Annotated in this window: 53 protein-coding genes and 1 tRNA gene (1 of these 54 running past the window's edge); 24 read left to right on the forward strand and 30 right to left on the reverse strand. The window is 56.8% G+C overall.

Features of this window, described 5'->3' with window-relative positions:
* A protein-coding gene (locus tag B2Q93_RS12885; RefSeq protein WP_040076277.1) for a CoA-binding protein crosses the window boundary here: on the forward strand, positions 1–373 show its 3' portion. Its footprint begins 41 nt before the window's first position; the window shows 373 of its 414 coding nt (coding positions 42–414); the start codon falls outside the window, past its left edge; the stop codon is at positions 371–373.
* A gap of 35 nt (positions 374–408) precedes the next feature.
* Here B2Q93_RS12885 and hspQ read toward each other — a convergent pair whose 3' ends face one another.
* Entirely contained in the window at positions 409–726 is a 318-nt protein-coding gene (hspQ, locus tag B2Q93_RS12890; protein WP_040076275.1) for a heat shock protein HspQ, read from the reverse strand.
* Positions 727–786: 60 nt separating this feature from the next.
* The gene (rlmI, locus tag B2Q93_RS12895) at positions 787–1,977 is read right to left on the reverse strand and encodes a 23S rRNA (cytosine(1962)-C(5))-methyltransferase RlmI (protein ID WP_286933370.1); all 1,191 of its coding nucleotides are present in this window, start codon (positions 1,975–1,977) and stop codon (positions 787–789) included.
* A gap of 92 nt (positions 1,978–2,069) precedes the next feature.
* On the opposite strand from rlmI, the gene yccX reads away from it, so the two are divergent.
* Positions 2,070–2,351 carry an acylphosphatase gene (gene yccX, locus B2Q93_RS12900; protein ID WP_172657829.1) on the forward strand — a complete coding sequence of 94 codons (282 nt, stop codon included), beginning with the start codon at positions 2,070–2,072 and terminating at the stop codon, positions 2,349–2,351.
* Here the strand turns inward: yccX and tusE are convergent.
* Entirely contained in the window at positions 2,348–2,677 is a 330-nt protein-coding gene (tusE, locus tag B2Q93_RS12905; RefSeq protein WP_286933373.1) for a sulfurtransferase TusE, read from the reverse strand. The genes yccX and tusE overlap by 4 nt on opposite strands.
* A 92-nt stretch (positions 2,678–2,769) precedes the next feature.
* Positions 2,770–3,429 (reverse strand): FtsH protease modulator YccA, encoded by a 660-nt coding sequence (yccA, locus tag B2Q93_RS12910; protein WP_040076269.1) that lies wholly within the window; start codon positions 3,427–3,429, stop codon positions 2,770–2,772.
* A gap of 269 nt (positions 3,430–3,698) precedes the next feature.
* On the opposite strand from yccA, the gene B2Q93_RS12915 reads away from it, so the two are divergent.
* Together B2Q93_RS12915 and B2Q93_RS12920 are read left to right on the forward strand one after the other, a co-directional pair.
* Positions 3,699–5,327 carry an ABC transporter substrate-binding protein gene (locus B2Q93_RS12915; RefSeq protein ID WP_286933375.1) on the forward strand — a complete coding sequence of 543 codons (1,629 nt, stop codon included), beginning with the start codon at positions 3,699–3,701 and terminating at the stop codon, positions 5,325–5,327.
* Between the two features lie 144 nt (positions 5,328–5,471).
* A tRNA-Ser gene (locus B2Q93_RS12920) sits at positions 5,472–5,559 on the forward strand.
* A gap of 44 nt (positions 5,560–5,603) precedes the next feature.
* Here the strand turns inward: B2Q93_RS12920 and B2Q93_RS12925 are convergent.
* From B2Q93_RS12925 to B2Q93_RS12975, 11 genes are all read right to left on the reverse strand, one after another.
* The gene (locus B2Q93_RS12925; protein WP_286807956.1) at positions 5,604–6,140 is read right to left on the reverse strand and encodes a nucleotidyltransferase family protein; all 537 of its coding nucleotides are present in this window, start codon (positions 6,138–6,140) and stop codon (positions 5,604–5,606) included.
* The gene (locus B2Q93_RS12930) at positions 6,140–7,063 is read right to left on the reverse strand and encodes an XdhC family protein (RefSeq protein ID WP_286933376.1); all 924 of its coding nucleotides are present in this window, start codon (positions 7,061–7,063) and stop codon (positions 6,140–6,142) included. Before B2Q93_RS12930 ends, B2Q93_RS12925 begins: the two co-directional genes overlap by 1 nt.
* 10 nt (positions 7,064–7,073) lie before the next feature.
* On the reverse strand, positions 7,074–9,272 hold the full coding sequence (gene paoC, locus B2Q93_RS12935; RefSeq protein WP_286933378.1) for an aldehyde oxidoreductase molybdenum-binding subunit PaoC: 2,199 nt from the start codon (positions 9,270–9,272) through the stop codon (positions 7,074–7,076).
* A complete protein-coding gene (locus B2Q93_RS12940) occupies positions 9,269–10,225 on the reverse strand; it encodes an FAD binding domain-containing protein (protein WP_207293424.1) in 957 nt (318 codons plus the stop codon). The genes paoC and B2Q93_RS12940 overlap by 4 nt, the downstream gene beginning before the upstream one ends.
* Positions 10,222–10,893, reverse strand: a complete 672-nt coding sequence (paoA, locus tag B2Q93_RS12945) for an aldehyde dehydrogenase iron-sulfur subunit PaoA (RefSeq protein WP_040076262.1) — start codon at positions 10,891–10,893, stop codon at positions 10,222–10,224. The genes B2Q93_RS12940 and paoA overlap by 4 nt, the downstream gene beginning before the upstream one ends.
* 123 nt (positions 10,894–11,016) lie before the next feature.
* Complete coding sequence (locus B2Q93_RS12950; RefSeq protein ID WP_286777822.1) at positions 11,017–11,775, reverse strand: ABC transporter ATP-binding protein; 759 nt, start codon at positions 11,773–11,775, stop codon at positions 11,017–11,019.
* Positions 11,772–12,824, reverse strand: a complete 1,053-nt coding sequence (locus tag B2Q93_RS12955; RefSeq protein WP_286933382.1) for a FecCD family ABC transporter permease — start codon at positions 12,822–12,824, stop codon at positions 11,772–11,774. The genes B2Q93_RS12950 and B2Q93_RS12955 overlap by 4 nt, the downstream gene beginning before the upstream one ends.
* On the reverse strand, positions 12,821–13,843 hold the full coding sequence (locus B2Q93_RS12960) for an ABC transporter substrate-binding protein (RefSeq protein ID WP_286933383.1): 1,023 nt from the start codon (positions 13,841–13,843) through the stop codon (positions 12,821–12,823). Before B2Q93_RS12960 ends, B2Q93_RS12955 begins: the two co-directional genes overlap by 4 nt.
* A gap of 147 nt (positions 13,844–13,990) precedes the next feature.
* Positions 13,991–15,004 (reverse strand): alpha/beta fold hydrolase, encoded by a 1,014-nt coding sequence (locus tag B2Q93_RS12965; RefSeq protein WP_286933385.1) that lies wholly within the window; start codon positions 15,002–15,004, stop codon positions 13,991–13,993.
* Between the two features lie 129 nt (positions 15,005–15,133).
* A complete protein-coding gene (locus B2Q93_RS12970; protein WP_286933387.1) occupies positions 15,134–16,591 on the reverse strand; it encodes a UbiD family decarboxylase in 1,458 nt (485 codons plus the stop codon).
* Between the two features lie 10 nt (positions 16,592–16,601).
* On the reverse strand, positions 16,602–17,171 hold the full coding sequence (locus tag B2Q93_RS12975; protein WP_040076256.1) for a UbiX family flavin prenyltransferase: 570 nt from the start codon (positions 17,169–17,171) through the stop codon (positions 16,602–16,604).
* Positions 17,172–17,262: 91 nt separating this feature from the next.
* Between B2Q93_RS12975 and B2Q93_RS12980 the strand changes: the two genes are divergently transcribed.
* A complete protein-coding gene (locus B2Q93_RS12980) occupies positions 17,263–17,724 on the forward strand; it encodes a MarR family winged helix-turn-helix transcriptional regulator (protein WP_207293431.1) in 462 nt (153 codons plus the stop codon).
* A 23-nt stretch (positions 17,725–17,747) separates the two neighbouring features.
* On the opposite strand, the gene B2Q93_RS12985 is transcribed toward B2Q93_RS12980, so the two are convergent.
* The gene (locus B2Q93_RS12985) at positions 17,748–18,863 is read right to left on the reverse strand and encodes an ABC transporter ATP-binding protein (protein WP_046886652.1); all 1,116 of its coding nucleotides are present in this window, start codon (positions 18,861–18,863) and stop codon (positions 17,748–17,750) included.
* 328 nt (positions 18,864–19,191) lie between these two features.
* On the opposite strand from B2Q93_RS12985, the gene B2Q93_RS12990 reads away from it, so the two are divergent.
* The 6 genes from B2Q93_RS12990 (at position 19,192) to B2Q93_RS13015 (ending at position 26,318) form a co-directional block, all read left to right on the forward strand.
* Positions 19,192–20,409 carry an extracellular solute-binding protein gene (locus B2Q93_RS12990; protein WP_040076252.1) on the forward strand — a complete coding sequence of 406 codons (1,218 nt, stop codon included), beginning with the start codon at positions 19,192–19,194 and terminating at the stop codon, positions 20,407–20,409.
* Positions 20,410–20,464: 55 nt separating this feature from the next.
* Positions 20,465–21,769 carry a carbohydrate ABC transporter permease gene (locus B2Q93_RS12995; RefSeq protein WP_046886651.1) on the forward strand — a complete coding sequence of 435 codons (1,305 nt, stop codon included), beginning with the start codon at positions 20,465–20,467 and terminating at the stop codon, positions 21,767–21,769.
* 11 nt (positions 21,770–21,780) lie between these two features.
* Positions 21,781–22,632 carry a sugar ABC transporter permease gene (locus B2Q93_RS13000; protein ID WP_207293435.1) on the forward strand — a complete coding sequence of 284 codons (852 nt, stop codon included), beginning with the start codon at positions 21,781–21,783 and terminating at the stop codon, positions 22,630–22,632.
* 4 nt (positions 22,633–22,636) lie between these two features.
* Positions 22,637–23,839: a glycoside hydrolase family 53 protein gene (locus tag B2Q93_RS13005; RefSeq protein WP_286933392.1), complete on the forward strand. Its 1,203-nt coding sequence runs from the start codon at positions 22,637–22,639 to the stop codon at positions 23,837–23,839.
* A 29-nt stretch (positions 23,840–23,868) separates the two neighbouring features.
* Entirely contained in the window at positions 23,869–25,926 is a 2,058-nt protein-coding gene (locus tag B2Q93_RS13010; protein WP_286933393.1) for a beta-galactosidase, read from the forward strand.
* A gap of 143 nt (positions 25,927–26,069) precedes the next feature.
* Positions 26,070–26,318 (forward strand): PTS transporter subunit EIIB, encoded by a 249-nt coding sequence (locus B2Q93_RS13015; RefSeq protein WP_080346648.1) that lies wholly within the window; start codon positions 26,070–26,072, stop codon positions 26,316–26,318.
* 105 nt (positions 26,319–26,423) lie between these two features.
* Here the strand turns inward: B2Q93_RS13015 and B2Q93_RS13020 are convergent, their stop codons facing one another.
* Entirely contained in the window at positions 26,424–27,689 is a 1,266-nt protein-coding gene (locus B2Q93_RS13020; RefSeq protein WP_046886646.1) for a maltoporin, read from the reverse strand.
* Positions 27,690–27,958: 269 nt separating this feature from the next.
* On the opposite strand from B2Q93_RS13020, the gene B2Q93_RS13025 reads away from it, so the two are divergent.
* Together B2Q93_RS13025 and B2Q93_RS13030 are read left to right on the forward strand one after the other, a co-directional pair.
* Entirely contained in the window at positions 27,959–29,035 is a 1,077-nt protein-coding gene (locus tag B2Q93_RS13025) for a LacI family DNA-binding transcriptional regulator (protein WP_040076244.1), read from the forward strand.
* A 167-nt stretch (positions 29,036–29,202) separates the two neighbouring features.
* Complete coding sequence (locus tag B2Q93_RS13030) at positions 29,203–29,598, forward strand: VOC family protein (protein WP_207293438.1); 396 nt, start codon at positions 29,203–29,205, stop codon at positions 29,596–29,598.
* 481 nt (positions 29,599–30,079) lie between these two features.
* Here the strand turns inward: B2Q93_RS13030 and B2Q93_RS13035 are convergent, their stop codons facing one another.
* Entirely contained in the window at positions 30,080–31,339 is a 1,260-nt protein-coding gene (locus tag B2Q93_RS13035) for an amino acid permease (protein WP_414672033.1), read from the reverse strand.
* Positions 31,340–32,040: 701 nt separating this feature from the next.
* On the opposite strand from B2Q93_RS13035, the gene B2Q93_RS13040 reads away from it, so the two are divergent.
* Together B2Q93_RS13040 and agp are read left to right on the forward strand one after the other, a co-directional pair.
* Complete coding sequence (locus B2Q93_RS13040; protein ID WP_286933398.1) at positions 32,041–32,697, forward strand: hypothetical protein; 657 nt, start codon at positions 32,041–32,043, stop codon at positions 32,695–32,697.
* 657 nt (positions 32,698–33,354) lie between these two features.
* Entirely contained in the window at positions 33,355–34,596 is a 1,242-nt protein-coding gene (gene agp / locus B2Q93_RS13045) for a bifunctional glucose-1-phosphatase/inositol phosphatase (RefSeq protein WP_286933400.1), read from the forward strand.
* 33 nt (positions 34,597–34,629) lie between these two features.
* Here agp and B2Q93_RS13050 read toward each other — a convergent pair whose 3' ends face one another.
* Both B2Q93_RS13050 and wrbA read right to left on the reverse strand, forming a co-directional pair.
* Positions 34,630–34,857, reverse strand: coding sequence for a YccJ family protein (locus B2Q93_RS13050; protein ID WP_040076238.1), 228 nt, complete (start codon positions 34,855–34,857; stop codon positions 34,630–34,632).
* A 20-nt stretch (positions 34,858–34,877) separates the two neighbouring features.
* Positions 34,878–35,474 (reverse strand): NAD(P)H:quinone oxidoreductase, encoded by a 597-nt coding sequence (gene wrbA, locus B2Q93_RS13055; RefSeq protein ID WP_040076237.1) that lies wholly within the window; start codon positions 35,472–35,474, stop codon positions 34,878–34,880.
* A gap of 549 nt (positions 35,475–36,023) precedes the next feature.
* On the opposite strand from wrbA, the gene B2Q93_RS13060 reads away from it, so the two are divergent.
* The gene (locus B2Q93_RS13060; RefSeq protein WP_040076236.1) at positions 36,024–36,203 is read left to right on the forward strand and encodes a general stress protein; all 180 of its coding nucleotides are present in this window, start codon (positions 36,024–36,026) and stop codon (positions 36,201–36,203) included.
* Positions 36,204–36,347: 144 nt separating this feature from the next.
* Positions 36,348–37,253 (forward strand): DMT family transporter, encoded by a 906-nt coding sequence (locus B2Q93_RS13065; RefSeq protein WP_286933402.1) that lies wholly within the window; start codon positions 36,348–36,350, stop codon positions 37,251–37,253.
* Positions 37,254–37,297: 44 nt separating this feature from the next.
* Here the strand turns inward: B2Q93_RS13065 and rutG are convergent, their stop codons facing one another.
* From rutG to rutA, 7 genes are read right to left on the reverse strand one after another with little or no spacing between them, the layout of a single operon-like run.
* Complete coding sequence (gene rutG / locus B2Q93_RS13070) at positions 37,298–38,626, reverse strand: pyrimidine utilization transport protein G (protein ID WP_286777835.1); 1,329 nt, start codon at positions 38,624–38,626, stop codon at positions 37,298–37,300.
* Positions 38,627–38,647: 21 nt separating this feature from the next.
* Positions 38,648–39,142 carry an NADH-dependent FMN reductase RutF gene (gene rutF, locus B2Q93_RS13075; RefSeq protein ID WP_286933404.1) on the reverse strand — a complete coding sequence of 165 codons (495 nt, stop codon included), beginning with the start codon at positions 39,140–39,142 and terminating at the stop codon, positions 38,648–38,650.
* 9 nt (positions 39,143–39,151) lie between these two features.
* The gene (locus B2Q93_RS13080; RefSeq protein ID WP_212477595.1) at positions 39,152–39,742 is read right to left on the reverse strand and encodes a malonic semialdehyde reductase; all 591 of its coding nucleotides are present in this window, start codon (positions 39,740–39,742) and stop codon (positions 39,152–39,154) included.
* 9 nt (positions 39,743–39,751) lie between these two features.
* On the reverse strand, positions 39,752–40,552 hold the full coding sequence (gene rutD, locus B2Q93_RS13085) for a pyrimidine utilization protein D (RefSeq protein ID WP_046886638.1): 801 nt from the start codon (positions 40,550–40,552) through the stop codon (positions 39,752–39,754).
* Positions 40,553–40,559: 7 nt separating this feature from the next.
* Entirely contained in the window at positions 40,560–40,946 is a 387-nt protein-coding gene (gene rutC, locus B2Q93_RS13090; RefSeq protein WP_040076230.1) for a pyrimidine utilization protein C, read from the reverse strand.
* Between the two features lie 11 nt (positions 40,947–40,957).
* Positions 40,958–41,650: a pyrimidine utilization protein B gene (rutB, locus tag B2Q93_RS13095; RefSeq protein ID WP_040076228.1), complete on the reverse strand. Its 693-nt coding sequence runs from the start codon at positions 41,648–41,650 to the stop codon at positions 40,958–40,960.
* Positions 41,650–42,741, reverse strand: a complete 1,092-nt coding sequence (rutA, locus tag B2Q93_RS13100; protein ID WP_046886637.1) for a pyrimidine utilization protein A — start codon at positions 42,739–42,741, stop codon at positions 41,650–41,652. Before rutA ends, rutB begins: the two co-directional genes overlap by 1 nt.
* A gap of 285 nt (positions 42,742–43,026) precedes the next feature.
* Between rutA and rutR the strand changes: the two genes are divergently transcribed.
* Positions 43,027–43,665, forward strand: coding sequence for an HTH-type transcriptional regulator RutR (gene rutR / locus B2Q93_RS13105; RefSeq protein ID WP_040076226.1), 639 nt, complete (start codon positions 43,027–43,029; stop codon positions 43,663–43,665).
* On the opposite strand, the gene B2Q93_RS13110 is transcribed toward rutR, so the two are convergent.
* Complete coding sequence (locus B2Q93_RS13110; RefSeq protein WP_046886636.1) at positions 43,662–44,057, reverse strand: lysozyme inhibitor LprI family protein; 396 nt, start codon at positions 44,055–44,057, stop codon at positions 43,662–43,664. The two genes, rutR and B2Q93_RS13110, sit on opposite strands and share 4 nt — an antisense overlap.
* A gap of 61 nt (positions 44,058–44,118) precedes the next feature.
* Positions 44,119–48,081 carry a trifunctional transcriptional regulator/proline dehydrogenase/L-glutamate gamma-semialdehyde dehydrogenase gene (gene putA, locus B2Q93_RS13115; RefSeq protein WP_046886635.1) on the reverse strand — a complete coding sequence of 1,321 codons (3,963 nt, stop codon included), beginning with the start codon at positions 48,079–48,081 and terminating at the stop codon, positions 44,119–44,121.
* A gap of 420 nt (positions 48,082–48,501) precedes the next feature.
* Between putA and putP the strand changes: the two genes are divergently transcribed.
* Positions 48,502–50,010 (forward strand): sodium/proline symporter PutP, encoded by a 1,509-nt coding sequence (putP, locus tag B2Q93_RS13120; RefSeq protein ID WP_207293447.1) that lies wholly within the window; start codon positions 48,502–48,504, stop codon positions 50,008–50,010.
* 103 nt (positions 50,011–50,113) lie between these two features.
* Positions 50,114–50,533 carry a DUF3574 domain-containing protein gene (locus tag B2Q93_RS13125; protein ID WP_046886633.1) on the forward strand — a complete coding sequence of 140 codons (420 nt, stop codon included), beginning with the start codon at positions 50,114–50,116 and terminating at the stop codon, positions 50,531–50,533.
* 32 nt (positions 50,534–50,565) lie between these two features.
* On the opposite strand, the gene B2Q93_RS13130 is transcribed toward B2Q93_RS13125, so the two are convergent.
* Complete coding sequence (locus B2Q93_RS13130) at positions 50,566–51,750, reverse strand: NupC/NupG family nucleoside CNT transporter (RefSeq protein WP_046886632.1); 1,185 nt, start codon at positions 51,748–51,750, stop codon at positions 50,566–50,568.
* 251 nt (positions 51,751–52,001) lie between these two features.
* Between B2Q93_RS13130 and efeU the strand changes: the two genes are divergently transcribed.
* The 4 genes from efeU (at position 52,002) to phoH (ending at position 56,581) form a co-directional block, all read left to right on the forward strand.
* The gene (gene efeU, locus B2Q93_RS13135; protein ID WP_046886631.1) at positions 52,002–52,835 is read left to right on the forward strand and encodes an iron uptake transporter permease EfeU; all 834 of its coding nucleotides are present in this window, start codon (positions 52,002–52,004) and stop codon (positions 52,833–52,835) included.
* A gap of 43 nt (positions 52,836–52,878) precedes the next feature.
* Entirely contained in the window at positions 52,879–54,006 is a 1,128-nt protein-coding gene (gene efeO / locus B2Q93_RS13140; RefSeq protein WP_286933408.1) for an iron uptake system protein EfeO, read from the forward strand.
* 5 nt (positions 54,007–54,011) lie between these two features.
* Positions 54,012–55,295 carry an iron uptake transporter deferrochelatase/peroxidase subunit gene (gene efeB, locus B2Q93_RS13145; protein ID WP_233803838.1) on the forward strand — a complete coding sequence of 428 codons (1,284 nt, stop codon included), beginning with the start codon at positions 54,012–54,014 and terminating at the stop codon, positions 55,293–55,295.
* Between the two features lie 497 nt (positions 55,296–55,792).
* The gene (phoH, locus tag B2Q93_RS13150) at positions 55,793–56,581 is read left to right on the forward strand and encodes a phosphate starvation-inducible protein PhoH (RefSeq protein WP_040078532.1); all 789 of its coding nucleotides are present in this window, start codon (positions 55,793–55,795) and stop codon (positions 56,579–56,581) included.
* Positions 56,582–56,726 lie beyond the last annotated feature (145 nt).

A 56,726-nucleotide genomic window follows, 5' to 3' on the forward strand; every position in this document is an offset into this window, starting at 1 on the left:
CACCATTGCGCTGGTGGGGGCAAGCGATAAGCCCGAGCGTCCAAGCTATCGGGTCATGAAGTATCTGCTCGATCAGGGTTACCACGTGATCCCTGTCTCCCCCAAAGTGGCCGGTAAAACGCTATTAGGCCAGCAAGGTTACGGGACCCTGGCAGAAGTGCCAGAAAAAATCGATATGGTCGATGTGTTCCGCAATTCAGAAGCGGCCTGGGGCGTTGCGCAGGAGGCTATTGCCGTGGGGGCGAAAACATTGTGGCTGCAGTTGGGCGTCATTAACGAACAGGCGGCCGTGCTGGCGCGTGAGGCGGGGCTGAACGTGGTCATGGATCGTTGCCCGGCTATCGAAATACCCCGTCTGGGAATGGCAAAATAATAAAAAACCCGGTAGCCAGGGCTACCGGTTTTTTTTTAGTTCCGTAAACGTGGCGCCTGCAACTGTTTACGGATGGTCTGCGCCAGTTCGTCCAGGGTCGGCTGTTCAGGGTGTTCATCCTGTGCTTCGCCACTCAACTGGGCTTCGGCAAGATAGGTATGCACCGGCTGGCCATCGTCATCTTCCATTACCACGTGGTACCAGGGTGCGGCGCGGAGATCTGCATTAACCGCCAGCTCATCGGCTGACGGTTCATCGAGTGAGTATTCCGGGTCGATATCAACAACCACGCCCAGATACCCTAACAGAGAGTGGCGGACCTGCTGGCCGATACCGAATTTGCTGGCAATCATAGTCACCTCCCGGGAAACGTTACTTACACTATAAGTGTGGGCAACATTCCACTTTTCAAGTTACATGACGCGACAGGCAAATCCTTTCAGATAAAGCCCTTCAGGATAGGTTGCAATCACCGGGTGATCGGCCGCCTGACGGAACTGCTCTATAAATTGTACATCACGACCAGCATCTACAGCGGCATCGGCCACAATTTTCTGGAATAATTCGTTTGTCATCAGGCCAGAGCAGGAGAAGGTCAGGAGTACGCCGCCTGGGTTAAGCAGTTGTATCGCCAGCATATTGATGTCTTTATAACCGCGGCAGGCACCCATCAGCTGATTTTTGTTTTCCACAAATTTCGGTGGATCCATCACGATAACGTCGAATTTCTCGCCCTGATCGCGATATTTACGCAGCAGCTTAAACACATCATCGCGCACAAACTCAGCTTTACTCAGATCCAGCTTGTTGAGTTCAACGTTTTGTTTCGCCACGTCCAAAGCCTCCTGAGAGGTATCCACGCTCACCACGCTGGCACAGCCGCCCATCAGCGCAGAAACCGCAAAGCCGCCCGTGTAAGAGAAGCAGTTAAGGACGCGTTTGTCTTTTACGTACTGGCGGGTCGCCAGACGACTGTCACGCTGATCGAGGTAATAGCCGGTTTTATGTCCGCCCTGGATGTCCACCAGCAGCTTCATGCCGTGCTCTTGAATCGGCAGCAGCGCAGGTGGCAGTTCGCCGGTGACCGGGCCCTGGGTCAACTCCATGCCCTCTTTTTTGCGCACCGCCACGTCGCTGCGGTCATAAATCGCGCATTCCGGATAGAGGCCTTGCAGGGCGCTGATCAACGCCGCGCGTTGATACTCCGCCCCCGCGCTCAGCAGCTGCAGAACCAGGAAGTTGTCAAAGCGGTCAATCGTCACGCCCGGCATGCCGTCGGACTCCCCGGCAATCAGACGATAGCTGTCTAACCCGTCACGCTGTGCCAGCCAGTCTCGCCACTGCTGCGCCTGCTGCAAGCGGCGGGTAAAGAAGGCGATATCGACAGTTTCCTGAGGATCAAAGGTCCAGACGCGCGCACGGATCTGTGACGCGGGCGAGTATGCGCCGCGGGCTAACCATTTCCCCTGATGGTCAACGATATCGATGGTTTCACCGAGGCTGGCTTTTCCTTCCATTCGGGCAACGGCCCCGGAAAAGACCCAGGGATGACGACGCAGTAATGACTTCTCGCGCCCTTTGGCTAACACTAAACGTACACTCATAATTGGCTATTCTGTCGATTCAATGAAATGGCCGCCATTTTCCCGAGTTCAGGGGGGAAATGCAACGCGCCACGAGGATAAGGAGAACGATGATGTCAAATATCTGCACGATCGCATGGGTCCACGGCACGGTTCAGGGGGTGGGCTTTCGTTACAGCACCCAGCGAGAAGCGACGCAGCTTGGGTTGACCGGCTACGCGCGAAACATGGATGACGGCAGCGTTGAGGTTGTGGCTTGTGGTGATGCAGCGCAGGTGGAAAAGCTCATCGCCTGGCTGAAGGCAGGGGGGCCGCGCAGTGCTCGGGTTGAAAAGGTCTTATCAGAACCGCATCAACCCGGCCGGGAATATACCAACTTTGGTATTCGCTATTAAATACACTTAACCGGTTTAGGCAGGCCGGCGATCTTGGTCGCCTGTTTCGCCGGGCCTTTCGGGAACAGACGATAGAGATAGCGGCTGTTGCCTTTCTCTTCGCCAAACTTTTTAGCCATCGCCTTCACCAGCATACGAATCGCAGGGGAGGTATTAAATTCCAGATAGAAATCATGCACAAAACGCACCACTTCCCAGTGTTCAGGCGACAAAGTGATGGCCTCTTTTTCGGCAATCACTTCCGCCAGCGCTTCGCTCCACTGGCTGCTCTCTTTCAAATAACCGTCGTTATCGGTCTCGATCTCTTTACCGTCAAAGCTCAACATAGTTCATCACACGTCAGTCAAAAACCGCTGCAGTGTAGCAAAAAACAGAGCCCCGCATAAGCGGGGCCCGGGGATACAGCACAGTGAGGGGGTTAATCGCGGCTGGCGAAGCCCAGGATACTCAGCAGGCTGACGAAGATGTTGTACAGCGACACATACAGGCTCACGGTGGCGCGGATGTAGTTAGTCTCGCCGCCGTGAATGATGTTGCTGGTTTCATACAGAATAGCGCCAGAGGAGATCAGGATAAACACGGCGCTGATCGCCAGGTGTAGAGCCGGCAGCTGCAGGAAGATGTTTGCTACCATACCCACCAGCACAATCACAATACCTGCCATCAGCATACCGCCGAGGAAGGACATGTCTTTACGGGTGGTCAGCACATAGGCCGAGCAGCAGAAGAAGACCAGGGCCGTACCGCCCAGCGCCATACCAATCACGTCACCCATACCTGCTGACAGGTAAGTATTCAGGATCGGCCCGAGGATATACCCCAGGAAGCCGGTAAAGGCGAAGGCAGATAAAATACCAACAGGTTTATCTGCGGTTTTATAAGTCAGGAACATCAGGCCATACATGCCCACCAGCGTCAGAATCAGCCCTGGAGAAGGCAGCATCAGTACGGTGCTGGCAGTCGCGGTGAGGGCCGAAAACGCCAGCGTCAGGCTCAGCATGAAATAGGTATTGCGCAGCACTTTATGGGTGCTAAGCAGCGACGCGCGGTCGCGGGAAGAAGTAATTATACGATCCATGAGTCACTCTCTTATGACAGATGTAATTAACGGCAAGAATAGAGAACGACGCAGCCGTAACAAAGTGATTTTACCCATCTTTACTCAGTTCTTCAGGGCTTTACCCAGCATGATCTCTCCCAAAAGGCTTTTACCGCAGAAGGAAAAATGGTTTCAGCGCATTATCGAGATCAAGATCTTATAGGTCTCTGAAATACATTGCTTTATTTTAGTTACCCAGCTAAGAGTTAAATCCGCATCGTCAAAAAACAGACAATAAGGCGAAGGAAATGAAACCACAACCACGCACTATCTTTACACTCTCTTTGCTGGCGGCAGGCATTCTGTGCGCAAGCGCAACGGCGTTTGCGGCCAGCGTGCCGGCAGGAACGCAGCTTGCAGAGAAGCAGGAACTGGTCAGGAATAATGGCAATGAACCGGCCTCGCTCGACCCACATAAAGTCGAAAGCGATGTCGAATTCAATATTATCAGCGATATATTCGACGGGTTGGTGAGTGTCTCTCCGCAGGGTGAGATTCAGCCGCGCCTGGCGGAAAAATGGGAAAACAAAGACAATACCGTCTGGACCTTCCATCTGCGTCCGGGCATTACCTGGAGCGACGGCACACCGATTACCGCGCAGGATGTGGTCTGGAGCTGGCAGCGGCTGGTCGATCCGAAAACCGTCTCTCCTTACGCCAGCTATCCGGGCAGTATGCATATCATGAATGCCGCCGAGATTGCCGAAGGCAAACAGCCCACGGATAAGCTGGGCGTGAAGGCGATTAATGACACCACGCTCGAAGTAACACTCACCCAGCCGAATGCGGCCTTCCTTGCGATGCTGGCGCACCCGTCTATGGTGCCGATCGATAAAGTCCTGGTGAGTCGTTTTGGCGAGAAGTGGACCAAGCCCGAGCACATCGTCTCCAGTGGGGCTTACAAGCTGTCGCAGTGGGTGGTAAACGAACGCATCATTGCCGAGCGCAATCCGCGTTACTGGGATAACGCCCACACCGTGATTAACAAAGTGACCTATCTGCCAATCACCTCTGAAGCGTCTGACGTTAACCGCTACCGGGCAGGAGAGATCGATATTGTCTATACGGTGCCTATCAATCAGTTTGCCCAGTTGAAAAAAACGCTGGGCAGCGAGTTGGACGTCTCCCCGCAGCTTGCCACTTACTATTACCAGTTCAATACCACCCGCGCGCCATTTAACGATGTCCGCGTGCGTAAGGCGCTGAATTTGGCGCTCGATAAAGAGATCATCGCCGATAAAGTGTTGGGGCAAGGGCAGCGACAGGCATGGTTGATCAGCCAGCCAGATATCGGCGGCGTCACGCTGAAGAACCCGGACTACGCCAGCTGGCCGATGGATAAACGCATCGCGGAGGCGAAAAAGCTGCTTAACGAAGCCGGCTTTAACGAAAGCCACCCGCTGAGCTTCAACCTGCTTTACAACACCTCTGAGTCGCACCAGCGCATCGCCATTGCTGCAAGCTCAATGTGGAAGAAAAATCTCGGCGTGGAAGCAAAGCTGCAAAATCAGGAGTGGAAAACCATGCTGGATACCATGCACACCCATACGTTTGATGCGGTGCGCTACGCCTGGATTGCGGATTATGACGATGCCGCCACCTTCCTGAATAACTACCGCACCGGTGACAGCCAGAACACCAGCCAGTACAGCAACCCGGACTATGACCAGGCGCTGGTTAACGCCGCGAAGGCCAAAACCCCGGCGGAGCGCGGTAAGTTTTATCAGCAGGCCGAAGATCTGCTGGCGCGCGATGTTCCTGCTATTCCGGTCTATCACTATGTGCGTACGCACATAGTGAAACCCTGGGTGGGCGGTTTTACGCCAGATAAGCTGGGCTACTACTACACCAAAGATATGTACATCAAAAAGCATTAAGGCTTAAAACGTGAGATTTTGTGCTGATAAAACGGTCAGTGCGTTGTTATTTCAACCGATTGACTGCGATTTGGCTGTTTTTCAGGCAAACGAACACAATGGTGCTTTACAGGGCGTACTGAGGTGTTTATAGTGCGCCTCATTGGAAGCGTGGCCGAGCGGTTGAAGGCACCGGTCTTGAAAACCGGCGACCCGAAAGGGTTCTAGAGTTCGAATCTCTACGCTTCCGCCAAATACGAAGAACCCCGTGATAGCGATATCACGGGGTTTTTTCTTTTATGCTTCTCCAGCACGCTGCAAATCACCAAGGGTATCGATATCCCTGACAATTCCCTCATCCTCCAGCATTAGATCTGACACAGCCCCCTGACGACGTGCAGTCTGCACAATAGACCTCGCACCAGCCTCGCCGCGTAACGCGCGCAAGGCGGCATAATAGCGACGGTCAAAGCCCACCGGATGCCCGGGCTGATAACAGTAGTGCGGTACGACGAGAGAGGTGTGCGTCAGGGCGTGGGCAACGGCCCTTAGCGTGTCGGGTTGGATAAAGGGCAAATCGGCCGGCAAGATCAGCCAGCCGGAGGCCTCCGGTGTAGCCATCACGCCCAGCGCAATTGACTCGCCCATCCCGGCGGTTCCTCCCTTGGGCCTCACCAGATGCCACTCAAGCCGCGAAGCCGTAACGGCGGCCAGGGTATGGTCCAGCACCCTTTGCCCGTTAAGCCTCGCCTCCAGTTTATGGCTCAGCCCGCCGGAGGCCAGAAAGCGTTCGCCGCGCCCGGCCGCCAGCACAATCACCACCGGGGCGGCCACTAACTTGCCGCTCCGGCCTGCCGCGTGGCGGCGATATCCGCCAGCACGGAGAGGGCCAGCGTGCTGGCATCCCGCGCCCGGGGAAAGAGGCCGATGGGGGCCTTAATCCTGGCGATATCCTCTTGATGCCAGCCCAGCGCGAGCAAGGTTTCGCTGCGCTGCGAATGGGTACGCTGGCTGCCCAGCGCGCCGATATAAAAGGGGCGAGCGCGCAGAGCGGCCTGCAATACTGGCAACTCTCGGTGGAGATCATGCCAGAGCAGCACCACGGCGGTATCCGCATCGATAAGGGGGTCTGAAGCGTCCGTAAAACCGGTTACCTCATAGCCTGCCGCCTGGGCCAGCGCGGCGGTCGCTTGCGCCTCGACCGACTGACCCTGCAGGACCAACTGCACGCGGGGCCGATAGCCGCGTTCAAACCCGCCGCTGCGCCAGCCCGTCGTGACAACGCCCTCTATCGCACTGAGTTGCTGTGTGGCGGGGTAATAATGCAAACCGGCCGGGGTACGTCTTTCCAGGCTGTTAAGGACCGCCAGCAGCGGGCGAGCTGAACGCAGCCGGTGAAGGGTGAGGGTGATGCCGCCTCCGCAGGGTAAGACAATGTCAAACCAGGGCGAACCTTTGCCATACCGTATCTGGCGATCCTGACCTTTGGCCAGGAGATCCAGCGCCTCGAAGGCCACAGCCGACTCCACGCAGCCGCCGGAAACGAAGCCACAATAGTGGCCATCGTCGCGCACGCACATCTGCGACCCCAGCGCGCGGGCTGCGCCGCCCTCGATATCCGTCAGGGTCACCAGCACGGCCTCTTTTCCGGCGGTGAGCGCCTCGACGGCAAAGCGCAGCACGGCGATGCTGTCATCGGTGACAAAGGCGCGGGAAGGGGAGGGAAGCGGCGCGTTGGAGGCAATGTTATTGAGCATCATGCCTCCCTTACACCGCATCCGGCAGGGCATCGATAAGCTTATCGAGGGTGATCGGGTAATCACGCACCCGCACGCCGGTGGCGTTGTAGATAGCGTTGGCAATCGCCGCGCTCACCCCGCACAGCCCAAGCTCGCCGACCCCTTTGGCCTTCATGGGGGAGGAGATGGGATCGGTATCCTCAAGGAAAATGACCTCCTGCTCCGGAATATCGGCGTGAACCGGCACTTCGTAGGCCGCCATATCATGGTTGACGAAGTAACCCAGCCGCGTATCTACCGCCAGCTCCTCCATCAGCGCCGCGCCCAGCCCCATGGTCATCGCCCCGATCACCTGGCTGCGCGCGGTGATTGGATTGAGGATCCGCCCGGCGGCGCAAACGGCCAGCATCCGGCGCACCCGCACTTCACCGGTAGCGCTGTCCACACCCACCTCGACGAAGTGTCCGGCAAAGGTGGACTGCTGATACTCCTTATCCAGGTCGCCAAACTCGATGCTGTCCTCGGCGGTCAGCACACCCGATTTTGCCGCCTCAGCCAGCGGCGCGCTGCGCCCCTGAGCGGATATCGTCTCGTCGGCAAATTCAGCTGTTGCCGGGTCGAAACCCAGCTGCTCGGCAATGGCTTCCCGCAGCTTCACGCAGGCGGCGTACACGCCTGCGGTAGAGGTATTCGCCCCCCACTGGCCGCCCGATCCGGCAGAGACCGGGAAGCGTGAGTCACCCAGCCGTACGTCGACCTTCTCCAGCGGCAGGCCCAGCATTTCGGCGGCGGTCTGCGCAATGATGGTATAGCTCCCGGTACCGATATCGGTCATGTCCGTCTCGACCGTCACGCTGCCATCAGCGTTGAGATGGACCCGCGCGCCGGATGTTGCCACCAGGTTGTTACGAAAGCCTGCCGCCATTCCCATACCTACCAGCCAGCGCCCATCGCGCACCTGGCCGGGCTGCGCGTGCCGTTTCTGCCAGCCAAAGCGTTCCGCCCCCGTCTGCAAGCATTCGACAAGCTGGCGACGAGAGAAGCGGCGCTCGGGGTTAGCCGGGTCGACCTGGGTATCATTCAGAATACGAAACGCAACCGGATCCACGCCCGCCTTGTCGGCAATTTCGTCGATAGCGATCTCAAGAGCCATCAGGCCGGGGGCCTCGCCCGGCGCGCGCATGGCATTGCCCTCAGGCAGATCAAGCGTGGCCAGCCGCAGGCCAGTATGGCGGTTTGCGCCAGCGTAAAGCAGCTCGGTTTGCTGGACTGCCGTTTCCGGCGTGCCGCCGGGAAGATTGCCCGACCAGCTATCATGCGCGATGGCGACAATCTTTCCTTCGGTGTCGGTACCGATACGGATGTGCTGGAGGGTGGCCGGACGATGGGTCGTGTTATTGGGGACCGTCGGCCTCGGCAGCATCACCTTGACCGGGCGCTTCACCGCCCGCGCCCCCAGCGCCGCCAGCAGGGCATCGCTGCGTAAAAAGAGTTTGCCGCCGAAGCCGCCGCCAATATACGGCGAAACGATGCGCACGTTCTCCGGCGGGATCTTCAGGGTCAGGGCCAGATCGGTACGGCACCAGTCAATCATCTGGTTTGAGGTCCAGACCGTAACGTTGTCGCCCTCCCAGACGGCCATAGAGGCATGGGGCTCCATCGCCATATGGCTCTGGTCCGGAGTGGTGTAGATCGCATCGAGCTTCACCGCCGCCGAAGCAAAGGCGGCAGTCACGTCCCCGACGTTTTTGTCGGGGGTATCCTCCGGCGGCTCGGTGACGGAAGCTTTTTCCGCCGCCAGATCGTAGGCGCCCTGCGCTCGTTTACAGGTCACCTTGACCAGCGCTGCGGCCGCACGGGCCTGCTCGAAGGTCTCTGCCACCACCAGCGCAACCGCCTGATGGTAGTGCTCGATTTCAGGGCCGCCTAACAGGGTGGCGGTATTTTTCTCTCCCTTGCCAAGCGGTCCGGCGTTATCGGCGGTAATCACTGCCAGCACGCCGGGGGCCGCTTCCGCCGCCTTTGTGTCAATGGCGCTAATGCGCCCTTTGGCGATGGGGGCGCCGACGACGTGGCCGTAAGCAGCATTGGGGGCGATATCATGCCATTCGTACGCATAGTGCGCGCTGCCCGTGGTTTTACGGGGGCCGTCGATACGCGTATGGGGTTGGCCGACAACCCGAAGCGTGTCGATAGGGTTAGTGGTGGCGGGTTTGTCGAATTTCATGCGTGAGCCCTCGCTTCAGACAACACGGAGGCGAGCGTGCGCTTCGCCAGGGTGAGTTTAAAGGCGTTTTCAGGCGTGGGATGGGCATCCGCAAACAGCCTGTCATACACCGCCTGCGCCCCGTCCGGAAGGCGGGCATCTGCTTCATCCAGCCGCCACGGCTTATGGGCTACGCCGCCCAGGGCCACGCGGCCCGTGCCGTCAGGCTGAACGATGGCCGCCACCGACACCAGCGCAAAGGCATAGGAGGCGCGATCGCGCACTTTGCGGTAGATATGCGTTCCCCCTGGTGGCGGAGGCAGCGTGACGGCAACGATCATCTCTCCCGGCGTCAGGACGGTTTCCAGATGTGGCGTGGTGCCCGGGGCGCGCCACAGTTCATCGACGGGAAAGGTCCGTGTCTTGCCGTCCGGATCGACCGTTTCGACTTTGGCGTCCAGTACGCGCATGGCGACCGCCATATCGCTGGGATGCGTGGCGATGCAGGCGTCACTTGCGCCCACCACCGCCAGCTGGCGGCTATAGCCCTCGCGCGCCGCGCAGCCGCTGCCGGGCAGGCGCTTATTACAGGGTTGGTTGGTATCATAAAAATAGGGGCAGCGGGTTCGCTGCAGCAGATTACCGGCGGTGGTGGCCTGATTACGTAGCTGGCCGGAGGCCCCGGCAAGCAACGCCCGCGACAAGACCGCGTAATCTTTGCGCACCCGGGCATCGGCGGCCAGATCGGTATTACGCACCAGCGCCCCGATACGCAGACCGCCGTCGTCGGTGGCTTCAATGCTATCCAGTCCGAGATGGTTAATGTCGATCAGGTGGACGGGGGTTTCGATCTCCAGCTTCATCAAATCCAGCAGATTGGTCCCGCCGGCAATGAATTTTGCCCCCTCGTGGCGTTGGGCGCTCTGTGCAGCCTCGGCCGGGGTCTTTACGCGCTCATAGGTAAAGGCTCTCATGATTTCAGCTCCCCGGCGGCCTCTTCGATGGCGGCAAGAATGTTGGAATAGGCACCGCAGCGGCAGATATTGCCACTCATGCGCTCGCGCAGTTCGTCAGGGGTCATTTCCGGCGGCGAGACCAGATCGAGGGTCACGTGGCTCGGGATCCCGGCTTCGATCTCTTTTAAAACGGCGACTGAAGAGCAGATCTGCCCCGGGGTGCAGTAACCGCACTGGTAGCCGTCGTGTTTAATAAAGGCGGCCTGCATGGGGTGCAGCGCCTCAGGGGTACCCAGCCCTTCAATGGTGGTGATATCGGCATCCTGGTGCATCACCGCCAGCGTCAGGCAGGCATTCAGACGGCGGCCATCCACCATCACGGTGCAGGCGCCACACTGTCCGTGGTCGCACCCCTTTTTGCTGCCGGTCAGTTGCAGATTCTCACGCAGGGCATCCAGTAAGGTGGTACGGGTATCGACCTCCAGGGTTCGCGGTTCCCCGTTAACCGTAAAAGAGAGGGGAAGACGTTCAGCGGGGGGCGTGGCCGCAGGGCGCTCGTCACCAAACGCCATACCCGGCGCAACGGCGGCGGTGGCGGCGGTGCCCGCGCTGACTTTCAATAGGGTACGACGCGTCAGGCTAAAATCCTGCTCGCCTTCGTCAGGGGTATTGCCATGGTTGCTCATGCCAGGCCTCCGGTATCAAATGAGAAAAGTTATTCCTGAAACGCTTTTTTAAGCTTCAAGCATAGTCCCTGCTGTAGGCAGGATTATTCCTAATTCGTTAGTCGGGAGGCTGGCGCAGGCAGGCTAGTCCATGAGATAGCGGATAACGGTGACGCCCTCTTCTTGCCGTACGCGGGATTTTACCCGCCAGGTCTGTTCAATTTGCTCCGGGGTGAATACCGTTGCGGGCTCGCCGCTTGCCACGATCCGCCCGCCTTTAAGCAGCACCAGCCGCTGGCAGAATCGGGCCGCCAGGTTGAGGTCATGCAGCGCGACGACCACCGTCAGCGGCAGGCTGGCAATCAGGCGCATTAGCTCCAGCTGATGCTGAATGTCGAGATGGTTTGTCGGCTCATCCAGCAGCAGTACCTGCGGTTGCTGAGCCAGGGCGCGGGCGATTTGGCAGCGCTGGCGCTCGCCACCGGACAGGTGACGCCACTGCCGATCGCGCAGCAAGGTGAGCTGCATCAGGCGCAGCGCCTCTGCCACAGCCTGCTCATCTTCGGCGTGCCAGCCCTGTAACAGCCGGCGATGTGGGGTACGTCCCAGGGCGACAATCTGCCCGACGCTGAGATCCCCATCCACCTCGGCATGCTGCGTAACAAACGCCATCTGACGGGCACGCTGCCTGAGGGGGAGGGCATCAAGGGCAATCCCATTCAGGCGTACCTGCTGCGCACCGGCGGGCAGCAGCCCGGCCAGACAGCGGAGCAGGGTCGACTTCCCCGAACCGTTTGGCCCCAGCAGGCCAACACGCTGCCCGGCGCTCACCTCCAGATCGATACCATGGAGTACGGTTTTTGATTGCAACTGCACCTGCAGTCCCTTCGCTGAGATATTCATCTTTTTCTCTCCCGGCTGCGCCACAGTATCAGGACAAACGCGGGGGCCCCCACCAGCGCGGTGACCACGCCGATCGGCAGCACCTGGTGGGCGATCAACGTGCGGGAAACCATATCCGCGAGGATCATAAAATGGCTGCCAATAAGAAAGGTTAAAGGAATGGATCGCTGATGGCCCGGGCCGCTCACCATGCGCGAGATATGTGGGATCACGAGGCCGACAAAGCCCACGGCGCCGATGGTGCTGACCATCACGGCGGTGATCAGCGCGCAGGTTAGCAATAACACCACGCGTACCCAGGTGACCGGGACCCCAAGGGTGGTAGAGACTTCATCGCCGAAAGTAAAGGTATCCAGCGCCCGGGAGAAAGCCACGATTATGAGCAACCCCGCCAGCGTAACCGCCAGCGCCAGTACAGCATCGGGCCAGCGCACCCCGCTCAGGCTCCCCAGCAGCCAGAACATGACGCTGCGTGACTGCTCGGCGTTGGCCGAGGTGCTTACCACATAGGCTGTCAGCGCGTTAAACAGCTGGGTACCGGCAATGCCCGCCAGCAAAATGCGCGGCGGACTGTCGGTCATGCCGCGCGTAATGACCATGATCAGCCCAAAAGCGCCGCAGGCGCCGAGAAAGGCACCGCTGCTGACGCCCAGCGTGGTACCGCCGATGCCCAGCAACATCACGCAGACTGCCCCCAGCGACGCCCCGGCGGAGATGCCCAGCAGATAGGGCTCCGCCAGCGGGTTGCGTAGAATCGACTGCAAGACCAGCCCGCACAGGGCCAGCCCGCCGCCGCTGCAGGCCGCCATCAGCGCCCGGCTCATGCGATACTCCCAGACAATACCCGCCTCCACCTGGGGAAGGTCGAAGGCGGTCAACCCTAACCCGTTAAGAATGGCCTGGCCTGCCGTGATAAAGGAGACCGCCATCTCCCCCTGAGTGGCGGCGAGCACCAGCATCAAGGGTAGCGCCAGCACGCCTGCCGCCAACAGCGTGCGGTATCGCCAGCGCGGAGGTGAGACGGGCAGACGCATGGCCAGAGTGCTCATGGCTGCGCCTGGAAGGTGGCCAGCTGTTGACCGATCAGCTCGACCGCATCCACGTTGCGCAGAGACGGATTTAACGACATGGCCGGCACCACGATGATGTGGTTATTTTTGACCGCAGGAATATGTTGGGTAACCGGATCGCTGCGTAAAAAGCCCTTTTTCACCGCGACGTCATCGGCGGGATAGAGCCGCCGCGCCATCTCAGCTATGACGATAATATCCGGCTGCGCTTGGGCAATACGCTCCCAGGTGACGGCAGGCCATTCGTCGTGCGAGTCGATAACATTGTTCAACCCCAGGGTCTTTCCGATCCAGCCCGGCGCGCCAAAATTGCCCGCAACCCAGGGATCGCCGTTCAGGCGGCTACTGGAGAACCAGAACAGCACCTTCAGCGGTGTTTTCCGCTGGCTGGCGGCCTCTTTTTGCGCCTTTTCGATGCGTTGCGTCAACGCCTTGATCAGGCTGTCGCCCTGCTGGGGGACGGCAAACAGCATAGCCAGTTCGCGGACTTCGCGTTCAATTTCCGCAATGGAGAAGGGGGTGCTGCGCGCGCCATCCCCGTTCGAGCTGTCGGTGACGCGCTTGCCAATGCAATCCGCAGGGGAGATCCAGGTGTTGATCCCGAGCGCGGCGAACTGGTCGCGGGTGCCCACTTCGCCCTGGGGTCCGATATGCCAGTGATACTGGGCCAGTACCAGCTCGGGTTTCTGGGCGACCACCGCCTCAAAGGAGGGGGCGTTATCGGCCAGCTTTTTCAGCCCTTTGCCCTGGGGGGCAAGCGTATCCGGTAAGGGGCCAAACCATACCGAGGTAGCGGCAATTTTCTTCTCCAGACCCAGTGCCAGCAGCAGCTCGGTTTCATGTTGCCCCACGGTCACAACGCGTTCTGGTGGGTGAGTAAACGTGTGTTTGACGCCGCAATTCTCCAGCGTCAGCGGGAAGGGGCCTGCCGCAAAAGCCTGGGCGGTGAACAGGAGCCATGCAGATGCAGCCAGGGAAAATAAATGTTTAACGGACACGTGCCAGACCTCAAAAATGTTATGTTATAACATAATACATGTAGTGAGGCGGGGTTCAACCCCTGAACAGAGCAAAGCGTCGATCGGCGGAAGGGGGGGGAAGTATGAAGACGCAACGGGCGCAGCGTCCGACTGCGCCCGTGAAGGTTACTGCGTGGCGCGCTTTTGCAGGCCGTCGAGCAACGCCTGATGGAAGCGCACCGGGTCCTGCATCTGCGGTGCATGGCCCATATCGTCAAATTCTACCAGAGTGGCCTGGGGGATCCGCTTCGCCGTCTCTTTCCCGAGCACCGCGTAATTCCCCAACTGCTGGCGAATTTCAGGCGGGGCGAGATCCTTGCCGATGGCGGTATTGTCTTTGGTGCCGATCATCAACAGCACCGGCATCTTCAGTTCACTGAACTCATACATCACCGGTTGGGTGTAGATCATGTCGTAGAGCAGGGCGGAGTTCCACGCCACGCGCGCTTTACCAGGGCCATTATTCAACCCGGCCAGCATCGTAACCCAGCGTTCGTACTCCGGCTTCCACTCCCCGGCGTAATAGGTATTCTTTTCGTACTGACGAATGCCCTCGGCGCTGGTTTTCAGTTCACGCTGGTTCCACTCATCAACGGTGATATGCGGTACGCCGCGCGCTTTCCAGTCTTCCAGCCCTATTGGGTTCACCATCACCAGCTGCTCGACCTGCTGCGGCCACATCAGCGCGTAGCGGGTGGCGAGCATGCCGCCGGTGGAGTGGCCGATAACCGTCACCTTATCAACACCCAACTGCTTCAGAAGGGCGTGGGTATTATCTGCCAGCTGCTGAAACGTATACTGATACTGTTCCGGCTTGGTGGATTTGCAAAAACCGATCTGATCCGGGGCGATGACCCGATAGCCGCTGGCGCTCAGGGCTTTGATAGTGGCCTCCCAGGTACCGGCGCAGAAGTTTTTACCGTGCATCAGCACCACGGTACGGCCATTCGCGTTCTCGGGTTTGACATCCAGATAAGCCATATCCAGACGCTGTTTCTGCGAGGTAAACGTAAAGTGCTGAACCGGCCACGCGTAGTCAAAGCCTTCCAGTTTCTCCCCGTAAGCTGGGGCATCGGCCGCCAGTGCCGGAGTGGAAAGGGCAACGAAAAGCGCAAGGCAGGATAATCGTCGTGCGGTCATGCAGGCTCTCCCATAGCAAAGAGTGAAAGTGAACAACAATGACACACTGTAGAGCACCAGACGGAACGGGGGTGTAAAGCGGGGTAAAGATGGCCGGGGCTGCGGTAATTTCCGCAGCCCGCTGGAAGGTTATTCCCAGTTATCCAGTACGCGCTGGCGTACTGCTTCAGGGTAACCCTGGTCAAAGGAGGCATGCAGATGACGTTTCTCCTGCAGGGTATCAAAGACCACTTTCGCCCCTTTGCCTGCGATGTACTCTGCTTCGTCATAGCATTGAGGCAGGCGTATCACTCGCTGGTCATCAAAGACCACGCGGCGGCCCACCGGGTGCACGCGGGTCGACAGCACCCATACCACTTCTCGCAGGTTGGTAGGATCGAAATCGTCATCCACCACGTACACTTTCGGGATAAAGACCATCGCATCGGTTTTAAATAGCACCTCGCCAATGCGGCGGCTTAACGCTTCGCTACTGACGCCCGGCAGCCGTTCGCGCCAGTTTTGCGCCACCACCACCAGCAGCCAGTGCACGGTAGAATCCTCCGGGATCCAGGCGGTTGTAATCGGCAGGTTTGCCTCGCGCAGCGAGGTCAGCGCATCGGCGGCCAGGCCCATCGCCCAGAGGGTATGTGATTCGTCGGTAGGACGCCCCGTTATCGACATGGGCCAGATAGGATCGTCCCGGTGGGTAATGGTCTCTACGTGGAAGGTAGGCTGCGCGGACGAGCCTTCTCCCAGATAGCCGCCGTACTCCCCATATGGCCCCTCCTGGCAATCCCGCTCGATGGAGACATGCCCCTCGATAACAATTTCGGCCGTGGCGGGAACGTCCAGATCGATGCCGATCGCCCTTACTACCGGCACCGGCGCTCCCGCCAGCGTACCAATGTAGTCCGCTTCATCCGCATGTGCCGGAATGGGAATGCCGGACACGCACGAAATCGCTGGCGCAGGACCCTGTACCAGCGCATAGGGCATTGGCTGACCCAATTTCACCCATTCGCCCCAGATCTGGCCAATATGCTGGCTTGGCACGATCAGCCCCACCATACGTTTGCCGTCCACCTTCATTACGCGGGCGATAGACCAGTTCACCCATTTACCGTCTGGGGTTTTGACAATCAGCGTGCCCCAGGTGTTGGCATAACGGCCACCGTCTTTATCATGGGCAAAGGGGATAGGGAAACGATCGAGGCTGGCGTCGTCGCCGCGCAAAATGTTCTGATGGCAAAGGGCATCGGCAGATCCCACGCGTACCGGCGGTATGCCGGGCTGACTGCGCGCGGCGGATAACGCTTCGATAATTTGCGGGCCAGTGGACTCGGGTGCCAGCCCCAGGGACATCGCCACACGGGCATAGGGCATGTCGCTGCGGGAGGAGAGGCTGGCCGGGGCGCCAAACAGACGAAAACCGGGCGCTACGCCGGCAACCTTATGAAATAGCGGGGCAGGGGACTGACGTTCATAGCTGCGACGCGTGATGGCGCTCGGCTCAAAATCACCGTCAACTTCCCGGCGGACGTGCATGATATCGCCCATCTCATCCAGGGCATCAATAAAGCTTCTTAAATCATCGTAATACTTCATCTGACTTTCCTTAAGTCCTGGGACGCGGTTCGCCCCAACGTTGCGTTAATGCGTTATCCAGCCCGAACTGATCGAGGATGCGCGACGCGCAGTGGTTAATGATGTCGTCGGTGCTTTGCGGGTGGTTGTAAAAAGCGGGCATGGGCGGCAACATCATGGCGCCCGCACGGGTCAGGGCGAGCATGTTCTCCAGATGGATAGCGTTGAGCGGCGACTCACGCGGCACCAGCACCAGCTTGCGCTGCTCTTTTAAGGTGACGTCGGCGGCGCGGGCAATTAAACCATCACCGTAGCCACAGCGAATGGCGGCGAGGGTTTTCATGCTACAGGGCACGACGATCATCCCATCCACCCGAAACGAACCGCTGGAGATGGCCGCCGCCTGGTCATGTTCGCTGTAACTCTTTGAGGCGAGGGCCAGAACCTCCTGTACACTGTAGGGCGTTTCCAGTTGGAGGGTTGCGCGTGCCCATTTCGAGATGACCAGATGCGTCTCGACGCCCAGCTCTTTGAGCGCGGCCAGTACGCGCACACCAATGGCGGCGCCGGTTGCGCCCGTCATGCCAACAACAATTTTCATGGGGTTTATAAGAACCTTTATGGTATAGTTTGAACTTAAACTGTTTGTATTCGAACTATATGGATATCGATTCAGGGAGTCAAGACAGCCAATGTCAAATCATCGCGACTTAATTCATGCCGCGCCGCTGTGGCCGCACGGTGATAGCTCACTTATGCACCTGATGCGCCGGGCGGGGCAGCACGCCACGCTCTGCTGGAGTCAGTGCGTGGACACGGGATTATCTGCCGTCCAGTACGCCATTCTGGTGGTGCTGGCCGAGGAGACCTCTTGCGATCAGCAAACGCTGGGCAGCCGGGCGGGCTTTGATAAAGCCACCGGCACCTATGTGATTGATCGTATGAGTAAGAGTGGATTACTGTCGGTGCAGACCGATCCCGACAACCGCAGGCGCAAGCTGGTCTCGATGAGTGCGGAAGGCGAGGCAATGCTGGCGAAGATGATTACGCAGGCAAAACAGGCTGAAAACGTGATTACTGAAGGAATGAGTGCGCAGGATATTGCCGATCTGAAGCGACTTCTAAGCAAGATTGGTGGCCTGCAGGCGCCCTGAAAGGGCGTCCCACAGGATCAAGGTCAGGCGACCGCGCGGGCGTTCTCTTCGATATCCGCACTGACGCGCACGTCGTCGGCATCAAAGATCATGCAGTGGCGATCGTCAAAAGCGAGTTCAATCTTCTGCCACGGGGCAAATTTCACGTCGCCCGGCAGGAGGATCTTCACGTTGTCGTGACCATAACACTGACCGAACAGATAGGTATTGTTACCCAGTCGCTCCACCACTTCGCAGTTAAAGGTGATGCGCGTCCCCAGGCGGGTATCGGTGGTTAAATGTTCCGGACGAATGCCCAGCGTCACCTGACTACCAGGGGCGAGCGGGGAGGTCTGGATCGCCAGGGTCAGAGAATGTTGCTGCGACAGGCTCACGGTCAGCTCCCCGGGTTGCCAGGCGGTGACGGTGGCGGGCAGGAAGTTCATTTTGGGTGAGCCAATAAACCCGGCGACAAACTTGTTCACCGGTTTGTAATAGAGATCCATCGGGGCGCCCATCTGCTCCACTTTGCCGTAATTCATCACCACAATTTTGTCGGCCAGCGTCATCGCCTCTATCTGATCGTGGGTGACATAGACCATGGTGGTTTTCAACTCCTGGTGCAGGCGCGCCAGATGCAAACGCATCTCCACGCGCAGTTCCGCATCCAGGTTGGAGAGGGGTTCATCGAACATAAAAACGCGTGGGTTACGCACAATCGCGCGGCCTATGGCCACACGCTGACGCTGGCCGCCGGAGAGCTGCTTTGGTTTACGGTCCAGAAGATGCGAGAGCTGTAGCGTTTTGGCCACCATCTCAACCTGATGGCGAATCTGATCTTTAGGCACCTTATTCACTTTTAGCCCGTAGCCCATATTCTCGGCCACCGTCATATGCGGATAGAGCGCATAGGACTGGAATACCATCGCCACGCCGCGATGAGACGGCGCCACGTCATTCATCACCTCGTTGCCAATCAGCACTTCACCTTCGCTCACCTCTTCCAGACCGGCAATCATCCGCAGCAGGGTCGATTTACCGCAGCCAGAAGGGCCGACGAAAACGGCAAACTCACCGTCCTGAATATCCAGATTCACATTGTGCAGCGTAACGGTGTCGCCAAAACGTTTGGTGACACTCCTCAATTGTATATTCGACATTAACGTTCCCCGGTAAGCCGTCGTTTCTGTCGTTGTGTATTACGTATAACAATTCACAAAGACGTTGTCCGGCGGCGCAAATTATCTGTCACGACTATAACTTCCTCTATTTGCATGCCCTATACAGATATTTCATTAATGTTATGAGGATCACACAACTTACAGTTTTTTGTAGAGTTATCATGATGTGAAGGGTAGCGTATAACAAACCAAAGAGGTCAGGCATCATTCTTCGCAGGCCAGCTATAGCAGGTTTTGCAGGCGCAAGGATAGATCGTCTGGCACCATAACAACCCTAAAATTGTTATACCTTCACATGAGGTTGATAATGAAAAAGAACATTCTCGCTGCTCTTATCCTCTCTGCTATCGCCACCGTTCAGGTTCATGCCGCGCAGCAACTTAACGTCTGGGAAGACATCAAGAAATCTTCAGGCATCAAAGATGCGGTGAGCGACTTTGAAAAGCAGTACGACGTTAAGGTCAACGTGCAGGAGATGCCCTACGCACAGCAGCTGGAAAAACTGCGTCTGGATGGCCCGGCAGGTATCGGCCCGGATGTCCTGGTCATCCCTAATGATCAACTGGGCGGGGCCGTGGTGCAAGGGTTGTTAACCCCCCTGAATATGGCGGCTGGCGCGACTGAGCAGTACACACCGGCGTCAATCAACGCTTTCAAAATGGATAACGTCCTCTATGGCGTGCCTAAAGCGGTCGAAACGCTGGTCTTAATCTACAACAAAGACCTCATCGACAAACCGCTGGATAGCCTGCAGGCGTGGTACGACTTTTCTAAGCAACAGCGGGCGAAGGATCAGTACGGCCTGCTGGCGAAATTTGACCAGATTTACTACAGCTGGGGCGCGATTGAGCCGATGGGCGGCTACATCTTCGGTAAAAACGACAAAGGCGGCTATAACCCGCAGGACGTTGGGCTGAACAAACCGGGCGCGGTCGAAGCGGTTACCTTCCTGAAAAAATTCTATGCCGACAATGTCTTCCCGGCGGGGATTATCGGCGACAACGGCCTGAACGCCATCGACTCCCTGTTTACCGAGAAGAAAGCGGCGGCGGTGATCAACGGCCCCTGGGCTTTCCAGCCGTATGAAGCCGCGGGCATCAACTACGGCGTGGCGCCACTGCCGACCCTGCCGGATGGCAAGCCGATGAGCTCATTCCTGGGTGTGAAGGGCTATGTGGTCTCGACCTGGAGTAAAGACAAAGCGCTGGCGCAGAAATTCATCGAGTTTATTAATCAGCCGCAGTACGTAAAAACCCGCTACGTGGCCACCCGTGAGATCCCACCGCTGACGGCAATGATTGACGATCCGCTTATCAAGAATGACGAGAAAGCCAGCGCGGTGGCGGTGCAGGCCGCGCGTGCATCTGCCATGCCGGGCATTCCGGAGATGGGTGAAGTGTGGGGCCCGGCAAACGCCGCGCTGGAGCTGAGCCTCACCGGTAAGCAGGATCCGAAAGCGGCGCTGGATGGCGCAGAAAAACAGGTTCAGATGCAAATTGAAGCCATGCAGGCCAGCAATCAGTAATTGTCAGAGGTAACAAAACGGGCGCCCCGCGCCCGTTTTTTGAAAGGAGTGGTCAGTGAGTATCATCCCAGAAAATTATGCCAGCGCGCGGCCAGCCGGGCGTCATGCCTGGTGCGGCCTGCTGTTGGCGCTCATCCCGGGTTTCGGCCAGTTTTATCATCGTCAGTGGCTCAAGGGCGTTATCTTTCTCGTGCTGCTGGTAAGCTTTGTCGGCGTGTTTGCAGACTTCCTGGGCGAAGGGCTTTGGGGGTTGGTGACGTTAGGCGAAGAGGTACCGCGCGACAACTCTATTTTCCTGCTGGCAGAAGGGATTATCAGCGTGCTGATCATCGCTTTCGGCGTGGGACTTTATGCGCTTTCGCTGCGGGACGCGTGGGCCAACGGTCGTAAACGTGACGAGGGACAACAGCTTAACAGCGTGCGCAAGCAGTACCAGATGCTGCTGAGCGAAGGCTTCCCCTATCTGATGATCTCGCCCGGCTTTATTCTGCTGGTGTTTGTGGTGGTCTTTCCGATTCTGTTCGGGTTTGCCATCGCCTTCACCAACTACAACCTCTACCACACCCCGCCGGCGAAGCTGGTGGACTGGGTTGGTTTCAAGAACTTTATCAACATTTTCACCCTCTCCATCTGGCGTTCCACCTTCCTGGACGTGCTGCAGTGGACGGTGGTCTGGACGCTGCTGGCGACCACGCTGCAGTGTTCCGTCGGCGTGCTGTTAGCCATCCTGGTGAACCAGAAAGATCTGCGCTTCAAGCCGCTTATCCGCACCATCTTTATTCTGCCGTGGGCGGTGCCGGGTTTCGTCACTATTCTGGTGTTCGCCGGCATGTTTAATGACTCTTTTGGCGTCATCAACAATGCCATTCTGGCCTTCTTTGGTATTGCACCCAAGGCGTGGATGACCGATCCGTTCTGGACCAAAACCGCGCTGATCATGATGCAGACCTGGCTCGGCTTCCCGTTTGTTTTCGCCATGACCACCGGCGTGCTGCAGGCGATCCCGGACGATCTCTACGAAGCCGCCACCATGGATGGCGCCAGCAGCTTTACCCGGCTGCGCACCATTACGTTGCCGCTGGTACTCTACGCCATTGCCCCGATTTTGATCACGCAATACACCTTTAACTTCAATAACTTCAACATTATCTACCTGTTCAACAACGGCGGGCCGGCGGTGGTGGGGTCGAATGCCGGCGGGACGGATATCCTGGTGTCGTGGATCTATAAGCTCACCATGTCTTCGTCCCAGTATGCGATTGCCGCAACTATCACCATCCTGCTGTCGATCTTTGTCGTCGGGCTGGCGCTGTGGCAGTTCCGTGCCACCAAATCGTTCAAAAATGACGACATGGCATAGGAGAGAGAACAATGGCTCAATCACAAAGTATTAAACGTGAGAAGTGGCTCCGCCTCTCGCTCTCCTGGCTGGTTATCCTGCTGGTCTCCACCGTCATTATCTATCCACTGGTATGGACGGTAGGGGCTTCGCTGAACGCGGGCAACAGCCTGCTCAGTTCGTCGATCATCCCGGAAAATCTCTCATTCCAGCACTATGCCGACCTGTTCAATGGCCAGGTGAACTATATGACCTGGTACTGGAACTCGATGAAAATCAGCTTTATGACCATGGTGCTGACGCTAATCAGCGTGAGTTTTACCGCCTATGCCTTCTCGCGTTTTCGCTTTAAGGGGCGCCAAAACGGGCTGATGCTGTTTTTGCTGCTGCAGATGATCCCGCAGTTCTCGGCGCTGATTGCCATTTTCGTCCTCTCGCAGTTGCTGGGGTTGATCAACAGCCACCTGGCGCTGGTGTTGATTTACGTCGGCGGCATGATCCCGATGAACACCTATCTGATGAAAGGGTATCTGGATGCGATCCCGAAGGATCTGGACGAATCGGCCCGCATGGATGGTGCCAGTAACTTCCGTATCTTCATTGAGATCATTATGCCGCTGTCAAAGCCGATTCTGGCGGTGGTGGCGCTCTTCTCCTTCACCGGGCCGCTGGGAGATTTCATTCTTTCCAGCACCATTTTGCGTACCCCGGACAAATACACCTTACCCATCGGGCTTTATAACCTGGTGGCACAAAAAATGGGTGCCAGTTACACCACCTACGCGGCAGGGGCAGTGCTGATTGCCGTGCCGGTGGCGATCCTCTATCTGGCGTTACAAAAATACTTCGTCTCCGGCCTCACCTCCGGCAGTACCAAAGGATAAGCACATGAAAAGATTCCAGCCCGCTCTGCTTGCGCTCTGCCTCTCGTGCGGATTTGCCGCCAGCACCTTCGCTGCTGATGCGCTGAAAACCCGTCCGTTTAACGGCATGCCGGGTGATTTTATCAAAGGCGCGGATATCTCCACCTTGCTGGAGGCCGAGCAGCATGGGGCGACGTTTTACAATGCGCAAAACCAGAAGCAGGACGCCATCGCGATTCTGAAAGCGAACGGTGTGAATTACGTACGCCTGCGCCTGTGGGTTGACCCGCAGGACGGCCAGGGCAATACCTATGGCGGCGGCAGCAACAACCTGGAGAACACGCTCGCGCTGGCAAAACGCGTAAAGGCCCAGGGGATCAAATTACTGCTCGATTTCCACTACAGCGATTTCTGGACCGACCCGGGCAAACAGTACAAACCAAAAGCCTGGGAGAAAATGGACTATCCGCAGCTTAAAACGGCGATCCACGATTACACCCGCGACGTCATCGCTCGCTTCAAGAAAGAGGGTGTGTTGCCGGATATGGTGCAGATTGGCAACGAAATTAACGGCGGGATCCTCTGGCCGGAGGGAAAAAGCTGGGGGCAAAACGGCGGTGAGTTTGACCGCTTAGCCGGGCTGCTGAATGCGGCCATCGACGGCCTGAAAGAGAACCTCACCGAAGGCGAGCAGGTGAAAATTATGCTGCATCTGGCCGAAGGTACGAAAAATGACACCTTCCGCTGGTGGTTTGATGAAATCACAAAACGTAACGTGCCGTTCGATATTATCGGCCTGTCAATGTACACCTACTGGAACGGCCCCCTCAGCGCGCTGAAGGCCAACATGGATGACATCAGCCAACGCTACAACAAAGATGTGATCGTAGTGGAAGCCGCCTATGGCTATACCCTGGAAAACTGTGACAACGCAGAAAATAGCTTCCAGGCCAAAGAAGAGAAAGATGGCGGTTATCCTGGCACCGTCCAGGGCCAGTACGACTATATACACGACCTCATGCAGACCGTTATTGATGTGCCGGCGCAGCGTGGCAAAGGCATCTTTTATTGGGAGCCAACCTGGATTGCCGTTCCGGGTACCACATGGGCCACTAAAGCTGGCATGAAATATATCCACGATGAGTGGAAAGAGGGCAATGCCCGCGAGAATCAGGCCCTGTTTGATTGTCAGGGAAAAGTGTTGCCATCAATGACAGTATTTAAATAATCCCCCTCTGATTTCAGGAAGCTGTAAATATGACTAAATTCGCGCCTTTATTTCCTAAGGTTGCTGCGTTACTGCATGGCGCCGATTATAACCCGGAACAATGGGAAAATTATCCCGGTATTATTGAAAAAGACATTACCATGATGCAGCAGGCAAAATGTAATGTGATGTCGGTCGGGATATTTAGCTGGGCGAAACTCGAACCGCGCGAAGGGGAATATGATTTTGCCTGGCTGGATGCGGTAATTGAGAAACTTTACGCGGCGGGTATTCATATATTCCTCGCCACCCCGAGCGGTGCGCGTCCGGCGTGGATGTCGCAAAAATATCCGGAAGTGCTTCGGGTAGGGCGTGACCGCGTACCGGCGCTGCACGGTGGGCGACACAACCACTGTATGACCTCGCCGGTCTATCGCGAAAAGACGCAGAAAATTAATCGCCTGCTGGCGGAGCGCTACTCGCAGCACCCCGCCGTGCTGGGCTGGCATATCTCTAATGAATATGGTGGCGAGTGCCACTGCGGCCTGTGTCAGCAAAAATTCCGCGACTGGCTGAAAGCGCGTTATAAGACGCTGGATGCACTCAACCATGCGTGGTGGAGCACCTTCTGGAGTCATACCTACACGGACTGGTCACAAATTGAATCGCCCGCGCCGCAGGGTGAGGTCTCCATCCACGGCCTGAATCTGGACTGGCGACGCTTTAACACCGCGCAGGTGAGCGACTTCTGCCGTCATGAAGTGGCGCCACTCAAAGCGGTAAATGCCGACCTGCCGGTGACCACCAACTTTATGGAGTACTTTTACGATTACGACTACTGGCATCTGGCGAAAGAGATCGATTTTATCTCCTGGGACAGCTATCCGATGTGGCACCGTGAGAAAGAGGAAACGACGCTGGCCTGCTACACCGCCATGTATCACGACATGATGCGTTCGCTTAAAGGCGGCAAGCCTTTTGTGCTGATGGAGTCTACGCCCAGCACCACCAACTGGCAGCCCATCAGTAAGCTGAAAAAACCGGGGATGCACATCCTCTCGTCTTTACAGGCGGTGGCTCACGGGGCGGATTCGGTGCAGTATTTCCAGTGGCGTAAAAGCCGCGGCTCGGTAGAGAAGTTCCACGGGGCAGTTATCGACCATGTGGGGCATCTGGATACCCGCGTCGGGCGTGAGGTGAGCAAGCTGGGCGATATGCTGGCGCGTCTGTCGGCGGTGGCGGGTTGCCGCACCGAGGCGCGGGTGGCCATTGTCTTCGACCAGCAGAGCCGCTGGGCGATGGACGATGCCGCAGGCCCGCGCAATATGGGCCTGGAGTACGAAAAAACCGTGAATGAGCACTACCGTCCCTTCTGGGAGAAAGGCATTGCCGTTGACGTGATCGATGCCGACCAGCCGTTGAGCCAGTACGCGCTGGTGATTGCCCCTATGCTCTACATGGTCCGCCAGGGATTCGCCGAACGCGCCGAAGCCTTTGTGGCCGAGGGAGGCCATCTGGTCACGACCTACTGGAGCGGTATTGTGGATGAAACCGATCTCTGCTTTACGGGCGGCTTCCCTGGCCCGCTGCGCAAGCTGCTCGGGATCTGGGCGGAAGAGATCGACTGTCTGGGCGAGGGGGAACGTAACCTGGTGCAGGGGCTGGCGGGCAATGCGTCGGGTCTGCAGGGGCCGTACCAGGTGCGTCATCTCTGCGAGCTGATCCACACCGAAACCGCCCAGACGCTGGCGACCTACCGGGATGATTTTTATGCCGGTCGACCGGCGGTAACGGTTAACCGCTTTGGCAACGGCAAAGCCTGGCACGTGGCGTCGCGCAACGATCTGCAATTCCAGCGTGACTTCTTCGCAGGCATTATTAACGAACTGGCGCTGCCGCAGGCCGTCGATGCTGACTTCCCACCGGGCGTGGTGGCTACCGCCCGTACTGATGGCGAGAGTACCTGGGTATTTGTGCAGAACTTCACGGCGCAGCAGCAGTTGATCACGCTGCCAGAGGGCTATACCGACAGTATGACCGATGCCGTGGCGGTGGGCGAAACCGTGCTCCTGCCGTGGGATTGTCGCGTGCTGAAGCGCAGGGCATAACGCCCGGCGCCACGCATAACACGCCTGCTCAAATGAGCAGGCATTTTTTTACCCCTGGATACCCTAAATCATTCGGCTTGCAGACCAGGATGCGTATCGCGTTTGCAGCGTGAAGGATGACGGATATAACTGAGAGGCTACTGATGGATACCAAAATCACTCAGCGTTTAATTCCGGCGTTTGGCGGAGAAGAGAATATCGAACATATCGAAGCCTGTATTACCCGCCTGCGCGTCACGGTAAAAGATTTAAATAAGGTGGATTCGCAGGCAATACAGGAGGAGGGGGCGTTAGGGGTCATTATTATTGGGCAACAAGTCCATGCGATATTTGGCCGACAATCCGATACCTTGCGCCAATTACTCGACGACCATTTTAATGGCCGTAAATAAATAAAAAAAACGGGATAGCCAATAAATGGTTATCCCGTAAAGGCCAAAATAACTACCCAGTGTTGGAGATAAAATAATGATAACAGGCAAATCAGAGAATAATGCTTACCACCAGGCTTCAACCTGGATGCCAAAGTTCCAGTTATTATTCGCGGTGCCATCCTGGAATGATTGACCCTTCTCAGAGTCATTCAGATAAGAGGCAAACACGCGCAGTTCCGGACGCGACATAAAATCAGGGCCATCCGCCAGACCCAGAGCGATGGTGTACTTCTCGCCGCTCTGTTTGTATTTCGCGCCGTCGGTGTAGGTGTCTTTCTGATAGAACCCGCCTACCTCGCCGATAAGACGCACATACTCCGTAAACTGATACTGCGCGCGGCCGACGAGGGAGATCAGGCGTGACTTCTCGGTGTAGAGGGTGGTGTCATCCGCCGAGCCCCAGGTGAGAACGTGGTTGAAAGAGAGCTTATCGGTGATGGGAATCAAGCCGGTGTTGATAACACGGTAACCCGAAGCATCGTTGACATAGTTCCACATGTCATACCAGCCTCCGCCCTGAGAGACCATATTCTGCGCCAGCCCTTTGTTGGCATACTGCAGCACCAGCTTGTTATAGCCGCCCAGCATCTCCTGGCTAATCTCGCCGGTGACCATCACGCCGTTATCAGCGTCATACAAGCCGCCGTACTCTTTCTGCTTGTTGGTGGGGTTTGGCATCGCGTAATCGATGCCCACTTCGGTCCACGCGCCTGCCCAGGGTTTCCAGCCGGCGTAGCGTACGTCGATATAGTTGATGTTGACATCGTTGTCACCATCCACGCGGTAATCCACGTCATTGGCATCGCCACGAATCCACGCCACGGAGATGGCACCGGGGCCGAGGGTGTAGTTTTCAATACCGGCACCGGCGCCGGAAATGTTCCAGTATTTGGTATCGATGATGTGCAGGTCATGACGCTGGTAATAGCGTTTACCGCCCCAAATTACCGCGTTAGGATCGCCCGGGATCAGCCCTTTGATCTGCAGGTTGAGCTGACGCAAGCCGAACTCGGCGTCGTCATCCAGGGTCGATTCGTTGTCATTCGAGCCATCGGACACCATGCTGACCATACTGTCGAGGTAAAAACTGACATCGTTCTTCTTGTAAACTTCTGAGCCTAACTCCAGCTCACCGTAGGTGTCGGTCTCGTTACCCAGACGACCAATCTTGTTTTTTTGCCACTCTTCCATCCCGCCATCCCGCGAGACGCCCACACCAGAGCGAAGATATCCATGGAAATCAATAGGTACTGAAGACGCCGCTAACAGCGAAGGTGAGGCCAGCGCAGCCGCCAACGCAACGGATACAGAGCGGATCGTAGTGTTCATTGTAACCCTCTTATTGTTTTGTAATACGTTCACAAATCCGCTGTCATAAAATGCCTAAACTCTTTTCGTGGCAATTGTGATGTCATAAATGTGTGATTAAGTGCAAATAAAACAGCGAGATTTGTTACGAGAGATGAGATTCAGACAGAAATGTGGCAATGTGAGCGTCGTACTTTTTTAGAGCGTGAGCCGCGCCATGATGCTGCGATGAGCGTTTTTTTAAATGGCCCCTGTTACAATCAAACAATAACGACACAAGGAACCGGACCATGAAGTCGAAAAGCGCGACGTTAGAGGATGTGGCTCGCCATGCGGGCGTCTCCTATCAGACCGTGTCCAGGGTACTGAACAAATCTGCCAATGTATCCGAAGCCACGCGCCATAAGGTGGAGAAAGCCATTGAAATACTGCGTTATGTTCCGAACCGGCTGGCACAGCAACTGGTCGGCAAGCAGACGCAGACCGTAGGGCTGGTCACCATATCTCTGGCCCTGCATGCCCCTTCACAGGTGGCGGCGGCGGTAAAACGCTATGCCAATCTTGAAGGTTACCAGGTGCTGATCTCCATGATCGATGAGAACGTCAACCACAGCATTCAGGATTCGATCAACGAATTGAAGTCTCAGCTGGTAAACAAAGTGATCATCAACGTGCCGCTGGAGGCTGACGAGGCGCAGAAAATCGCGTCAGATAACGACGACATCGTCTGCCTGTTCCTGGATGTTGATCCCTACAGCTCTGTGTTTAACGTTTCGTTTAACCCGGCGGATGGCACGCGCGCCAGCGTGAAATATCTGCATGAACTCGGCCACCGAGAGATCGCGCTGCTGGCGGGACCGGCCAGTTCAGTCTCGGCAGAGCTGCGCCTGAAAAGCTGGGTGGAGACGTTGAAGAGTTATGGCCTGGAGCCAGCCACCATCGTGCGCGGCAACTGGGATGCGCAGAGCGGTTACGCGGGGGCGCTGCAAATGCTGCGTGAGACGGCCCACTTTACCGCCGTGCTGGTGGGGAACGACCAGATGGCGCTGGGGGTGCTAAGCGCCTTCCATCAACATCAGATCCCGATTCCGGGCGAGAAATCGGTGATTGGTTACGATGACACCTATGAAAGCTCATTCTTCTATCCGGCACTGACGACCGTCTCGCTGGATCTGGATCTGCAGGGTAAAGAAGCGGTGCGCCGCATTCTGGACCACGGAGAGGAGAGTACGCTGCGCTTGTCGTCCATCCTACCGGCGCGGCTGGTGGTGCGGCACTCCACTGGCCCGAAAGGGGAGAAGGGGAAAAATCTGCAGGCGCTCGCCGACCAACTGCGGGCCATTGCCCATCAACTGGAGGAGCGGTAAAGCCCCCTCATTATGGCGACTGGGCAGAGTTGCCTCTGAGCGTGCCTCACGCACAGAGGCGCAAGGGCAGCGGCAGGGAGGTAAGCTCTAATGGACAAATACCTATAAGATTCAGCGATAAACTCAGGCTTCTGACCCCGGAAAATAGCCCAACAGGAGCCCGCTGAATGTTTCCTCACCTGCGCATTGCCAGACCCGTGACCGATCTTGCACGATCTTTCCATATGTACGCCAGCGGCCTGGGGCTGCAAAAGATTGCCGACTTTGACGATCATGACGGCTTTAGCGGCATCATGCTCGGCCGTGCCGGGCTGCACTGGCATATGGAGTTAACCCTCTGTCTGCACCATCCGGTACAGCCTTCCCCGACAGCAGAAGATCTGCTGGTCATGTACTATCCGGAAAAGCAGGCGTGGGAAGAGGCCTGTGAAAAGATGATCGCGGCGGGCTTCAGGGCGGTGAGCGCGTTCAATCCTTACTGGGATAAGCAGGGGGCAACCTTTATAGATCCTGACGGGTACAGGGTCGTTATCCAGAACCGAGCCTGGGAGTCACCTAAATAACGGATCAGAATGTCGGCACTGCCTGGTACGCATGCAGAACCGCCATGCACATAGGCTTACGCACGCGATAAACAACAGGAATGGCTGTATGCGTTATCCCACCACGGGAGACTGCGCCTTTAGAGTGGAAATAAAGGCGCAGATAGCACGCGAAATTACAGTTTTTTGTACCTTATGGACTGCCCAAAAAAGCGTGTTCTGTTAACGCTGTTCTGAACCGCACCAGGCGCCGAGTAACGCCTTCAACACACTGATAAGACCCAACACTATGAGCGCTGCCAAAGCGGCCAGCAATACAAAATTTGCCATCGGTTAATCCCTTCTGATAACACGTTTCTCAGAAAGCGTAGACGCTGTTTTCAAATTTTCCTCCCTTAATAATCCAGTGCGCTCTTTTTGTTAAATACTTCGTTTCGCACCGGGCATTTCGGGGCGTCTGGCGGAGGCTGAGGAACAACGCACTGAAGCTGCCAGCGTTGTCCTACAACATCGGCCAGAGTAGCGCCGAGAGGGTCGCCAGCCCGCCGAGAACCACCCACAACACGGTCATGCCACGCAGCTGCGCCAGCGCAGTACGCATACAAATAAGCCAGGCGGGAATGAGGAACACGATCACCGCAATGAGCGGCCCACAAAACGTCTCGATCAGGTTGATGACGTCCGGATTCGCGTAGACGATGCCGAACGTGAGCAGAAACAGCACCAGAGAGGCGGCGCGCTTGCGAGACGCCGCGTTTTGACCCGATCCGCTGGCCACCAGTTGGCTAAAGGTTTCCGCTACCGACAGGCCCACCCCGAGGAAAGATTTTGTCATGCCGAGTATGGCGATGAACGGAGCCACATAAAAGATGAGGTTGAAGCTGCCGTTTCCTTTAATCACAGAGAGCACGTTCAGGTTCTCCGCCTTCGCCTGCACGAAACTGTCATGCGGAATACTTAGCACGCAGCTCAGCACGAAGAAGATGATACTGGTAAAGATGGCGATATAAGCCACGCGGATCACCCACAACGCCTTTTCCTCGCCCCCGGCTTTTTTCTCTTTATACCAGGAGGTGAGGGGGGAGATCATCGGCGCACAGCAGAACGAAAACGTAATCAGCGGCAGCGTCAGCCAGATACCTTTCAGCGTCACCGGCAGCGGAGTGGTTTTCACCTCAGCAACCGCACCGGTGAAATTTGCAAGATGCCACTCGGGGATCAGTGAAACGGCGATAAGCAGCACCGATGCCGCGAAGGGCAGTGCCAGCGCGCTCATCGTCGCGACGACCTTATCGCGCCCCTTACTCAGTACTCCATATAGCGCAGCGACCACGATAAATGAAAGCGGCCCACGGCTGATGCTGGTCATCTGCAGATGATCCACGAGGAAGTTATCCAGCGCATTGACCAGCGCCACCCCGTAAACGAGGGTCACAGGGAAGAAGGTCACGCAGTAGAATAAGGTCATCAACTTCTCGCCGTGACCACTAAAGAAAGAACCGAAGATGGGCAGCATACCTTTTTCGGTCTGCTCCTCCCGCAGATAGACCCGACATAAGAGCAGGTGCGGTATCAGGGATAATGGCAGGCCCAGCAGCAGCATCACCAGGAAGATGACCGGCCCGCGCGTACCAATTTCCACCCGCAGGAAAAGCGTTCCCGCCCCGACCGCTGTGCCATACAGACCCAGGGTCCAGATATTGTCCTGCCAGCGCCAGCCCTTACGTACAGGGAGGGTGACTGTCGTCGTTGAACTATTCATCATGTTTTACTGCGTGGAGAATAATGCCTGAAACAGGGAGACCAAACCGGGAAATCGAATAAGTGTTGCCGGTCATCTTGCCAGTGAGGGGTGTAAAAAGGAGATCATCTGCCTCTGGAAATCGCGGTAGAGACATAACGTCCAGTGCTATCACGTACTGGGCCGAGAGGAGGTGCTTTCGCATACTCAAAACCTTGTCAGTATACCTGTAAGCAACGGTCATTATTTATAGAGTATGCTTTAACAGGCGGTTAATAAGAAAAGGCATTTGTGACATTAACGACTAAATAACGCCTGACTTTCCCTGCCTGCACGCCTGTTAATCAGAAAAAAACACCTTAATAATTAATTACCATAAGTAATTTTATTTCTGAAGGAGAAGCTTATTCGAATATTTTATAGCGGAGCTGAATGGATGCGCCTGGGGGGAATTAAAAAAACATGAACAATACAATCTTATAACCAGCCTATAGCGTTATGCACGTTAAGGATGTTGCTGAAAAAAACGGTTGTGGGATGCCATAATTTTGTGGCGACAGGACATTGCCGATTGGGTGAATTTTGTCTGTTTGTTTATATATTGTCACAGGTCGGCAGCAATGATCGCTAAACCGCACAAATGTGATAATTTTATAGCATCTATTAACAAAAGATGGCCATTTTCATAAGTTACCCTAATTTTTTGTCAAAGTTATAACATTATGAAAATATCCAAAAACCTTAGTCCTGCGTTCTGGTTCACCTTAATGCTGCCGTTACTGTTTATGGCGGTACGGTTCTCTCCCTTAACCTTATTTGATGCCTCTATGGTGGGTCAGATAGAAAATTATCAGGCACTCTGGTTACTCTTTTGCGGCGTATTCACACTGGCCGCGATGTTGCCACTCTCCCTCAGTAAGCCCACCCGGCTATTCTGGATCTGGTCTGCATACTGGTGGTTTGTACTGCTGGGGAGAAGCATTAGCTGGGGGCGTGAATATTTCCCGGATGTGCCACATCTTTATTTCCGTATCATCTCCGTGCTCTGGATTGCACCGCTGATCGTTGCGCTTTTTTCCAGGGCTCTCAGGGCAGAAATAGCACGCAAAATCAGAGATATTCCTTTCCCGGTGGCTATCTTTTCCCTGGCGCTCATCTCTTTCCTCATCTCCGATACGGTTGAGCATAAAAGAGTGCTCGCCTTCCTTTTCGTTGATCGCCCTGAACATCAGGATATTATTGAAGAGCTGTATGAAATACCCTTTATGGTCGCACTATTTATGACGGCATGTTATTACATGCGGATTGATAAATTAGCCTTAGCACATCCGGTTCGAAACCGTACCGATAACAGAGAAGCATCGATAACGCGCTCATAATTAATCGCTATCACGAATCGTCATGCTGTGTTTTACGGCATGACGGCAAAACAAAAATAGCAGCCAGGCTCGACTCCCCCTCTGTATGCCGCGAAAGGGGGATGTTTAACGGCCGTCACAAAGCGAAACCGACTATCTCTCTCCTTCATAAAAAGTGAGGAGTGTGCTCACGCCTTACCGCATTGCAACGCGTACTGAGCCGTATAAAACGCGTCGAGGGGCGTATCGTCCCGGTAGACCGCCCGGGTGTCCTCTCTGCATATCCACTCGTCAAGAAACCAGTCATCTTTACATCTGGCGTCCCGGGATGGCTTCACCGTCCAGGTGGATTTTCTGCCAAAGAGTCCCCTCCGCTGAACGATACTGCCGATGCCTCTCTCGTCGCCCATGCGAATGATCTCAAACTTCGCCATCATAGCCTCATGCTAACGAATACTAAGCCCAGATTATCCCACCTCTGCGGCGCGGTTTCTTCACAGTCTGCGCTATATTGCCTTCGTTAATGAAGATGCAAGCCGGGGTTGTAACTCGGGTGACCGCGTAAAACGCGTTTCGTGGCGTGAACCGTCGAACGTTTCACTTTGCGACCCGCATCCGCGCAATCTGTCATAAACCTGTCACACTCAAGGCGATGCGTAAAAAAAAGAGGAAGAAGGGATGAAAAGAGCACTCCTGGCGATCGCCGTGGCAAGCAGCGTCGCACTCAGTTCTGGGGCACAGGCGCAAACCGCGCCGGAAGGGTATCAGCTTCAGCAGGTTTTAATTATGAGCCGCCATAATCTGCGTGCTCCGCTGGCCAATAACGGCAGCGTACTCGAACAATCCACGCCCAGCCAGTGGCCGGAGTGGGATGTACCAGGCGGGCAGCTCACCACCAAGGGCGGCGTCCTGGAAGTGTATATGGGCCATTACATGCGGGAATGGCTCGCCGACGAGGGGATGGTTAAGGCTGGGGAGTGTCCGCCGGCCAGTAACGTCTATGCCTACGCCAACAGCCTACAACGCACGGTCGCTACTGCGCAGTTCTTTATCACCGGCGCCTTCCCGGGCTGCGACGTGCCTGTCCATCATCAGGAACAGATGGGCACCATGGATCCGACCTTTAACCCGGTGATTACCGATAACTCTCCAGCGTTTAAAGAAAAAGCCCTTAAGGCGATGGAGGCCGAGCGGCAAAAAATGCAGCTTGGTGAGAGTTACAAACTGCTGGAGCAGATGACCCACTATGCCGACTCCCCCTCCTGTAAGGAGAAGCAGGTGTGTGATTTGAGCGAGGCGAAAGACACCTTCAGTGCAGACTACCAAAAAGAGCCGGGCGTTTCGGGCCCGTTGAAGGTGGGGAACTCGCTGGTGGATGCCTTTACGCTGCAGTATTACGAAGGCTTCCCGATGGATCAGGTGGCGTGGGGCGAAATCAAAACCGACCAGCAGTGGCGGCTGCTTTCGAAGCTGAAAAATGGCTATCAGGATTCGCTGTTCACCTCGTCAGAGGTGGCACGTAATGTGGCTAAACCGCTGGTGAAATATATCGATAACGCGCTGGTCACCGACCAGGCGAAGGCGCCGAAAATCACGGTACTGGTCGGGCATGATTCCAATATCGCCTCGCTGCTGACGGCGCTCGACTTTAAGCCTTATCAGCTACACGATCAGTACGAGCGTACGCCGATTGGCGGCAAGATCGTCTTCCAGCGCTGGCACGATAAAAACGGTAACCGGGATCTGATGAAGATTGAGTATGTGTACCAGAGTGCGGAACAGCTGCGAAACGCGGATGTCCTGACGCTGAAATCCCCGGCTCAGCGCGTGACGCTGGAGCTGACGGGCTGCCCGATTGATGCAAATGGTTTTTGTCAGATCGACAAATTCAACGCGGTATTAAACGACGCGGCGAAGTAAAAAAGTCCCCCCCGCGCTGGCGGGGGGTAGTTGTCAGACGTTTTGCCGTTCTATAGTCTGCTCGCCCCAGAACAGCGAGTCTTTATCCGTCTTTTCAAAGGCGCGCACCAGTACTTCATCGCTGCCTTCTTCCCATATTTTCTCCGCCAGCTTCTCATCGTAGTTTGCGACTTCAAAGATAGCCTCTGCGATTTCTGGCGATGTATTACGTAAACTCGCCCATTCGCCCACGCGATGCGCTTTTGCTTCTTGAGTTGGCATATTCGTCCTCCTGTTTACGGTTAACCTTTCAGTTTGACGGCTAAGCCGGCAACATGTTCACCCTGATAGCGGGCAATATTCAGCTCCGCCTCGCTGGGCTGGCGGGAGCCATCTCCCCCGGCAATGGTCGTGGCGCCGTAGGGGGTACCACCACGTACCTGAGAAATATCAAACAGTTCCGGTGAGCCGTAGCCGATAGGTACAATCACCATCCCATGATGTGCAAGGGTAGTCCATGTAGAGGTAATTGTCTGTTCCTGGCCGCCGCCGGTGCCGGTTGAGCTAAACACGCTGGCAATTTTGCCGCGCAGCGCGCCGTTGGCCCACAGCCCCCCGGTCTGATCGAGGAAAGTGCGCATCTGTCCGGCCATATTGCCGAAGCGCGTTGGGGTGCCAATGATAATCGCATCGTAGTCCGCCAGCTCCTGCGGGGTGGCGACCGGGGTATCCTGTGTTTTACCCCCTGCGTTGGCAAACACCTCTGCGGGCATGGTTTCAGGTACACGTTTAATGGTTACCTCAACGCCCCCAATTCTTCTGGCGCCTTCCGCCACTGCCTGCGCCATCGTTTCTACGTGTCCGTACATCGAATAATAGAGCACCAGAATTTTCGCCATCTTGCTTCACTCCTCAATTATCGTCGCGCAGCCGAGCGCTGCAGTACCTTAAAGATATGACGTGCTGGCAGGAGTGCAAATTATTGCGCGGGTTGTTTGATCTGAGCACTGCTGCTTTTGCGGGGCAGGTGAGCGTCGCTTAAGATTCGCTCTGGCCACAAATCGAACTCCATTGCACCGTGCGGCAGCGCTGGTCTGACGATAACCGGCGTTAGGGTCTGCTGGCGCGCCGCGCCTCACTCAGTCGTTGCAGCCCGAAGATCATTGTGGCGAAAGGGAACAGGCGCATTGTTGCAATATGAAACATATTTGCCGTATCGAATTTTCGGAACGATAAGAGGTGCTTATGTGTAAGCGGCAAGAATTTTCATACGAAAGGCTGATTTCCTGTTGCTGAATATTACGATTCACTGGCCGGATGCCCTATGTCCACTAAGCTTAGTTTCACGCGGCGCAGATAAACTCGCTGAGTAAGTGTCGCCAGGTGAAAGAATCCTCTTTTACTGAATGCAGTATGATGTCTAATATGTCGAACTCTGGAGGTAGAACATGGCTAACCATCGTGGTGGGTCAGGTAATTTCGCAGAAGATCGTGAAAGAGCATCAGCAGCAGGCCGTAAAGGTGGCCAGCAGAGCGGGGGTAATTTCAAAAATGACCCTCAGCGTGCGTCAGAAGCTGGCAAAAAAGGGGGCAAAAATAGTCACGGCAGCGGTAACAATAGCAAGTAGTGACTAAAGTCTACGATACGGATAGCGCAATCCGTAACGTTGCTCCCACCGCCGGATAGCCCGGCGGTTTTTTTATCTCCGCAACATTGAACTGTTATCACCGACATCGCACACTAGCGGATTGATCCTTGTCTTTGGTGTTACATGTCTGCCTCTCGTTATGCTTTCTCCGTTAAACCGCAAGAAGCGCTATTAATTCTCATCACTATGTTCTGGGGTGGCACGTTTCTGGCCGTCCAGTATGCGGTCACCCGGAGCGATCCCTTTTTCTTTGTCGGCCTGCGCTTCGCCACGGCGGCGGTTGCGGTGGCGTTGATCTCACTGAAATCTTTGCGCGGGCTTACGCTTAAAGAGCTCAAAGCCGGCGTGGCGATTGGCGTGGCGATCGCCATGGGTTACAGCCTGCAAACCTGGGGTTTACAAAGCATCTCCAGCAGTAAATCGGCCTTTATCACGGCGATGTACGTTCCGCTGGTGCCACTGTTGCAATGGTTATGCCTCGGCAGAATACCGGGAGTAATGTCCTGTGTGGGCATCGTGCTGGCCTTTGTAGGCCTGATACTGCTGGCCGGGCCGGGCGATAATCTGCTGGCATTAGGACCGGGTGAGATCATCACCCTGGTAGGCGCGATTGCCATTGCGGCGGAGATCATTCTTATCAGCGCGTGGGCGGGACAGGTCGATGTAAAACGTGTCACCGTGGTGCAGCTCGCTACCGCCTCGCTGGTGGCATTTGGCGCGATGGTTCCTGCCGGCGAAGCCGTTCCAGCGCTGTCGCCGGGGCTGATTGTTGTTGCGCTCGGTCTGGGCATATTCAGCGCCATTATTCAGGTCACCATGAACTGGGCGCAGAAAAGTGTCTCCCCGACGCGTGCGACCGTCATCTACACCGGCGAACCGGTCTGGGCCGGTATTTTTGGCCGCATCGCCGGCGAACGACTGCCTGTCCTGGCCCTGCTTGGCGGCGTCTTTATTGTCGCAGGTGTGCTGGTGAGCGAACTGAAGTTAAAAAGGAAGCGTAAAGCGGCCAGTGAGCTAACCTCAGACTAAATCGTGGTGAACAGAAATGCCCCTCTTCGGAGGGGCATTGGCTATTAACTGTCCTGCCCGACAACCTCCCCCTGGGGGACGGCTGCCGCCCGTCGGCTTAACAGCGCATTCAACAGAATTGCGCCGAAGGTCGCGGTGCCAATGCCGCCCAGAGTAAAGCCGCCCAGCGACAGGGCAAAATCTCCCGCCCCCAGTACCAGCGTCACCGCCACCATGATCAGATTCCCGTTCTGACTCAGATCGACATGGTTTTGCACCCAGATGCGCGCTCCCGCCACGGCAATCAGGCCAAACACCACGATCGAGGCGCCGCCAATCACCGGAGCAGGAATGGTGTGGATCAGCGCGCCAAACTTCGGCGAGAAGCCCAGCAGCAGGGCAATCACCGCCGCGGCCACAAACACCAGCGTAGAGTAGACTTTTGTCACCGCCATCACGCCAATGTTCTCGGCATAGGTGGTCACGCCGCTGCCGCCCACCGAGCCTGAAAGCAGGGTCGCCAGTCCGTCACCGACAAAGGCGCGGCCCATGTACGGGTCCATATTGCGCCCGGTCATCCCCGCCACCGCCTTCAGGTGGCCCAGGTTTTCCGCCACCAGGATCACTGCCACCGGGGCAATCAGCATCATCGCCTGGCCGCTAAACGTGGGGGAGGTGAGCTGCGGCACACCAAACCAGGCGGCGTTGTGTACCAGCGTAAAATCCACCGGTTTCCCCAGCCCGAGCAGGTTAGTGACCAGCGCATAGAGCAGGCAGGCGATGATCAATCCCACCAGAATCAAAAGCCGTTGCACCATGCCGCGGGTAAAGACCGCGACCAGGCCAATGCACAGCACCGTCATCACCGCCATCCAGCTATCAAATGCCGAGCCAGAGACCCCTTTCACCGCAATCGGCGCCAGGTTAAGGCCAATAGCCATCACCACCGCCCCCGTGACCACCGGCGGCATGAGCCGCTCTATCCAGCGGGTACCGCTTTTCATCACGATCAGCCCAATCAGGGTATAGACTGCCCCGCAGGCGATAATTCCCCCCAGCGCCACGCTGAGATTGGGGTTTACCCCCTGGCCGCTAAAGCCGGTGGCAGCAATCACTACCCCCACAAAGGCCGCGCTGGAGCCGAGATAGCTTGGCACCCGCCCCCCGGTTATCAGGAAGAACAGCAGGGTGCCGACGCCTGACATCAGGATCGATAAGTTCGGATCCAGCCCCATCAGGATGGGCATCAGCACTGTGGCACCAAACATCGCCACCGCGTGCTGCACCCCCATCACGGCGGTCTGAGGATACGAGAGTCGTTCATCCGGCGCGACCACGCCGCTACCCGTAGAGGTCGATTTCAACTGCCAGTGGGGAAAACCGAACATTGCCATGAGCAAACTCCTTCAGGAGGGTTAACAGGCCGGTCGCATAAGTGCGTGATAGCCGCGATCAAACCACACCAACCCCTGCGGCGCGGGGTGGCACGTAATAGCTACGATGCTACAAAACAGAATGTCGTGGGTGCCCACGCTCACCACCTGGCTAATGTGGCAATCGAACGACACCAGCGCCTCTTCCAGCCGCGGGCAGCCGGTCTCCCCCCTCTGCCAGCGGGCGGCGGCGAAACGCTCCACCATCGGCGTTTTGCCGCCAAACAGATTAGAGAGCGGTTCTTGTCCGGCGCTCAGGGTATTCACGCACAGGGTGCGGTTTTCGCTAAACGTGGGCCACACCGAGGCCCCCCGGTTCAGGCACACCAGCAGGGTCGGCGGCTCGTCAGTGACGCTACACACCGCACTGGCGGTAAAGCCCGCCTGTCCGGCAGGACCGTCAGTGGTGATGATATTCACCGCCGCCCCCATGCAGGCCATGGCGTCGCGAAAGGTCTTTTTATCAGGAAGGGTCATGATGGCTCCTTACGCCAGCCCGCAGGCGTCTTCAAAGGTGAGGCGCGGCAGGCGGGCATACACTTTGCTGGCATCGCCATAGCCGATGTTAACGAGCAGATTGCTCTTGAGAGGGGTGCCGGTGAAAAAGGCGGCGTCCACCTTCTCACGGTCGAAGCCGGACATCGGCCCGGTATCCAGCCCCAGCGCCCGGCAGGCGAAAATGAGATAGGCCGCCTGCATGGCGCTATTACGGAACGCCGTCTCCTCGGCCAGCGCCGGGCTTGAGGTAAACCAGCTTCGCGCATCGCCGTGCGGAAACAGCGCAGGCAGGCGATCATAGAACGTGCTGTCCCAGGCGACGATGGCCGTCACCGGAGCGGTAAGCGTCTTTTCCAGGTTGCCGCTGGAGAGCGCGGGGCGCAGCTTCTCTTTGCCCTCCGGCGTACGGATAAACACGAAGCGCGCCGGAGAACAGTTAGCGGAGGTGGGCCCCCATTTCAGCAGCGCATAGATCTCGCGCAGGGTCTCGTCACTCACCGGCTGGGGCAGCCAGCCGTTGTGCGTGCGCGCCTGGGTAAACAGCGTATTGATTGCGGTGGGGTTGAGTGCTTCGCTCATTTCGACTCCTTAAAAAACGGGTTCAGGTCTGTGTAGCAGGCTGGCCAGCCCGTTCAGCAGCAGAGTGTTAAAGGATTCGGGTTCGGTGACATTGCAGGCGTGGCCGCCATGGCGCATCACCACCTTTGTGCTGCGGGGCAGGGCCGCATGCAGTGCTGTGGAGCAGACCGTCGGCACCAGCAGATCGTCTGCGGAACAGATCACCTGCACCGGGCAGGCAACGCGCGCAGCCTGATGGCTAAAATCGGCTGCCTTGAGGGCAGCGAGCCTGCGCAGCAGATTGGTTTTGCCCTGGAAGTGGGCCAGCGCCAGCGCCTCTTCCGCCTCCATACGGGGCGCACGGGCGGCCATCCAGTCTGCCGGGTAGAGAAACAGCGGCTGGGCCTCGACCCACGCCTGAGCACCGCCCGCATGCAGGAGCCGCTCGCGAATCTGGAAGCAGCGTCGGGTGTGGGGATTAAGCGTCAGCCAGCCGTTGATACAGACCAGCGCGCTCACGGCCTCGGGCGAGTCGATGGCCAGTTGCAGCCCCACCAGGGCGCCCAGCGCGTGACCCACCACGGCATAGCGTGAGATGCCCGCTGTTAAAAGTGCCTCGTGCAGTTCGCGGGCCATCTGTGCCAGGGAGTAGTCCTCGGGCAGCGTCGCGGTATTGCTGCCCGTGCCGCGCTGGTCGTAGCAGACCACCTGATACTCCTGTTCCAGGGCGGCGAGCTGAGGCAGCCAGTAGCTGGCGCTGCCCCCGAGCCCCGAAATCATTACCACGACTGGCGCGCCCGCCCAGGGCGGCGGTGAGACGGAGAGTTTCATCAGTCCCTCACTTAGCGATATGCGCAACAGAGGCGATCTCAACCAGCGCTTCCGGCTTCACCAGTCCGCACTGAATGCAGAATCGCGCCGGTTTATCGCCGGGAAAGAACTCCGCGTAAATTTCGTTAATCGCGGCGTAGTTTTTCCAGTCGGTGATAAAGATGCTGTTGAAGGTCACATCCTCCAGGGTGCCACCCGCCGTCTCGATAACGCTTTTGATGGTCTCGAGCACGTGGCGGGTTTGCCCCTTTGGGTCGTCGGGATAGACCACGTTATTCTGCTTATCAAACGGCAGGGTACCGGAGACATAGACCACGCCATCGGCAAGGGTGCCCGGCACAAACGGGGCGATGGGGGTGCTGGTGCCTGGCGGGATAATGACGGATTTAGGCATGGCGTGACTCCTCAGGCGATACGGGCAAGTGTGGCGGGTGAAAGGGCATGGCAGAAGCTTTCGACATCGCTGACCCAGCCAAAAAAGGTTTCGATATTGAACAGCGCGGCCTCTTGCGCAAATGCAGGGCCCGCCTGGTGGGTCGCGTCCTCCAGCACAACGCCGAAATATTCGAGGAAAAAGCCGTCGCGAAGGGTCGACTCCACGCAGACGTTGGTCGCGATTCCGGTAAAGACCAGATGACGAATGCCCCGGCTTCGCAGGATGCTGTCCAGCGGGGTGTTGAAAAAGCCGCTATAGCGCGGTTTTGGCAACACGATATCGCCGGGCTGAGGCACCAGCTCATCCACGAGCTGGTAATCCCAGCTCCCTTTTGCCAGCAGCTTGCCCTGCAGTTCAGGCCGTTTGCGCATGGTTTTCAGGGCGTTCGATTTGTGGTAGTTGGGGGAGCCGGGGCCTCCCGCCTCGACGTACTGCTCATCCCAGCCGTTCTGGAACCAGATGATCAGCATCCCCGCTTCTCGTGCGGCGGTGACGGCGGTATGAATGTTCTCAATCACAGGCCGGGTAGTGGAGACGTCAAATCCGGCCAGATCGAGATAGCCTCCCGGGGTGGCGTAGGCGTTCTGCATATCCACCACAATCAGGGCACTCTGCTGCGGCGCAAAGGTAATCGCCTCCGGGCGTGCAGGTAAGGTTGTCATTACGCGACCTCCCGGGTGGTAGCCGGGATATTCGCCCGACACTGCATCAGGGGCTGAATGCGTTCCCCGAAGGCCTCGATGCCCATCAGGAAATCGTCAAAGGTAAGCAACACCCCTTCGGCACCCGGTACGCTGGCGACTTCATCCAGCATTTTCGCTACGCTGGCGTAAGAGCCAACCAGCGTGCCCATATTGATATTCACCGCTGAGGTGGGGTCGGCCATCTGGCGCACGTTGGTGTCGGTGCCGGAGCGGGTGTCTTTCTGGCTCTGTTCGGTGAGCCAGCTTAGGGCCTCTTCGTCAGCCCCTGCTTTATAGTGTTCCCACTTCGCCCGGGCAGCCTCGTCAGTTTCGTCAGCAATCACCATAAACAGGACGTAAGAACCCACGTGGCGCCCGGTTTTCTCGGCCGCCTGCTGCATGCGAGCGGCCGTCGGCGCGAAGGCACTCGGTGTATTGACCCCTTTGCCGAAGCAGAAGTTAACGTCCGCATGCTCGGCGGAGAAGGCCATGCCCGCATCGCTCTGTCCGGCGCAGATCACCTTCATTGGCACCTGCGGCTGCGGGCTGACGCGACAGTCGTTCATGGTGAAGTAGTCGCCCTTGAAATCGCTTTTCCCCGTGCCCCACAGGTCGCGCAGGACGGTGACATATTCGGTCAGGTAGTCGTAACGTTTTGAGAAGTACTCGTCGCCCGGCCAGAGCCCCATCTGCTCATATTCGGGTTTCTGCCAGCCGGTGACCAGATTCACGCCAAAGCGTCCACCGGAGATAGAGTCGATGGTTGAGGCCATCCGCGCCACAATGGCCGGCGGCAGCGTCAGGGTCGCGGCGGTCGCGTAAATCTGGATGCGGGTGGTCACCGCCGCAAGGCCCGCCATCAGCGTGAAGGAGTCCATGTTGTGATCCCAGAACTCGGTTTTACCGCCAAAACCGCGCAGCTTGATCATCGAGAGGGCAAAATCAAAATGGTAGTGCTCTGCTTTTTGCACAATCGCTTTGTTCAGCTCAAAGGTCGGCAGGTACTGGGGGGCATGGGTGGAGATCAGCCAGCCGTTGTTGCCGATAGGGACAAATACGCCAATTTTCATCACAAACCTCTCTTACTCTGTGTGGGGTGAAAGTCAGAGGTGGCGCTGCATCCTGCATCTCCTCTTCAGCCGCGTACTCCTGTTTTGCAAAGGCGATGCCAGTTTTGAAAAGGTTAATGTTATTAGTGTGTTAAAAGTAAGTTGATAAAAAAGGCATTTGAAAAGTGGACTAAACGGTCAAAAAGTCTGCACATAAATCAGGCAGTCATGCGCGATCGCGGTGCAGAATATCGTGTCATGTCAGGGGTTTTGCTATGCTGTTGGCAAAGAAAAAGGAGTGAGCACATGGCACAAGGCGCAGTGAAGGGCACCGGTAAGCGGTCGCAGGCGGTGAGCGCAAAGAAAGCGGCGATCCTGGCGGCGGCGCTTGAGACCTTTTCCCAGTTTGGCATCCACGGTACTCGTCTCGAACAGGTCGCTGAGCTGGCCGGGGTGTCGAAAACGAATCTGCTCTATTACTACCCGTCTAAAGAGGTGCTGTACGTGGCGGTATTACGCCAAATTCTTGACGTCTGGCTGGCACCGCTGAAGGCGTTTCGCGAGGAGTTCACCCCGCTGGTGGCCATCTCGGAGTACATTCGCCTGAAACTGGAAGTGTCGCGTGACTACCCGCAGGCCTCCCGGCTCTTCTGTCTGGAGATGTTGCAGGGCGCTCCGCTGCTAAAAGAAGAGCTGACCGGGGGCGTGAAAGCGCTGGTGGATGAAAAATCGGCGATTATTGCGGGCTGGGTGGCCAGTGGCAAACTGGCGGCGGTGGATCCGCACCATCTGATCTTTATGATCTGGGCCGCGACCCAGCACTATGCTGACTTCTCGGCGCAGGTAGAGGCGGTGACGGGCAAGACCTTACAGGATGAGGCGTTCTTCCAGCGCACCGCCGAAAACGTGCAGCGGATGATTATCGAAGGGATCCGCGTGCGTTAGTTGGCCGGGGGAAGCGGGCAGCTCAAATCGCCCTCTTCACACTGCATCAGGCTGGCGAGCATGGCTTCGCGCTCGCTGGTCTTCTCGGTAAGGCACTGATTGATGATCATGGGCTGTACGGAGCCGCCCTCGGTGCCAGAGCCGATAAAGGCGCAGTCAGCGTCGCGCAATTTAATCCACGCCAGCTGGGCGTTTTTCAGCAACCCTTGCTGCGCGCCAGCCGCACGCTTCATTGCTGCCTGGTATGTCTGGTTCAACTTACTATCCGCTTCCTGATACTGTTTTGCCGTGCAGATATTCAGATCCAGTTGCGTCGTCGCGTTTGCGCACTCATCCGCCAGCGCACTGGCGCTTAACAGCAACGCGGTGCCGGCGATCAGTAAAGATTTCATGTTTTCTCCCAGGGCCTAAAACGAAAAAAGCTCCGTTACCGGAGCTTTTATTAGCATAGCGTTAACCGATTGTCATCAGGCTTGCGTTGCCCCCGGCTGCGGCGGTGTTGACGCTGAGCGAACGCTCAACGTACAGACGCTCCAGCAGCAGATTCGTTTCACCGCGGGCGAAGCCCTGCACTGAAACAATCGCCCCCTCGCGGGCCGCAACCTCTTCGCACAGTTCCCGCAGCTGGTCAGAGTCGCCGTGGTAAATCACCGCATCGAACGGCTGGCGGGCCAGCTCCTCTTGTTTTGCAAAGTGGATCCGCTCGCTGACCGCCTTAGGCAGCTGTTTGGCCAGGTCGCGGTGCAGGCCATCTTCTGGCCACAGCACTTCACAACCCGTTGCCAGCGCACCGGCCAGCTGGACCAGGGCATCCTGCTCGTTATCCGCCACACAGAGCACACGCTCACGCGGCATCAGCGTCCAGGTGTTGCGCTCGCCGGTTGGGCCCGGAAGCAGACGCTGCGTACCGGCCTGCGCCAGCTCGCCATATTGCAGGCACAGGGCATGCAGTTCCGGGCGTTTCTCTGCCCAGGCTGCCAGCGCCTCCAGCGGACGGGTAAGGACGGTTTTCACCTGGGTGTCCACCGCGTACTGCGCATCCTGACGCGCCAGGGTTACACCCAGTGCGTTCTCCGGGCGGTTCGCCAGCAGACGATAAAGGTACATTGGGCCACCGGCTTTCGGACCGGTACCCGACAGGCCTTCACCACCAAACGGCTGCACGCCGACCACGGCACCGACCATGTTGCGGTTGACGTACAGGTTGCCCACTTTGGCGCTGCCCGTCACCTGCGCAATAGTTTCGTCGATACGGGTATGCACGCCCAGGGTCAGACCGTAGCCGGAGGCGTTGATCTGTTCAATCAGCGCGGCAAGGTTATTACGGCTGTAGCGCACCACGTGCAGCACCGGGCCGAAGACCTCTTTTTTCAGCTCATCGAAGCTGGCGAGCTCAATCAGGGTCGGTGCCACGAAGGTACCGGTTTTCCACTCACGAGCGTCGTCACTATTTTCACGGACGGCCTGGTAGACCGGGCGGCCTTTAGCACGCATCGCCTGAATGTGATTTTCAATGTTGGCTTTCGCTTCGGCATCGATGACCGGCCCGATATCGGTGGTGAGACGACCCGGGTTGCCCATGCGGCACTCGGCCATCGCACCACGCAACATTTTCAGCGTATGGTCGGCAATGTCGTCCTGCAGGCAGAGAACTCGCAGGGCGGAGCAGCGCTGACCCGCGCTGTCGAAGGCAGAGGAGAGCACGTCTACCACCACCTGTTCGGTCAGGGCAGAAGAGTCGACAATCATGGCGTTCATGCCGCCGGTTTCCGCAATCAGCGGCGTCGGGCGGCCCTGTGCGTCAAGACGGGTAGCAATGTTGCGTTGCAGCATCGAGGCCACTTCAGTGGAGCCGGTAAACATCACGCCGCGCACCCGGGTGTCGGCGGTGAGCTGAGCACCGACGGTTTCACCGCGTCCTGGCAACAGCTGCACCACGCCCGGCGGCACGCCCGCTTCCAGCAGTATAGAGATGCCCTGGGCCGCAATCAGCGGGGTTTGCTCAGCCGGTTTTGCCAGGACGCTATTGCCTGCGGCCAGCGCGGCGGCAATCTGGCCGGCGAAGATCGCCAGCGGGAAGTTCCACGGGCTGATACAGACGACCGGCCCCAGAGGACGGTGCGTTTCGTTATCGAAATCATCGCGCACCTGGCCTGCATAGTAGTGCAGGAAATCGACCGCCTCACGCACTTCGGCGATAGCATTACTGAAGCTCTTGCCCGCTTCGCGCACCAGGATGCCAATCAGTTGCTGCATCTGGTCTTCCATCAGCACCGCGGCGCGCTCCAGAATGGCGGCACGTTCCTGCGGCGGGGTGGCGAACCAGATCGGGGCGTTATTCACTGCGCTATCCAGCGCCTGGTTAACTTCCTCTTCGGTGGCTTCACGCACATAGCCAACAATATCTTTTGGCTCTGCCGGGTTGAGCACCGGCTGCATATCACCGTCAGCCACCGGCTGTTCGAGGATCGGTTTGGCCTGCCATTTATGCAGGGCGCTGTTCAGCAGGGAAGAGGAGAGGGAGGCCAGACGGTGTTCGTTCGCCAGGTCCAGACCCGCGGAGTTGACGCGACCTTCGCCGTACAGATCGCGCGGCAGGGCAATTTTCGGATGCGGCAGGCCAACCTGACCCTCCTGCGCGGCCATCTTCTCTACCGCCTGTACCGGATCGGCCACCAGCTCATCCAGCGGCAGGGTGGTGTCGGCGATACGGTTAACGAAGGAGGTGTTAGCACCGTTTTCCAGCAGACGACGAACCAGATACGCCAGCAGCGTTTCGTGGGTGCCGACCGGAGCATAAATGCGGCATGGACGGTTGAGTTTCCCTTCCGCCACTTTACCGGTGACCTGCTCGTACAGAGGCTCACCCATGCCGTGCAGACACTGGAACTCATACTGACCCGGGTAGTAGTTCTGCCCCGCCAGCTGATAAATCGCCGCCAGCGTGTGCGCGTTGTGGGTCGCAAACTGCGGGTAGATCAGATTGGGCACGCCAAGCAATTTTTTCGCACAGGCAAGGTAAGAGACATCGGTATACACCTTGCGGGTATAAACCGGATAGCCTTCCAGCCCTTCCATCTGGGCACGTTTGATTTCGCTATCCCAGTAGGCGCCTTTCACCAGACGGATCATCAGGCGGCGACGGCTGCGCGAGGCCAGGTCAATCAGGTAATCAATGACGAACGGACAGCGTTTCTGATAGGCCTGAATAACAAAGCCGATCCCGTTCCAGCCCGCCAGCTCTGGCTCAAAGCACAGTTTTTCCAGCAAATCTAATGAGATCTCCAGACGATCGGCCTCTTCGGCGTCGATGTTAATGCCGATGTCATACTGCCGCGCCAGCAGGGTCAGGGATTTCAGACGGGGATAGAGCTCTTCCATCACGCGGTCGTACTGCGCGCGGCTGTAGCGCGGGTGCAGCGCCGAAAGCTTAATGGAGATACCCGGGCCTTCATAAATGCCGCGCCCGTTGGAGGCTTTACCGATGGCGTGGATCGCCTGCTGATAAGAGACCATATAGGCCTGCGCATCGGCGGCGGTCAGGGCCGCTTCGCCCAGCATATCGTAGGAGTAGCGGAAGCCTTTGTCTTCCAGCTTGCGGGCGTTCGCCAGCGCTTCGGCGATGGTTTCGCCGGTCACAAACTGCTCGCCCATCAGGCGCATCGCCATATCCACGCCTTTGCGGATCAGCGGTTCGCCGCTTTTACCGATAATACGGTTAAGGGAGCGGGAGAGGCTGGCTTCGTTGTGGGTAGAGACCAGGCGACCGGTAAACAGCAGTCCCCAGGTGGCGGCATTAACAAACAGCGACGGGCTGCGGCCAATGTGTGACTGCCAGTTGCCGTTGCTGATTTTGTCGCGGATCAGGGCATCGCGGGTGGCTTTGTCCGGAATACGCAGCAGCGCTTCGGCCAGGCACATCAGGGCGACACCCTCCTGAGAGGAGAGGGAGAACTCCTGCAGCAGGCTCTGCACCATGCCGGCACGGCCGCTGGCGGTTTTCTGGTTACGCAGCTTCTCGGCCAGCTGGTATGCCAGGTTATGCGCCTGAGTCGCGATCGGCTCGGGCAGGCGGGCCTGCTCCAGCAGCATTGGCACGGCGTCGGTCTCTGCACGGCGGTAAGCGGCAGTGATGGCGGCACGGCTGACAGACTGCGGCAGGATCTGCTCGGCGAACTCCAGGAAGGGCTGATAGCTCTCTTCCGCTGCGTCGGCCGTCTCGTCGCCCTCGTTAGCCGCGCCGTTCAGCAGGGCTGGCAGCTCCGGTAACCCCTCTTCGCTCTCCAGTCGCTCCAGATAATTAAAAATGGCCTGCTTAATTAACCAGTGCGGCGTACGGTCAATGCGGGTCGCCGCGCTCTTAATCCGTTCGCGGGTTGCGTCATCCAGCTTAACCCCCATGGTGGTCATGCCCATGCCAAAACTCCTGTTGTTCTTTAATGATGTTCTAACGTTTCGAGAAATATCCACCATGTTGCAACTTTGTGCAACCGTGTTAATTGTGACAGGGCTTGCAAGCTGAAAAATGAATGGATTGTTAACGACTGGTTAGCTGAAAAAAGAGGTGGCCGGCGGCGGCTAAGGCCCGTTTTTATGCGGTGCTTAACACTTTTAAAAGGTGCAACCCGTAAAAGCGTGAGCGAGTGCAACCTATAGGAAAGACCTATAAATTCTGGGATGAATTCGGTGTAAATGCAGTGTTAAATCGTTTGTGTGCGAGCACTGCTTACGGCAGGATACGCGCGGCCAACAGAAATAGAGATCATCATCACGTTCCGATGATGCAATAACAAGACAATCCGGATGATTGTCGCAGAACATTTGCGGAGTAGTTATATGGCAATAAGCACACCGATGCTGGTGACCTTCATCGTTTATATTTTTGGCATGATCCTTATTGGCTTCCTGGCCTGGCGATCTACCAATAGCTTTGATGATTATATTTTAGGTGGCCGCAGTTTAGGGCCGATGGTGACAGCACTCTCAGCGGGCGCCTCCGACATGAGCGGCTGGCTGCTGATGGGCCTGCCGGGCGCCATCTTCATCTCTGGTATTTCAGAAAGCTGGATCGCGATTGGTTTGACCGTCGGGGCCTGGATCAACTGGAAACTGGTGGCGGGCCGTCTGCGCGTGCATACCGAAGCCAACAATAATGCGCTAACCCTGCCAGATTACTTCACTGGCCGCTTCGAAGATAACAGCCGCGTGCTGCGCATCATCTCGGCGGTGGTAATTTTAGTGTTCTTCACCATCTATTGCGCTTCCGGCATTGTGGCCGGTGCGCGTCTGTTTGAAAGCACCTTCGGTATGAGCTATGAAACCGCGCTGTGGGCCGGTGCCGCAGCGACCATCCTCTATACCTTTGTCGGTGGGTTCCTGGCCGTCAGCTGGACTGATACCGTGCAGGCGAGCCTGATGATCTTCGCCCTGATCCTGACGCCGGTCATTGTGATTATCACCGTGGGTGGGTTTGGCGATTCGCTGGAAGTGATTAAGCAAAAAAGCATTGAAAACGTCGATATGCTGAAAGGGCTTAACTTCGTCGCTATCGTCTCCCTGATGGGCTGGGGGCTGGGCTATTTCGGTCAGCCACACATTCTGGCGCGCTTTATGGCGGCGGATTCTCACCACACCATCGTGCATGCGCGTCGTATCAGCATGACCTGGATGATTCTCTGCCTGGCGGGTGCCTGTGCAGTAGGCTTCTTCGGTATCGCTTACTTCAATAACAATCCGGCGCAGGCGGGCGCGGTGAACCAGAACGCCGAACGCGTGTTCATTGAGCTGGCGCAGATCCTCTTTAACCCATGGATTGCCGGTATTTTACTGTCCGCTATTCTGGCCGCGGTGATGTCCACCCTGAGCTGCCAGCTTCTGGTCTGCTCCAGCGCCATTACTGAAGATCTCTATAAGGCTTTCCTGCGTAAAGGGGCAAGTCAGAAAGAGCTGGTATGGGTAGGGCGCTTTATGGTGCTGGTGGTGGCGCTTATTGCCATTGCGCTGGCGGCAAATCCGGATAACCGCGTACTGGGTCTGGTGAGCTACGCCTGGGCGGGCTTTGGTGCCGCTTTCGGCCCGGTAGTCCTCTTCTCCGTACTCTGGTCGCGTATGACCCGTAACGGCGCGCTGGCGGGGATGATCATCGGTGCGGTTACCGTTATCGTCTGGAAACAGTTCGCCTGGCTGGGCCTGTACGAAATCATCCCGGGCTTTATCTTCGCCAGCCTGGGTATTGTGATCTTTAGCTTGCTGGGCAAAGCGCCATCTGCGGCCATGCAGAAACGCTTTGCTGAAGCGGATGCCCATTACCACACGGCACCGCCGGTTAAGCTGCAGGCGGAATAAGCCTGACGCACGCTCTCTAAGCCGGGTACGCCCGGCTTTTTTATTGCTAAATTTTCTGTTTTACGTTGATATCTCGGGGCTTATAACAATGAGGATAGCAACCATGATGTTCAAAACAGGGTTAATGGCAGGCGCACTTTTACTGCTGGCTGGCTGCAGCGCACCGTCGCAACACGCGGCGGTAGCGGAATGTAAAGCCGATAACCAGATGCAGCAAACCACGCTCTATTTCGGGCTTAACCGCCCGGCAGGGGCAGAGATTACCGGTGCGGAGTGGCAACAGTTTGTCGATCAGGACGTTACTCCACGTTTTCGTGATGGCTTAACGGTGTTTGATGCACGTGGGCAATGGCTGGGGAACGACGGGAAAGTGGCGCGGGAGCCGAGCAAGGCGCTGATGCTGATTCACGGTAAAGACGCGCAGAGTGAGAAGAATATTGAGGCACTGCGGGGGATTTATAAATCACGCTTCGCCCAGGAGTCAGTGATGCGTATTGACCAGCCGGTGTGCGTCCAGTTTTAACGAAAAACGGCGGGATACCCCGCCGTCATGACTTACAGCACCAGGCCGGCAAAGCTCGCCGAGAGCAAGCTCACCAGCGTCGCACCGTAGACCAGGCGCAGGCCGAAGCGTGATACCACGTTGCCCTGCTGCTCGTTCAGCCCTTTAATTGCCCCGGCGACGATACCGATAGAGGCAAAGTTGGCGAACGAAACCAGGAACACCGACAAAATGCCCAGCCCGCGCGGCGTCATCTCTGCGGCAATTTTTTGCAGCTCGATCATCGCCACAAATTCGTTCGCCACCAGCTTGGTGGCCATAATACCGCCTGCGTGCAACGCATCGCTGAGCGGGATGCCTACCAGCCAGGCCAGAGGATAAAACACATAGCCCAGGATCTGCTGGAAGCTTAAACCAAAGATGCTGGAGAAGAGGGCGTTGACGGCGCTAATCAATGCAATAAAGCCAATCAGCATCGCCAGAATAATCATCGCCACTTTAAAGCCGGCCAGAATATACTCTCCGAGCATTTCGAAGAAACTCTGGGATTCGTGCATCTTTTCCAGCTTAATATCCGGCTCAGCTTCCGGGCGCGTCGGATTAATGACCGACAGAATGATAAAGGTGCTGAACATATTCAGAATCAGCGCCGCCACCACATATTTGGCCTCCAGCATCGTCATATAGGCGCCCACGATCGAGAGCGAGACGGTCGACATGGCCGTGGCCGCCATCGTGAACAGACGACGGGAGGAGAGATCGCCTAACACCCCTTTATAAGCAATGAAGTTTTCTGACTGGCCGAGAGTAAGAGAGCTGATCGCGTTAAACGACTCCAGCTTACCCATGCCGTTCACTTTTGCCAGCGCGCTACCCAGCAGGCGAATAAAGATCGGCAGAATGCGCCAGTGTTGCAATATCCCAATCAGGGCGGAGATAAAGACGATGGGGCAGAGCACGCCAAGGAAGATAAAGGCCAGCCCTTTGTCACCCATACCGCCAAAGACAAAGTTGGTGCCCTCGGCGGCATATTTCAGCAGCGTTTCAAAGAAGCCCGAAACATATTTAATAATGAACAGGCCGCTTTCGGCATGCAGGAAAAAGAACGCCAGCGCTATTTCGATCACGATGAGCTGTAAAATATAGCGGATACGAATTTTACGGCGATCGAAACTGACCAGCCACGCCAGCGCCAGGATAACCACCAGGGCCAGCAGGAAGTGCAAAATAGTAGACATATTTAATAATCAGCAGGTTTTCGAGGCGCACATTTAGCCACAGCCGCGTTTAAGGGTAAATGGACTTTTATTCATGAGCTTATAAAGCCGTTAGTTAACAGGGTAATGATTACCCTGCAAGGGGTTTACATCCTGTCATTAAAACGCCGCATATTTCGCTTGTATTTCTTCATGCCGTAATGATAATCACTATCACAAGAATTTACCTTTCTTTGCATCAATTGACGGCGATAAACATTTAAGGTGTCGGCATGTTTGTTCCATTTCTCATTATGTTACGTGAAGGCCTTGAAGCGGCCTTAATTGTCAGTCTTATCGCCAGTTACCTGAAACGCACCCAACGCGGGCGCTGGATTGGGGTGATGTGGATTGGGGTTTTCCTCGCCGCTGCGCTCTGCCTGGGGCTGGGCATTGCCATCAACGAAACCACCGGCGAGTTTCCGCAAAAAGAGCAGGAGTTATTCGAAGGCATCGTGGCGGTAATTGCCGTGGTGATCCTCACCTGGATGGTGTTCTGGATGCGTAAAGTGTCCCGTAACGTCAAAGTTCAGCTGGAGCAGGCGGTTGATAGCGCCCTGCAGAAAGGCAATCATCACGGCTGGGCGCTGATCATGATGGTCTTTTTCGCCGTCGCCCGCGAAGGGCTGGAGTCGGTCTTTTTCTTGCTGGCGGCATTCCAGCAGGACGTAGGTATCTGGCCGCCGCTTGGCGCGGTACTGGGGCTGGCGACCGCCGTGGTGCTCGGTTTTCTTCTCTACTGGGGCGGCGTGCGTCTCAACCTCGGCGCTTTTTTCAAATGGACCAGCCTGTTTATCCTGCTGGTGGCCGCCGGGCTGGCAGCGGGCGCTATCCGCGCTTTCCACGAGGCCGGGCTGTGGAATCACTTCCAGGATGTGGCTTTTGACCTGAGCACTATCCTCTCTACCCACTCACTGGCGGGAACGCTCCTTGAAGGCATCTTCGGTTATCAGGAGACGCCGAGCGTCAGCGAAGTGGCGATCTATTTTATCTATCTTATTCCGGCGCTGGTGCTGTTTTTCATGCCATCACGCCCCAGCACGCAACCGACGCGGACTGCGCTGTAACGTGCTTTATTTAGTTACAACATACTTATTAACGGGAAGGGTCATGGCTATTCAATTTCGTCGTACCGCGTTACAGGCAGGTATTGCCGCGCTGTTGTCCTCTGCGTTTTATGTGCAGGCTGCCGATATTCCACAGGTGAAAGTCACCGTCAATGACAAGCAGTGTGAGCCGATGACCCTCACGGTCAATAGCGGCAAGACCCAGTTCCTCATTCAGAACCATAGCCAGAAAGCGCTGGAGTGGGAGATCCTGAAAGGGGTGATGGTTGTGGAAGAGCGTGAGAACATTGCCCCAGGCTTTAGCCAGAAGATGACGGCCAACCTGGAGCCGGGTGAGTATGAGATGACCTGTGGCCTGCTGACCAACCCGAAAGGCAAGCTGATTGTTAAAGGCGGTGCCACTGCCGAGGCGGCGAAAGGGGAGGCCTTACTAAGCCTGGGCGACGCCATCACCGCCTACAAAGCTTATGTGACGAAAGAGACCGCCGACCTGGTCGCCGGGACCAAAGCCTTCACCGATGCGGTGAAAGCGGGCGATATCGAAAAGGCCAAATCGCTGTATGCGCCTACCCGTCAGCATTACGAACGTATTGAACCTATCGCTGAGCTCTTCTCCGACCTCGACGGCAGCATCGACGCCCGTGAAGATGATTACGAGCAAAAAGCGGCCGATCCGAAATTCACCGGCTTCCACCGTCTGGAAAAGGCGCTGTTTGGCGATAACAGCACGAAAGGGATGGAGCACTATGCCGATCAACTCAATAGCGATGTGCTGGAGCTGCAAAAACGCATTAGCGAGCTGGCATTCCCGCCCTCTAAAGTGGTGGGCGGCGCGGCAGGCCTGATTGAAGAAGTTGCCGCCAGCAAAATCAGCGGTGAAGAAGATCGTTACAGCCATACCGACCTCTGGGACTTCCAGGCGAACGTGGAAGGCGCGCAGAAGATTGTCGACCTGCTGCGTCCTCAGTTGCAAAAAGAGAACAGCGCACTCCTGACGAAAGTGGATGCCAACTTCAAAAAAGTGAACACCATTCTGGCGAAATACCGCACCAAAGACGGCTACGAGACCTATGAAAAGCTGACCGAGGCGGATCGTAATGCCCTGAAAGGACCGATTACGACTCTGGCGGAAGATCTGGCTCAACTGCGCGGCGTGCTGGGTCTGGATTAAGCATCATGAACAAGCACGATGAGTACGACGTTGCCCAGCCTTCGCGGCGTCGGTTGTTAAAAGGGGTCGGCGCGCTTGGCGGCGCGCTCGCTCTGGCAGGGGGTTGCCCGGTAGCGCATGCGGCAAAACCGCAAAGCGCGCCGGGGACGCTCTCCCCGGATGCACGCATGGAGACGCAGCCGTTCTTCGGTAAACATCAGGCGGGTATTCTTACGCCGCAGCAGGCATCGATGATGCTGGTGGCTTTTGATGTTCTGGCCAGCGATAAAGCCGATCTGGAGCGTCTGTTCCGGCTGTTAACGGCCCGTATCGACTTCCTGACGACGGGCGGCCCGGCCCCCGATACCCAGAATACACGCCTGCCGCCCATGGATTCCGGTATTCTGGGGGCCTATATTGCCCCGGATAATCTGACCATTACCGTCTCGCTGGGCGAATCGCTGTTTGATGCACGCTTTGGTTTGCAAAAGCTGAAGCCTAAGGCGCTGCAAAAAATGGCGCGCTTCCCGAACGATTCGCTGGATGCCGCCCTCTGTCATGGTGATGTCCTGCTGCAAATTTGCGCCAACACCCAGGACACGGTGATCCACGCGTTGCGCGATGTGATCAAACATACTCCGGACCTGCTGAGCGTGCGCTGGAAACGGGAAGGGTTTATCTCCGATCACGCGGCGCGCAGTAAAGGCAAAGAGACGCCGGTTAACCTGCTCGGTTTTAAAGACGGGACTGCCAACCCCGACAGCAGCGACAATGTGCTGATGAACGAGGTGGTATGGGTCACAGCGGATCAGGGCGAACCGGCCTGGGCCGTAGGCGGCAGCTATCAGGCGGTGCGTATCATTCAGTTCCATGTGGAGTTCTGGGATCGTACGCCGCTGAAAGAGCAGCAGACCATTTTTGGCCGCGACAAACAGAGCGGGGCGCCGCTGGGAATGAAAAACGAGCACGATGTGCCGGACTACGCCCGCGATCCCGACGGGGAGACTATCGCCCTCGATAGCCATATTCGTCTCGCCAATCCTCGCACCAAAGAGACCGCCTCCAGCCTGATGATGCGCAGGGGATACAGCTACTCGCTGGGCGTGACCAATTCGGGGCAACTGGACATGGGGCTGCTGTTTGTCTGTTACCAGCACGACCTGAATAAAGGCTTTTTAACCGTACAAAAGCGGCTAAATGGCGAAGCGCTGGAAGAGTATGTAAAGCCCATTGGCGGCGGCTATTTCTTCGCGTTACCGGGCGCCCTGGATAAAAATCACTACCTTGCTCAGGGTTTACTCGAAGCCTGAATAACTCTCCCGCATCGTGGTGCGGGAGAGCTTTTTTTACTATGATCTTCCTGATGTTATAATTTTGTAATAATTCTGAATGACACTGTGGTCTGCTGCAGGGCGACTCTGAAAGTTGCATTCAGGTAAAATAAATGTTGCATTTGTTTTAAATCCTGATGTACTTATTCTAGGAAAGCGGTAAATCCCGGCAGTGATGTCTTTCACTATGGAGATCGCGAATGGTAGGGTCCTGTACTGGACAAGGTAAACGCAATAACCGCAGCACCCGACGCGGAGGCTTAGACTCCGACAGCGATTTCTTCACCACAAAAAACGCCCCCACCAACGTAAATCATGATTTTTCCCACGTGCCGAACGGTGCGCGTAGCCGTTCGGCAATTTCCAACAACCAGGCAAGCTATGGCTTAAAAGGAAGCCAAACCTCAGATGTTTGTGCGCATAATCGCGCCGGCAACGGCGTGTGTGATGAATACCAACAACTCAAGGTGCTATCCATGGGAAGACAAAAAGCAGTGATCAAAGCTCGTCGTGAAGCAAAACGTGTGCTGAGACGAGATTCACGCAGCCATAAACAGCGTGAAGAAGAATCGGTCACCTCGCTTGTGCAGATGAGTGGCGTTGAAGCAATTGGCATGGCAAGGGACAGCCGTGATCTTACTCCTGTTGTGGCACGCAATGACGCTCAGGCGCAGTACCTGAATGCTATTGAGAGAAAATCGCTTATCTTTGCAACTGGCGAAGCCGGATGCGGTAAAACCTGGATAAGCGCCGCCAAAGCGGCGGAGGCTCTGATCCATAAGGACGTAGACAAGATTATTGTTACTCGTCCTGTGCTGCAGGCCGATGAAGACCTGGGCTTCCTGCCAGGCGATATCTCGGAGAAGTTTGCGCCTTACTTCCGTCCGGTTTACGACGTGCTCGTTAAACGGTTGGGCGCTTCCTTTATGCAGTACTGCCTACGACCAGAAATTGGCAAGGTAGAAATCGCGCCGTTCGCCTATATGCGCGGACGTACATTTGAAAATGCGGTTGTGATTCTCGACGAGGCTCAGAACGTGACCGCTGCGCAAATGAAGATGTTTTTAACGCGCCTCGGGGAGAACGTGACGGTCATCGTTAACGGTGATATTACGCAGTGCGATTTGCCGGCGGGCGTTCCGTCGGGATTAAGCGATGCGCTGGCACGTTTTGAGGAAGATGAGATGGTGGGTATTGTCCGCTTCACAAAAGACGATTGCGTACGATCGGCTTTGTGTCAGCGAACGCTGAATGCGTATTACTGAGTTCGCTGTTCTGTTCAAGGCCCGGGAAACCGGGCTTTGTTTTTTTGGGAGGGGGGGAATGAGAACCCCCGCTGGGGTGCAAGATACGAAAAAAAAGCCCGTACTTTCGTACGAGCTCTTTCTCAAATATGGCGGTGAGGGGGGG

This window comes from Leclercia sp. UBA5958 (genome assembly GCF_002430365.1).
Lineage (GTDB): Bacteria > Pseudomonadota > Gammaproteobacteria > Enterobacterales > Enterobacteriaceae > Enterobacter > Enterobacter pneumoniae.

Excerpts from the sequence above, each read along its gene's own strand:
- hspQ (WP_040076275.1), bottom strand. The coding sequence starts at position 726 with ATGATTGCCAGCAAATTCGGTATCGGCCAGCAGGTCCGCCACTCTCTG.
- rlmI (WP_286933370.1), bottom strand. The coding sequence starts at position 1,977 with ATGAGTGTACGTTTAGTGTTAGCCAAAGGGCGCGAGAAGTCATTACTG.
- yccX (WP_172657829.1), top strand. The coding sequence starts at position 2,070 with ATGTCAAATATCTGCACGATCGCATGGGTCCACGGCACGGTTCAGGGG.
- tusE (WP_286933373.1), bottom strand. The coding sequence starts at position 2,677 with ATGTTGAGCTTTGACGGTAAAGAGATCGAGACCGATAACGACGGTTAT.
- yccA (WP_040076269.1), bottom strand. The coding sequence starts at position 3,429 with ATGGATCGTATAATTACTTCTTCCCGCGACCGCGCGTCGCTGCTTAGC.
- B2Q93_RS12915 (WP_286933375.1), top strand. The coding sequence starts at position 3,699 with ATGAAACCACAACCACGCACTATCTTTACACTCTCTTTGCTGGCGGCA.
- B2Q93_RS12930 (WP_286933376.1), bottom strand. The coding sequence starts at position 7,063 with ATGCTCAATAACATTGCCTCCAACGCGCCGCTTCCCTCCCCTTCCCGC.
- paoC (WP_286933378.1), bottom strand. The coding sequence starts at position 9,272 with ATGAAATTCGACAAACCCGCCACCACTAACCCTATCGACACGCTTCGG.
- B2Q93_RS12940 (WP_207293424.1), bottom strand. The coding sequence starts at position 10,225 with ATGAGAGCCTTTACCTATGAGCGCGTAAAGACCCCGGCCGAGGCTGCA.
- paoA (WP_040076262.1), bottom strand. The coding sequence starts at position 10,893 with ATGAGCAACCATGGCAATACCCCTGACGAAGGCGAGCAGGATTTTAGC.
- B2Q93_RS12950 (WP_286777822.1), bottom strand. The coding sequence starts at position 11,775 with ATGAATATCTCAGCGAAGGGACTGCAGGTGCAGTTGCAATCAAAAACC.
- B2Q93_RS12955 (WP_286933382.1), bottom strand. The coding sequence starts at position 12,824 with ATGAGCACTCTGGCCATGCGTCTGCCCGTCTCACCTCCGCGCTGGCGA.
- B2Q93_RS12965 (WP_286933385.1), bottom strand. The coding sequence starts at position 15,004 with ATGACCGCACGACGATTATCCTGCCTTGCGCTTTTCGTTGCCCTTTCC.
- B2Q93_RS12970 (WP_286933387.1), bottom strand. The coding sequence starts at position 16,591 with ATGAAGTATTACGATGATTTAAGAAGCTTTATTGATGCCCTGGATGAG.
- B2Q93_RS12975 (WP_040076256.1), bottom strand. The coding sequence starts at position 17,171 with ATGAAAATTGTTGTTGGCATGACGGGCGCAACCGGCGCCGCCATTGGT.
- B2Q93_RS12980 (WP_207293431.1), top strand. The coding sequence starts at position 17,263 with ATGTCAAATCATCGCGACTTAATTCATGCCGCGCCGCTGTGGCCGCAC.
- B2Q93_RS12985 (WP_046886652.1), bottom strand. The coding sequence starts at position 18,863 with ATGTCGAATATACAATTGAGGAGTGTCACCAAACGTTTTGGCGACACC.
- B2Q93_RS12990 (WP_040076252.1), top strand. The coding sequence starts at position 19,192 with ATGAAAAAGAACATTCTCGCTGCTCTTATCCTCTCTGCTATCGCCACC.
- B2Q93_RS13000 (WP_207293435.1), top strand. The coding sequence starts at position 21,781 with ATGGCTCAATCACAAAGTATTAAACGTGAGAAGTGGCTCCGCCTCTCG.
- B2Q93_RS13005 (WP_286933392.1), top strand. The coding sequence starts at position 22,637 with ATGAAAAGATTCCAGCCCGCTCTGCTTGCGCTCTGCCTCTCGTGCGGA.
- B2Q93_RS13010 (WP_286933393.1), top strand. The coding sequence starts at position 23,869 with ATGACTAAATTCGCGCCTTTATTTCCTAAGGTTGCTGCGTTACTGCAT.
- B2Q93_RS13015 (WP_080346648.1), top strand. The coding sequence starts at position 26,070 with ATGGATACCAAAATCACTCAGCGTTTAATTCCGGCGTTTGGCGGAGAA.
- B2Q93_RS13020 (WP_046886646.1), bottom strand. The coding sequence starts at position 27,689 with ATGAACACTACGATCCGCTCTGTATCCGTTGCGTTGGCGGCTGCGCTG.
- B2Q93_RS13025 (WP_040076244.1), top strand. The coding sequence starts at position 27,959 with ATGAAGTCGAAAAGCGCGACGTTAGAGGATGTGGCTCGCCATGCGGGC.
- B2Q93_RS13030 (WP_207293438.1), top strand. The coding sequence starts at position 29,203 with ATGTTTCCTCACCTGCGCATTGCCAGACCCGTGACCGATCTTGCACGA.
- B2Q93_RS13035 (WP_414672033.1), bottom strand. The coding sequence starts at position 31,339 with ATGAATAGTTCAACGACGACAGTCACCCTCCCTGTACGTAAGGGCTGG.
- B2Q93_RS13040 (WP_286933398.1), top strand. The coding sequence starts at position 32,041 with ATGAAAATATCCAAAAACCTTAGTCCTGCGTTCTGGTTCACCTTAATG.
- agp (WP_286933400.1), top strand. The coding sequence starts at position 33,355 with ATGAAAAGAGCACTCCTGGCGATCGCCGTGGCAAGCAGCGTCGCACTC.
- B2Q93_RS13050 (WP_040076238.1), bottom strand. The coding sequence starts at position 34,857 with ATGCCAACTCAAGAAGCAAAAGCGCATCGCGTGGGCGAATGGGCGAGT.
- wrbA (WP_040076237.1), bottom strand. The coding sequence starts at position 35,474 with ATGGCGAAAATTCTGGTGCTCTATTATTCGATGTACGGACACGTAGAA.
- B2Q93_RS13060 (WP_040076236.1), top strand. The coding sequence starts at position 36,024 with ATGGCTAACCATCGTGGTGGGTCAGGTAATTTCGCAGAAGATCGTGAA.
- B2Q93_RS13065 (WP_286933402.1), top strand. The coding sequence starts at position 36,348 with ATGTCTGCCTCTCGTTATGCTTTCTCCGTTAAACCGCAAGAAGCGCTA.
- rutG (WP_286777835.1), bottom strand. The coding sequence starts at position 38,626 with ATGGCAATGTTCGGTTTTCCCCACTGGCAGTTGAAATCGACCTCTACG.
- rutF (WP_286933404.1), bottom strand. The coding sequence starts at position 39,142 with ATGACCCTTCCTGATAAAAAGACCTTTCGCGACGCCATGGCCTGCATG.
- B2Q93_RS13080 (WP_212477595.1), bottom strand. The coding sequence starts at position 39,742 with ATGAGCGAAGCACTCAACCCCACCGCAATCAATACGCTGTTTACCCAG.
- rutD (WP_046886638.1), bottom strand. The coding sequence starts at position 40,552 with ATGAAACTCTCCGTCTCACCGCCGCCCTGGGCGGGCGCGCCAGTCGTG.
- rutC (WP_040076230.1), bottom strand. The coding sequence starts at position 40,946 with ATGCCTAAATCCGTCATTATCCCGCCAGGCACCAGCACCCCCATCGCC.
- rutB (WP_040076228.1), bottom strand. The coding sequence starts at position 41,650 with ATGACAACCTTACCTGCACGCCCGGAGGCGATTACCTTTGCGCCGCAG.
- rutA (WP_046886637.1), bottom strand. The coding sequence starts at position 42,741 with ATGAAAATTGGCGTATTTGTCCCTATCGGCAACAACGGCTGGCTGATC.
- rutR (WP_040076226.1), top strand. The coding sequence starts at position 43,027 with ATGGCACAAGGCGCAGTGAAGGGCACCGGTAAGCGGTCGCAGGCGGTG.
- B2Q93_RS13110 (WP_046886636.1), bottom strand. The coding sequence starts at position 44,057 with ATGAAATCTTTACTGATCGCCGGCACCGCGTTGCTGTTAAGCGCCAGT.
- putA (WP_046886635.1), bottom strand. The coding sequence starts at position 48,081 with ATGGGCATGACCACCATGGGGGTTAAGCTGGATGACGCAACCCGCGAA.
- putP (WP_207293447.1), top strand. The coding sequence starts at position 48,502 with ATGGCAATAAGCACACCGATGCTGGTGACCTTCATCGTTTATATTTTT.
- B2Q93_RS13125 (WP_046886633.1), top strand. The coding sequence starts at position 50,114 with ATGATGTTCAAAACAGGGTTAATGGCAGGCGCACTTTTACTGCTGGCT.
- B2Q93_RS13130 (WP_046886632.1), bottom strand. The coding sequence starts at position 51,750 with ATGTCTACTATTTTGCACTTCCTGCTGGCCCTGGTGGTTATCCTGGCG.
- efeU (WP_046886631.1), top strand. The coding sequence starts at position 52,002 with ATGTTTGTTCCATTTCTCATTATGTTACGTGAAGGCCTTGAAGCGGCC.
- efeO (WP_286933408.1), top strand. The coding sequence starts at position 52,879 with ATGGCTATTCAATTTCGTCGTACCGCGTTACAGGCAGGTATTGCCGCG.
- efeB (WP_233803838.1), top strand. The coding sequence starts at position 54,012 with ATGAACAAGCACGATGAGTACGACGTTGCCCAGCCTTCGCGGCGTCGG.
- phoH (WP_040078532.1), top strand. The coding sequence starts at position 55,793 with ATGGGAAGACAAAAAGCAGTGATCAAAGCTCGTCGTGAAGCAAAACGT.